This is a genomic window from Nostoc sp. (assembly GCF_036917155.1).
Classification (GTDB): Bacteria; Cyanobacteriota; Cyanobacteriia; order Cyanobacteriales; family Nostocaceae; genus Nostoc.
The window spans coordinates 1-57,671 of the sequence record NZ_JBALDZ010000029.1 but is presented as its reverse complement, the minus strand read 5'-3'; the positions used below and the strand labels follow the sequence as shown (position 1 = coordinate 57,671).

The following is a 57,671-nucleotide window of genomic DNA, read 5'->3' as shown; positions in this document are numbered from 1 at the left end:
TCACTATCATTGCAACTGAATGTCACAGCATTACCGACAGATGAATTTATTGTTTGGGCTAAAACTGGAGGAGCTTTTTGTATGAGTACTAAATCAGATGCTAATACTACAGACAAAGAGAAGCCTGCAAAAAACTTTTGTAATTTGCGAGAATAATTCATGGTATAAACCTGCCGAGAAAGTGAAACGAGAAACACCGTATCACTATAAACTCTAATTAGTATTTAGACAAGTAAAGTTATTTAAATTCCATTTTGCAGCGTTCTCAATGTTACAAAAAATAAGACTATACTACAAATCGTATAACTAATATACATGGGAATGCCTGATATTAGCTGTATATAATTGTTCCTTATCAAAGAGCCTCAGTGAATAAAATAAATTGTGATGGACTATGCTGTAACGTAGCCTATTGCAGCAGTCAAAAAATGTTTTTAATCAACGATGTCGCGTTTTTAATTTTCTAAATTCCTAGCGATTTACCAAGCCCCTTCGGGGCGGGAACAGGGAACTCTTAACAGGGAACAGAAAAAAAATTAGCCCCGAATACAGGGTTTAAAGCCCCTAAATTTATTTATGAAAAGAGATAAAAATATTTGAAACGAGATGGCGTCAGCCACGATGTTTCAATGTGTCCTTGTACAAATCCCCTGATTTTAATTATGGGGATTTCCCTGTTGCCTGTTGCCCGTTCCCTGTTCCCTTTTAATTAACTTTAGTGATAAATAGTTTTCGGTTGGCAGGGACTAATAATGATTCAATTAATTAATTGAAGAAGGCAGCTATGCTGAGGGCAGAGGGCAGAAGGTTCAATTTAGAAGGGGATTCAAACCCCTCCTAAATTGAGGCCACCAAATTGAAAATTTGGTGGGGGTCTTAAACCCTTGTTCCCTTCGGTCACGAGCAGAGGACACGAGTCAGAATTCCCTTCTGCCTTCTGCCTCCTGCCCCCTGCCTTTCCCGATAAAATTATTTTATATGGGTTATTAATTGTTTTCAAGTCATTAACTTTATTGAAGTTGCTATTACAATTATTTGTTGTAAATTTTACCGTTAGCGAAGCATATTATAGTTTTACGATAAAAACAAAGTATAGCTTTTGTGGGGTAAGATTATTGAGGTTTAAGAAGTAATCAATAGGAGAAAAAATGATATGATTGGAATTGCGATCGCAGGTACTGGCTTTGGTCAAAAAGTCCACATCCCCGGATTCCAAGCACATCCTCGCACTGAGGTAGTTGCTGTCTACCACCGAGATATCAATAAAGCCAAAGCCATAGCAGAATCCCATAATATCCCCCACGCTTACGACTCATTTACAGATATTGTGGCATTACCAGAAGTGCAAGCAATTAGCATCTCTACACCGCCATTCTTGCACTATGAAATGGCAAAAACTGTATTGCAAGCTGGAAAACATTTATTACTAGAAAAACCGACAACTTTAAATGCAGTTGAAGCGAAAGAACTTTATGAGTTAGCTAAAGCAAAAGGCGTCATTGCAACTGTAGACTTTGAATTTCGCTTTGTACCAGCATGGCAGTTATTTGCTGAATTATTGTCAGAAGACTATGTGGGTAAGTTACGCCTAATTAAAATTGATTGGTTAGGTTCTTCTCGTGCTGATACTTCACGTCCTTGGAATTGGTATTCTGACAAAGAAAAAGGAGGCGGTGCATTGGGATCTTTGGGTTCTCACGCCTTTGATTATATTCACTGGTTATTTGGGCCAGTTCGTAGATTAAATGCTCATTTGAGTACTGCGATTCCCATACGAGTTGACCCTGTTAGTGGGGAATCTAAGGCAGTGAATACAGATGACAACTGTATATTAACCCTGGAATTAGCTAATGGCACACCTTGCCAACTTTCTATCAGTGCAGTTGTTCATGCAGCAAGAACCCATTGGGTAGAAGTGTATGGCGATCGCGGTACATTAATTGTGGGCAGCGAAAATCAAAAAGATTATATACATGGTTTTCGTGTTTGGGGTTCCCAGCCAGGTAAACCTCTAACGGAAATAGAAATACCGAATCGGTTAATTTTCCCCAAAAATTATGCTGATGGGCGCATTTCGGCATTTATCCGCGTAGTAGACCAATGGGTACAAGGAATTGACCGCAATCAGGAAATTACACCATCCTTACGAGAAGGAATTTATTCTCAGTTGTTGATGGATTTATCCCATGAATCTCATACAAAAGCAAGTTGGGTCGATGTGCCCAGCTTGGAAGAATTTATCGAACAGAATTCAGTAGTCAGTAGTCAGTAGTCAGAATTCAGAATGAATTTTGACCGAAAAGGCGGATAGCGTAGCTAAGCCTTTGTCTTCTCCCTTAGCGTTAGCCTCTCCCAATGTGATTCGGGGAGACGCTAAGAGCGAACGAGCGTCGCGTCAAGATTGCTGACTCCTGAATTCAGAATAGCTGAATTCTTCTTCAATAGCAAGTATAGGACTCCTATTTGATTGTTGAAATACACGTAGGGTATGAAAGCAAAAAAATTGTGCATTAGACGTAGGTTGGGTGGAGCGGAGCGCAACCCAACATATATCAGGATGTTGGCTTTGGCAAAGCCTCCAACGCCACTTGCTACAACGCTCTTAACCCGCGCAACGCAGTGGCTCCCCAACCTACAATTTTTTTACAACATTTTAGCCTTGCCACACTACTACATATACTTATACTTAGATTTTTTCAGGAATCAAATAGGATTCCTATAGACAACAAATGAGCCTAATATAAAAATATCCCCGAATTCTTCAATAATTCGGGGATCTGAGCTTTGTACTTCATGCAAAAGAAAATTGCTGTATCACCTTAATCATTGCTATTTTTGAATTTACGTTGCAATTGTTTTAGCGATTGATAGATATCTGGCAGGCGAATATAAACAACAGATGCCTTGAGATATTTTTTGTGAGCAATGGCTGGAGTTCCAGAGACAATTTCTCCTGGTGCAACATCGTGTAGAATGCCAGTTTGAGCGGATGCGATCGCTCCATCACCCATTTTCGCTTGATTGGCAATTCCTACTTGCCCAGCTAAGATTACCCGATTTCCAAGTTTGACAGCACCAGCCATACCAGCCTGACCGGCGATCGCACAGCCAGAACCGATTTGGCAACCATGACCTATTTGGACTAAGTTATCAATTACTGTATTGCGACCAATCCGTGTTTCTCCGACGGCAGGGCGGTCAATGGCGGTATTGCAGCCAACTTCGACGCTATCTTCTAGGACTGTGTAGCCAGATTGTTGCATTTTGAACCAACCAGTCCGGGTAGGTACAAAACCAAAGCCTTCTGCACCGATGACAGCACCACTGTGAATGACGCAATCTGCACCGATGCGGGTGCGTTCGTGGATGGTACAGTTGGCGTGTAAGATGGTGCGATCGCCGATTTTGGCATCTGGATAAATCACCACATTAGGATGAATTATTGCACCATTACCAATTTCTACCCCTTGTTGAATCACAGCATGGGGGCCAATATAAACATCACTGCCAATTTTGGCGGTAGAGTGAATCACAGCGGTGGGATGAATTTCTGGGATGGGGCGATATGGTTGGTAAAAAAGAGCAATCGCTTTGGCAAATAACAGTCGCGGATCTGAGGTTGCTATCCAGACAATACCGCTCTCATTTGCAAGCACCTGCAATTTTTCATCCTGGGGCAAAATTAAAGCAGTAGCATTGGTTTTGCTGATAAAAGACCCAAATTTTGCCCCTTCTACGTAACTGATAGTACCGTTGGTAGCTTCATCAATGGCTGCTACCCCTATAATCTCTGGGTCACGGTCTGGGTCGTTAGTCAGGCTATGATGGGTAGCCGTGTCACCAAATTGGCGGAGGATTTCGCTGAACTTCATTGTTGGGTGTATTCAAAATTGATCTACGATAGCAAGATAATTCTCCCTCTTTATGCTGCAATACAATAATTTTGTAGACGGGTAGCAATCAGGCAATCAGACCCTTCCTAACCGAAAATCGGCGGGAATCCCATCCCAACAAGAGGGGTGTCCGGGATAGCCGCCCGCCGATTTAGTCATTAGCACCAATGACTAATAGACATCTCCGAAAATGAATGTAGAGACGTAGCAGTGCTACGTCTCTACAAGGATTCTGGATAACGCATATTTAATTTCTGGAGATGTCTAATGACTAATGACTCCAATCCTCCGGCTTGAAGCCGGGGGATGAGTTACTTCGCTTCAGGTTCATATACCTCACCGACATTCTTCTGTCGATGGCTCTCGTTGTAAAGATGAGCCTACTTTTTGGGAATCTTGTCTCAGTAGCGTCTTGAGGCGTTGATTATCTTCAGCGGCGATCGTTTCACCATAGTGATGAAGTTGAAAAAGCTGACAATAACGGTTTTGTTTGGCGCACATCAAGCAGCCATAGGCATGATTACCGTTAGTACCGCATAGCCGATGTCCCATCACCGGACCCAGAGAAGTATTTTGCTCACTAGCAACAGTGCTGAGAATTGAGCGCAGTTTTGACTCAAATTCCAATGACAAGTATTGCTTACGTCCTGGTTGTGTACGATCCCATTCTGGAACGATTAATTCCTGTTTTAACAGACTCGTTTCAATCTCTTCAGACATGACAAGCCCAGACAGAATAACGTGATGGGAAACATGGGGTAATAGTGTGCGTGCTAATTGCCACATTAAACTTTCATCAAACCACTCTTCAACCAGTGGACGCAGATACCAACAACATGGAATACCAAGATTTACTAAATCTTGCAACAACTGTACCCGACTCTGAATTGAGGCTTGCTCATAGCCTGGTTTCAAGGGTGGTAAACTAACAAAGACAGTAACCCGAAGTGAATGAGGCCGTTCTAAAGTTTTTTTGAGTCGCTCTAGAAAAGATTGACCAGGATGGACTTTGGTGGTGATGTAGACTATGTTGGCAGCTTTGCGGTCAATTAGTGCATCCAAAATTGATAGTACGCGTTCTCGATGGGCTGGAATAAAGGGATCAGAGTAGTCGCATAGTGAAATCGGAAAGCCCTTTTGTCCCTCCTGGGTAGCAAAAATGCAGTCTAGCAAAGAATCAAGCAGGTCAACTGGTGCTGAGACATCCTGAAAATTTTGTGGATAGTGATGCCAGTCACGGTCTTGATGACAGACACAATAGGCACATTCAATTGGACAACGATTCTGGGCATTTGGTAGAAATGGATTGAGACTAAAGTATTTTACGGCACGCTCCTCATCTGGAACACCAAGCACTGGAAAACCATGCAGCATATACTGGCTCCTCTGCAACGTAATTTCAGACGCCGTATTTTTATCAGTGTTCATATATTTTTTATGAAAAAACGAATACACCCTGAAAATTTTGACTTCTCTAGGGTGGCTGGTGTGAATGTAGAGTGGCAAGGTGGGAAATGCTAGAAGATTAGTACGAATTTTGATCAGTAAATATAGTTAAGTAGCGATCGCTTGTTCTTAAAGAACAGGTAAATAGTTGAGGTTAACACGGAGACGCTTTTGCTAGTAAGCTTTAAGAGTAGGGGTATACTACGATGCATTGGTGTCAACTTAACGTGAAACCGCTTGTCCGCCGGGAATTGAAATTCCCGTCTCATAGCTAAAGTCATCTGAAGATGACTAAATATAGCCAAAAATCTCCAGTCTACTTCAGTAGACTTAAGCTAAAAGCCAAAGAAATTTATTTCCGGGCGGGCATGGAAGCCAACAGATAATCTATTTCCAGCTTAAGTTGACACCTATGACTACGATGTATATACAAATGCTAAAATCTAACTTGATAAGTATTTTGTTGCTGTTTTCAACCCTTTCTCTGCTCTAATACAGTAATTTTGAATAGTAGCTTTATTTTTGCCACTTTGTACTAGCCAGATAATTAATAATTAAGATAGAGATTATTTATCTTCTAGAAAGTTCGAGTTTTGAAATGATTAATAATATCCAAGAATTAAAAGAGCGTTTCTTTACTAGTGGAATAGTAAAAAATGAGCAAGAGCTACAAGGATGTACTCCAGAGGAAATTGCATACATTGAGAGTAAATATGGGGTTTTGCCAAGAACTTACAGGGAAATACTAGGCTTACTTGGGCATAGCGCCGGAAAGCTTATTAGTAGATCAGAATTTGAGTTTTATTACGACCAACTTATTAAAATGAATGAGTGGCAGCAAAAGATTATCCTTGAGTCCATTGCTGAGGGAGAAGAATGTACACCTTTACCTGATAATGCTTTCTGTATCTGTGCTAGAAATGGAGATCCGTGGTTTATTATTGCCAATGGACAAGATGACTGTTCTGTTTATTTTCTACATGAAGATTGCATCACAATCAAAGAGTCCAGTAAATCTGTGATGGATTGGATAGAGGGATTTGTAGAAGATGCTGAATATTGGATAAGCAGAGGACTAAGATAAAATTTCCAAGTTGTCTTTTTGAGAATCAACTTTAACGATAACCATTATATAAGTCCGCTATATTAATTTTTATAAGTTCCTATTAAGGACTTTAGTCCTTATTTTCTAAGAACTAAAGTGCTGACTACTAACTATCTTAAACTGTCATAATCCCTGTGGAGTACTAGTACAGCACGGCGGAAGTCAACCACCCATCCTAAATCAATAAAACCCTTGCGGTATAGGAATTACGAATTAGTCGCCATTGCTATCCCTGCTAAATAACCGGTTGTCCAAGCACTTTGGAAGTTAAACCCACCAGTAACGCCATCAATATCTAAGATTTCTCCGGCAAAATAAAGACCAGGAACTAACCGACTTTCCATCGTCTTGAAGTTTACTTCTTTGAGGTTGACACCGCCACAGGTAACAAATTCTTCTTTGAAGGCTCCTTTGCCGTTGATTAAGTATTTTCCCTGAGTAAGTTCTTGCACTAGTTGATTTAAAGTTTTACTAGATATTTCTGCCCAACGGTCTTCTGTGGTAATACCTGCACGGGCAATGATATATTGCCAGAGACGATGCGGGAGATCAACGCCGCGATGCAATGCGATCGCTTTCTTTCCCCATTCATCCTTAACTGCTAAAACTTTTTCTCGCACTTGTTCTTGGTGCATAAGAGGCAGCCAATTGATCAATAATGTGGCTTGATAGCGGCTTTCGTGTAGAACTCTCGCACCCCAAGCCGAAAGCTTCAAAACAGCCGGGCCACTTAAACCCCAATGGGTAATTAGCAATGGCCCAGTTTGTTGTAATTGGGATTTTCCACCCGTAGATAAGCGCAACTGGGCAGGGTTAACGCTAACTCCAGCCAATTCCCGCAATTTTGGATCGACAATGTTGAAGGTAAATAATGAGGGTACTGGCGATTCAATTTGATGACCTAACTCTCGGACAATTTTATAACCTGCAAGGCTGCTACCAGTCGCTAAAAGTAGGCGATCGCATTTAATCGTTTCTCCCGACTTCAAAAGAATATCAAACCTCGCATCTGCTGAGGTTCGTTTCACTGAAGTTACATGCGTACCGATACGGAGTTTAACCCCAGATGTGGCCACCGCTTTAATTAGGCATTCCACAATGGTTTCTGAAGTATTGGTGACAGGAAACATCCGCCCATCAACTTCAGTTTTGAGATAGACTCCGTGAGTAGCAAACCAAGCTACTGTATCTTGAGGCCCAAACCGAGTCAAAGAACCCCGCAAAGCTTTTGCACCTCTGGGGTAATTTTGCACCAATTCCTCAGATTCAAAGCAAGCGTGAGTCACGTTGCAGCGTCCGCCGCCAGAAATTAGCACTTTCGCTAGGGGTTGGCGACTGGCTTCGAGTAATGTAACTTCGGCTTGAGGATTGGCTTTAGCACAAGCGATCGCGCCAAAAAATCCCGCTGCCCCACCCCCAATAACTACAATTTGTAAGGGTAACAATTTCAAAAATGTCTCTTTTACAGCACCTACTTTCTAGGCTAGCTGTTATTGGCATTGCTTCACTATTAAAAACGCCACCATGTCCTTTGGGCGTAACTGATAATCCCGATCGCGATCGCCCCTAGTAGCAGTAGCCAAATAATTCCACCTGGAATAAAAGTAAGAATACCAAATCCTCTCAGTACCCAGACAGCGACACTAATGCCGAGAAGGATACCAAAAATCTGAATTAATCTACGATTTAAAGAAGATTGACTCACCTAATTTTCCTCTCAATTCAACAGAACATTACACTTGATATTGACAATTAAGATATGAAGTTACGATGAAGTTGCAGTTTCATCAGAAATAACACGTAAAAATGGAGAGATGTATCCAAATTTTAGGGTAAGGTGCTTGATATTATGTCGTGTTTGTGCCATTCTAGCTGTTAATAACGCAGTTTTTCATCTACAAGTATTCTTCTGATAAATTTCACTTAAGTATCAATTGTGTTGATTGTGATAAGAAACACACTTTTTAGAGTAAAGTGACTGAAATAATTAGCAGAAAATCATCGTTTCCGGAAAAGATAAGCATTAGACTGGAACTAAATTTAATGGGTTGGATCTAAATCAAGTTTTATGGCTTGTAGTTTCAACTCAATTTAGGTGGATGAGTTGAGGAGTAACTTAAATCATTATGTCTGCGTCTTATATATCAGACTCAATTATTGCAGGTTCAGATATGGCTTGGAGTCAAGACAAGCAAAAGTTACTGGTACAGGGTGAAATTTTGGTAGAAACGCGATCGCACAAGTTGTGCGGTGGCTCAGTGACAGCGTGGATGTATGTGCCGATGGTGCGATCGCATGTTTGGCAGCAATTAACTGATTACCCCCGCTGGGTGCAATATTTCCCCGATATCACCAAGAGTGAGGTAGTACAAAAAGGTGAGGTCAAACGTCTGTATCAAGCAGCACAAAAAGCCTTCTTCTTTTTCACGGCTCAAGTGGAAATTTACCTCAACGTTGTAGAAGTACTGGGGCAGCAAATTCAGTTTCGTATGGTAAAAGGGACTTTTGAGGATTTTGACGCCAATTTAGAACTCAAAGATTGCGGTAACGGCACAATACTTGCTTATACTGTGCAAGCGACACCTCTGATTCCAATTCCATCTATTTTCATTCAACAAGCGATGAACTTAGAGTTGCCTGCAAATATGCGTAAAATGCGACAAGTTATGTGTAAGAATCAATAAAAAATTCCGGCGTTTCTAATTTGAATTATGAGTTTGGTGGTCTTCCCTGCGAGATGCTAGCCAAACAAGACGCTCGCGGACACACTTTAGTTACGCAATCAGTGGCGGGTCTGAATCCCCCACTGATAGCGCCGGCGGCAAGCGAGTCTTCTCCCTTGGCGTTAGCCTCTCCCAATGTGATTCGGGGAGACGCTAAGAGCGAACGAGCGTCTTCATTCTGACCGGAGGCGGAGCGTCTCCGGCTCCGCTCCTGAATTCTGACTTCTGAATTCTTCTTCAATTACTATTTAAATACGAATATCGATTTCATGAATCGATTCCTAATGGATTGAGGTAATCGTTGCGGATACTTAGAAAAATAGAAAATTCTTAATGGAATAAAAATCATGATTCGATTCAAACGGATCTCCCATTGCTCAATAAAGGAGAGTGTTTTTGCATAGTCCTTAAACAATTGTTGGATTCGCGTTTCATTTGTTCCATCTATAGAATCATCAAAAGTTTTCGTTCCTGGATAATATCTAAAATTTCCCCAAATTTCATTAAAATATTTGACATGAGCTACTTTAACTGCTTTCAGTAAGAAATCTATATCCATTACATAATGCTCTTCAACTTTGTAGACTCCAATTTTTTGATGTAATGATTTGTGGTAGAAGTAAGCCGATGGATTCACCGGAAAAGTAACATCAATCATGCCATCATCATTAATTTGCTTTTCCATCAATAAATCAACTGGTCGTAGTCGTTTAGGTTTATTAATCTGAATTAAGTTGTTTCGATGATCCCACATATTACAATTACTAACAATCAAGCTAGGTTCTGGTAGATTTGTAAATATTTCTGAAATGCGGCTAAGAACGTTTGGCTCATAGAAATCATCAACATTTAAAATGCCTATAATCGCTCCTTGCGCCATAGCAATTCCTTTATTCATCGCATCTGATTGTCCCTGGTCTTTTTCAGAAATCCAGCGAATGTGAGGATCTTGATTTGCGTAATATTTGATAATATCTATTGTTTTGTCAGTTGAGCCACCATCAATGATGATATGCTCAACTTCTGCAAAATTTTGGTTGATGATATTTTGAAGGCAAGATTCGATAAATTTCTCACCGTTATAAACTGGTGTAATTACACTAATCATTAGTTATCAATGGGGAGTGGGTACTAGGAATTGGTGACTGGGAAAGAGTTTTACCAATTCCTTTGATGAACATAATTTAGGATTCCCACTTTCACCCTCAGATAATTCAAAAACCCGATCTCTGTCAGAAAACGGGTTTTTGTGTGTGTTTATGAGGTGTAATTATCCAGTAAATACCTCAACTGGTAAACGGCTAAACGACAACCTTTCATTTTGCACATCTACAAAGATGGTGTTACCGTCGTTGAATTCGCCGCGCAAGATGGATTTAGCAATTTGCGTTTCTAACTCTCGCTGAATCGCCCGTTTCAATGGACGCGCCCCATATACGGGGTCATATCCTACTTCTGCTAAAAAGTCAAGTGCAGCATCCGAGAGTTTCAGGGATATTTTGCGATCGCCAAGTCTTTGGCGCAATCTTTCCACTTGCAGTAGCACAATTTGCCGCAATTCCTTCTTATCTAAACCGTGGAAGATGATGATTTCGTCAATCCGGTTCAGGAATTCTGGACGGAAGCTATTCCGCATGGCTTCCATGACTCGACGGCGCATTTCGTCGTAATGGTTGTTATCTCCGGCGACATCAAGAATGTACTGCGAACCAATGTTGCTGGTCATAATGATAATAGCGTTCTTGAAGTCCACCTTATGACCTTGAGCATCAGTGACGCGACCATCATCGAGAATTTGCAAGAAGATATTGAAGACATCCGGGTGTGCTTTCTCGATTTCGTCGAAGAGAATCACTGAGTAAGGACGGCGACGAATCGCTTCTGTAAGTTGTCCGCCTTCTTCGTAACCCACGTATCCTGGAGGCGCACCGATTAACCGAGAGACGGCGTGTTTCTCCATATACTCCGACATATCGATTCGCACCAGCGCATCTTCACTATCGAACATATACGCCGCCAGGGCTTTCGCCAATTCAGTTTTACCTACACCTGTAGGCCCAAGGAAAATAAAGCTAGCAATGGGACGATTCGGATCAGCCAATCCAGCCCGCGATCGCTGAATTGCATCCGCTACAGCTGTCACTGCTTCTTCTTGGCCAATTACCCGGTGGTGCAGTTCATCTTCTAAGTTCAGCAGTTTCTCTTTCTCCGATTCCACCAATTTGCTGATGGGAATCCCTGTCCATTTAGAAATAATTTCGGCAATATCTGCTTCTGTGACTTCTTCCCGTAATAGTGATTTACCACTTCTTTGAGTGCTTGCCAATTCAGCTTCTACTGCTTCCAATTGACGATGCAAACTGGTTAAATTGCCGTATTTCAACTCAGCAGCGCGGTTAAGGTCATAGTCGCGTTCTGCTTGCTGAATCTCTAAGTTAACCCGTTCAATCTCTTTTTTAACGGACTGAATTTTGTCAATAATATCTTTTTCAGACTGCCACTGAGTATTTAGTGTTCTTTGTTCTTCTTTGAGATCGGCAATTTCTTTTTCCAATCTTTCCAGACGTTCACGAGAAGCGGCATCACTTTCTTTTTGCAGCGATAGTTTCTCCATTTCCAATTGCAGAATCTTACGATCAATTTCGTCAAGTTCTTCTGGTTTGGAGGTAATCTCCATTTTCAGCCTAGCGGCGGCTTCATCTACCAAGTCAATGGCTTTATCAGGGAGGAAGCGATCGCTAATATATCGACTCGACAATACGGCGGCGGCAACTAAAGCACTGTCAGAAATCTTTACCCCGTGGTGGTTTTCATAACGTTCTCTCAACCCACGTAGAATCGAAATACTATCTTCTACACTGGGCTGATCGACAAAAACCTGTTGGAAGCGTCTTTCTAATGCCGCATCTTTTTCGATATGTTTGCGGTATTCATCAAGGGTTGTTGCCCCAATACAGCGCAATTCGCCCCGCGCCAACATTGGTTTTAACAAGTTACTAGCATCCATCGCGCCTTGGGTTGCACCAGCCCCAACAACGGTGTGAATTTCATCAATAAATAAAACAATCTTGCCAGCAGATTCAGTAACTTCTTTTAATACCGCTTTCAGACGTTCTTCAAATTCACCCCGGAATTTTGCCCCTGCAATCAAAGCACCCATATCTAAAGCAATTAACTTGCAGTCTTTGAGAGATTGAGGTACATCACCGGCGATAATCCGCTGTGCTAATCCTTCAGCGATCGCAGTTTTACCAACACCCGGTTCGCCAATTAGCACAGGATTATTCTTGGTGCGGCGAGAGAGAATTTGCACAGTCCGACGAATCTCATCATCCCGCCCAATCACTGGGTCAAGTTGACCTTTACGGGCGGCTTCTGTGAGGTCACGTCCGTATTTTTCCAGTGCTTCGTACTTGCCTTCTGGATTTTGGTCGGTCACTTTTTGGCTCCCCCGAATTTGTTTAATAATATTTTTTAGCTTGCCTTCGTCTAAACCGAATTCTTGGAATAAAGCTTTGCCAAAGCGGTCATCTTTAGCGTAAGCCAGCAATAAGTGTTCAATTGAAATATATTCATCTTGAAACTCTTTGCGATACCCATCGGCTCGATCTAGAAGTGTATCCAAGCTGCGCCCTAAGTATACTGAGGTACTATTACCTGATACTTTTGGCTGACGTTGGAAAAATTGCTCAGTGCGATCGCGCAGTTTTTGAAGATTAACACCCGCCTTGGTAAGAATTCCAGTTGCTAGACCATCTTGTTCTAGCAACGCTTTCATCAGGTGTTCGCTTTCAATTTGCTGTTGTTGATATTGTTTAACAATATCGGGGGTATGGGCGATTGCTTCCCAGGCTTTTTCTGTAAATTGGTTAGGATTAGTAGGTTGCATAGGCTTTTTCAGGAACGTAGAGGCGCAGTAGCTTGTCAGAGGCTACCACCAGAACACCAAGTCAAGAAAATTTCTGTTCTCACATAGATATTGTAAGAACAGGAGAGCGATCGCCTAGATCGGTGTTCACGTCTTGTAAAAGTGGTATTTTCCCCTAGTTCCCATTTCCCATTGGCAATACTCACAACGATAATTGGCTCGTTGTGCGATCGCAGCGTAATAGCGATTCACAAACTCTCTTGCTGGATCAATGTGGCTGTTCTGGCTGTTGCTGCTCTTAATTCTGCCTCAACCAAAGTATCCAGTTCTGCTTGTTGCTCTGGTGGCAATGCTTGCCCCTGATCTCGTGCCAACCACCTTAACAATTCAAAATTCAAGCAGAGTATATCAGATATGATATAAAATGGTATGGATAATGATGATAAACCTTTAGTCTGGCTATACGGCGAGGTTAAAACTCCACCTGTCAGGAAGCTCGTGTTGAGGTAGGTTTTCTCTTGAGGTGCTTGCAGCAAGGTGAGAACCTGGAATTGCCTCACTCACGACCAATGCCAAGTATTGGAGCGCATTGCCATGAGTTACGCATTCGAGATATGGACAAAAATTGGAGAATCATTTATCGAATTGATGACGATGCCATTTTGATTGTCGAGGTGTTCAATAAAACTACGCGAACAACACCTGAGCAAGTGATTGAAAATTGTAAAAAGCGATTGAGTAAGTACGATACAGATACACAGTATTAGTCATGGATCAACTTAAAAAGGAACATCTAGAAGCAAGAGGTTGGAAGGTTGGCACAGTTTCAGAATTTTTGGAACTAACGCCAGAAGAAAATGCTCTGGTTGGAATCAAACTAGCACTCAGCCGGAATTTAAAAGCACGACGACAAAAAGCAATGACACAAGTTGAATTAGCCGAGAGAATTCACTCAAGTCAACCGCGTGTTGCTAAGGCAGAGAATGGTGATGCTTCAGTTTCAATTGAACTGTTGATACGTGCGATGCTAGCAACAGGTGCAACCCTTCAAGAAATTGGCAAGGTTATTGCCGAAGCTGGCTGAATCTCAGCATAAATCTAAATGCGTACACTCACTCGTATTAAAGTTTTTCTACCTTGCTTCCACCATTCTCCTCCTGCCCCCACACAGAGTTAACATAATCCCAGGTCGCTTAGTGGATGCTGAAAATGATTGACCCCTACGACTTTGAAGATGATGACTTTGATTTTGAGGATGAAGATTTCTTGAAAATAAAACCCATCAGCCAAATGACTGAAGGGGAAAAGCTAGTGCGTTTTAAGCGGTTCTTCGATAGCAGCAGCCGTGCGATGTTGCAAGACTGTCTATTTCGCATCCTCAATTACGAAGATGGTACAGGCACATTAGAAATTCTTTGCCCTAATGAAGTCGTAAGGCAACGCCTTTCCAAGAAAAAGCGCAAAATTACCAACAACATCAACACCTGTTGGAGCCATATCAGATGGTTTTCGCTATGTGTCCAGCAAGATAATGAGTTGCATTGTCAGAAGTTTACACGTAATGGTGATTTGGTTTAGGGGACTGGGGGAGAGTAGGGGAGAAATAACTAATGGCTAATGGCTAATGGCTAATGGCTAATGGCTAATGGCTAATCCCGCATTTCTCACAACCAGTAGGGGCGGGTTAACAGATATGATCTATCATTCATGAATGTCTCGCTTAACCCGCCCCTACGACCTCTGCACTTCGGTTTGATAAATCTGGTGAGAAATCCAGGTAATGACTAATGACTAATGACTAAAAAACAAAAATTTCCTTACCTAGTTGGTTCTAAGTGGACGGCACAGCAAAAAGTTGATGGCTGGCGGCACTTCCAAGTTGTCAATCGTAAAAATCAGGCTAAGTGGGTTTACGCCGAAATGGTTGCTGCTTGCGATCAGAAAGTCCGTTTTTGGATAAATGCCAAATTATTACAAGATAACTCCCAATGGCAGCCTGGCTGGCAAACATTACAGGAAATCCACGGACTTGAAACTGAGGTGTCCTGATTTGCCTCGTGCTTCGTTCCCAGTCATAGACCTACCCTATATACACAAGTCCACCCTGAGCGAGTTTCCAGCCAAGAAAGATAGATTCAAATTGTCTTAAACCATGAACAAGAGTAGGCATTCCAGCTTCTCTCAGTGTCGTGCCAATTGATACAGCACCCGTTAACAATTCAAAATTCAAAATGACGCTCTCTACGAGACGCTAAAAGCGAACGAGGACTCGCTCTAAGCGTACTCCTACGGAGAAGCAAGCTACGCGTAGCGTGTCGCAGACAAGCCATGCCGTTCGCATTAGCGTCTCTGAAAGAGAAGGCTTTAGGCTGCGCTAACAAAATTAAAGACATTTCAGACGTTCGCGTAGCGTCTCGTAGAGAAGAGAAGTGCCAAGCGATAAGTTAAGAGCGTTGTGGCAACTGACGCTCCTCCGTCGCTCACGCTAGCGCTAACGGGGGATTTAAACCCCGACTGAAATGGGTGCTACATGTAGATTGCAGGTTCTTAAACCCTTTAATTTACGATAGAGCAAAGACCTGAACCATGAGGTATTTCCCTATTTATTGCTTCACAGTGGGGAAGATCCAACTTTGAATCATCGTGATTCTACCAAACCAAAATATGAGTATCAAGAAAGATCGCAAATTATTAACTTCAAAATTCTGATTTATTTCCCAATCATCAAGACAAATAACGGGTTCATTCGGATCTGCCAAATAAGCATAGCTTAACTGGATACTTGACAGCATAAACTATACCATTTCCGAAGCAACTGAAGTACACCCAAATCTTTTTTACCAAAGTTAGTAGCTTTGAAAACATACCTTAAAAGGTCAAGAACCTCTATATGCAAAGCTTAATTACTATTGACATAACGAATTTTACTTGAGCTTTTTATAAAAAACATCGTATCTTAACACTCAATACTTGACAGCATGAACTATACCATTTACGGAGCAACTGAAGTACGCCCAAATCTTTTTTACCAAAGTTAGTAGCTTTGAAAACATACCTTAAAAGGTCAAAAACCGCTATATTCAAAGCTTAATTACTATTGACACAACGGATTTTACTTTAGCTTCTTATAAAAAACATCATATCTTAACACTCAAAGAGCCTAAAGAAGAAGTAGATATAAATTTATCAAGATGATGATTGAAAGAACAAAAGTCAAATTTACGTAGGAATTATTGTAAATAAAATGACTCAACCTAATAATAAGACTACCCTTCTAGAGGAAACAGATTCAGGGACTCTCATAGCTCAGGCTGGCACCGCAGGAAACACATGGCAAGTATTGTCGTATCAAGCCCCAATCCTACCCATACATGCCGCCCTATTTCATACTGGTAAAATATTATTTTTCTGTGGCTCAGGTAACGATCCTAGTCATTTAAATACTCCATACAACAGTGTGTTATGGGATGTAAATGCGGGAACCTTTATCTATCAAGGGCCTCCATTGAATAGTAATAATCAACCTATTGACCTTTTTTGCGCCGGTCACTCCTTCACCCCCAATGGGATGTTAATGGTTGCGGGTGGAACTCTACAGTACGACCCATTCTATGGTTTACCCACTGCTTTGATGTTTGATCCCATTGCCGAAAAATGGATCAGCATGCCATCAATGAATAATGGCCGCTGGTATCCTACTCTGTTAACACTAGGCAGTGGTCGGATATTAGCCGTGTCTGGGCTTGGTATAGATGGCAATCTCAACCAACAACCAGAAATTTATTCTTCGACATTTGCAAATGGTTGGAACGCTTTTCCAAGAACTAGCGCCTTACCGCAATACGCACAGCTATTTCTACTAAGTAATGGGAACGTCTTTTATTCCGGTGCTCAAATGGGCGCCACTTCAGTGGCACCAAGGATATTAACCCTGCCAGGGACATTTACACAACCCATTACAGAACAAGTGGTGCCAGGGTTGCAATTCCCAGATTGTGGTAATCAAGCTACCAGTGTGCTTTTACCACCTGCACAAGACCAAGCAGTAATGATTATAGGTGGGGGTAATACTACTTCTAGTATTGAGGGTAATACTAGTCCGAATGCGGCAATAAACAGGGTGAATATTGCCTTACTAAATAGGCCTAACCCAACTTACTACGGATCAAGAAATCTACACTATGCTCGGATGCATCTCAGCGCAGTTTTATTACCCGATCGCACAGTGTTTGTTTGTAATGGTAGCCAAATGAATGAGAACACAACACAATCAATGCTGCCAGCAGAAATCTACAGTCCAGTCACAAATAGCTGGACTGTAGTAGCTAAACAAAATGTCCCCCGCGTATATCACTCGATAGCCTTGCTCCTACCAGATGGTAGGGTAGTCACAGCTGGGGGGAACCCTCAACGGACTGTCAATGAACTGCGATTAGAAATCTACAGTCCTGCCTATATGTCGCGGTCACGACCAATTATCCAGAGTGCTCCTCAAGCATTGAGCTACGGGCTGCAATTTACGATTCAGACACCCCAAGCTGCGAATATTCAATGGGTTAGCCTGATTAGACCAATGGCAACTACCCATTCCTGCGATACAGAACAAAGGTTAGTGGATGTACCCATTAATTTTAGGAATGCCACTTCTCTCAATGTCACACTAACAACCAATCGAAACATAGCACCACCAGGGTGGTACATGCTTTTTATTAGTGACAACAATGGCACACCATCAGTAGCAACCTGGACGCAACTATCTTAGCCTTACCTGTTTATATTCACACTGCTACCTAATAAAAGTCATTAATTTTAGGAAGGGAAATATGGGTTACAAGCTCTCACGTCGGCAATTTGGCCAGTTGGTACTTGCTGGAACTGTAGTATCTGGGTTTAGTTATCTAACTAACAAAGCCTTGGCGCAAACACCGAGTTTAAATATTGTCGGTATAGGTTCTACCCCTATCACCACTGATCCAACGGCTATTCCAGAGGTAAACACCACTGAATTATATAGCACTCACCAAAACAGTGTAACCACAGATATTAAGCCTGTAGGACTTGTTTTGCGATCCTTAATTACAGGAAAAGCTCAAGTAATTGCGGATAACAGTACGCCTTTATTAGAGCCTAATGAAATATTGAGTGGCTTTACTTCTTTAAGGGATGGCACACTTGTTGTAGCCATTACTCCTGTTACGACTAGTAGGAGAAAAGCGACACCTAATCGCCTGACATTTTTGGGTGCGTCTTCTGCAAAAACTTTGATAGTCTCAGGACTTAATGAGAATCAACAGCTTGGGAGCTTGCTAGGCACTAATGATGGGCGACTCATCGGTTTAGTAGGTAGCAAGAACGGTGTACCACCTATCACATTGGTAGATATTAACCTTAAAACAGGAGCGATAAGTCCTCTTAGTCAGATTACAATCCCGAAGGATAAGCGGGTTAGCAATCTAGCTGAGTGCCCAGATGGAAAATTCTATACGTCTTTACTTGGATTCCATGGTGAAACAAGTCTGGTGCAACTAGGCTCAAATCAAGAAAAGCCGATTGTACTGGCACAATTGAAAGTTGATGGTCAGGCATGGAATAATGGCTTACAAAACTTAGTTTGCTCTGGAACAGGGCAACTCCTCGCCTTTGGAGCTATGAGGTATCAGACACCTAATGCTGTGTATAGCATCGATAAAAAGAGTGGAAACATGACTCGGCTAGAAAACTTTGACGTTACTCAGATTGCACTTGTTCCTGGTTAAAAAGAATTGAGTCGATATTTAGCAAAAAAGTGCCAAGCCCTCAAAGCAATACGAGGGCTTTCTATTGACAAAAAGTGCGAAATATGAATTATTTAGGATTAAAATGACTGTAAATGAAAATCTAGTTTCCTAACAGTCAATCATTACTAAGATTGGCTTTCAGCTTTTATTCACATAACCCTGACTTGACTGGGGATGCTATCTCTATTGTGAAATCGAGACTACAGCTTCCGGTTGATAGCAGATGCCTGCTTGCTTAAAGCGATGTAAAACTTCACCCAAGCGATCGCAGTCGGCAATCAAACTGATCCTGACATAACCCTCACCTGCAACCCCAAAGGCATTACCTGGAGTCAAAACAACGCCTGTTTGTTGCAACACGTTCAGGGCAAAATCTGTGGAACCCACGCCAACGGGACATTTTACCCAAAGATACATTGTCGCCTTGGTTTTGGGGATATCCCAACCCAACTCCCCTAATCCGTGAATCAGGAAATCGCGGCGGGTGCGGTAGCGTTGTTGTACCTCGTGTAAATACACGTCTGGCAGTTGTAAAGCTGTTTCGGCTGCTGTTTGTAAGGCGGCAAAAATGCCGTAATCCAAGTTAGTTTTCAGTGTCCGCAAACCTTGAATGACATGGCGATTGCCCACCACAAACCCGACGCGCCAACCAGCCATATTGTAGGTTTTAGATAAGGTGTGAAATTCCACGCCAATATCTTTCGCACCAGGAATTTCTAACAAGCTGGTGGGTTGATAACCATCAAAAGCTAATTCGGCATAACACAAATCATGCACCAGCAAAATTTCGTATTTACGGGCAAAGGCGACGATTTCTTCAAAAAATTCGCGGGGTGCAGTGGCAGCAGTGGGATTGCTGGGATAGTTAAAATAGAGAATTTTAGCAAGTCTAGCAACCTCGTCAGGAATGGCAGCTAAATCTATTAACCAGTCATTCTCTGGTTTGAGAATCAAACTGTGGATTTTTCCGCCTGCGATCGCCGGTCCCCGGAAATGTGCAGGATAAGCGGGGGAAGGAACTAGAACTAAATCACCAGGGTTAACATAGGCGAGTGCTAAATGGGTTAATCCTTCTTTAGAACCCAGCAGTGGCAAAGCTTCGCTATCAGGATCGAGAACCACACCATAACGGCGATGATACCAGTTGGTGATGGCACGGCGGAAACTAGCTGTGCCCTCAAAAGGCGGATAACCATGATTAGCGGGATCTTTTAAGGCGGCGATCGCCGCTTCTACAACTGGTGCGGGAGTTGCACCATCGGGGTTTCCCATACCCAAATCAATTAAATCTAACCCTTGTTCCCGTGCTTTAGCTTTGAGTTCATCTAAACGGGCAAATACATAAGGTGGTAGTTTTTGTATGCGTTCTGCTGGGACAATCCAATTTAAACTCATTCTTCAACCTCGTCACTCATTCCCTTGGGCGAAACTCGATTTGTCGTATCTCTACTATCTATAGGTGCAGTGGTAGAAACCATTGCTGCCATCAGCTGTTCCAACGCGACTTTAAACGGTAGTCGATGGATGTCAGAATTAGGAATTAGTGCAATTTCGGCGGCTGTTTGCAACTCGCCTAATGTAATATTGCCCAATCCCAAATCACTTAATTTTTGGGGTAGTCCAATTTCTGTGTAGAACTTCAACAACTGTTGTCGTGCCGATGCTGCTAATTGATTGCCTTGTAGCATTTCTTCTAAACGCAGTTGCACCAAAATCCCAAAAGCAACCTTTTCGCCATGAATACTACCATGCCCTGAAATATGAGTTAAACCGTTATGCACGGCATGGGCGGCAACTGTGCGACACTGTGCCCCTCCAAGTCCCCCAACTACCCCAGCGAGTAACACAGTCGCGTCTACAACTTCTCGCCAAACTTCACTACCTGGTTCTTTTAAGGCGGCGGCTGACTTTTGCAAGAGGATATCTCGCAAAACTCGCGCTTGTTGCACTGCGGCAATAATTAAAGTGTCTTGCAAATGTCCACTGCTAACTGAGGCTTCATACCACTTAGCGATCGCATCACCAATTCCAGCTATTAAAGTATGTTGGGGTGCAGTTTTAATTAAGTCATAATCGAGAATCAGTAAATCGGGACAACGAGATAACCCGACATCGTAGAGAAACGCCCCATCTTCCGAATAAACATTCGATAAAGCACTCCAAGCTGCACAAGTAGCCCCGGAAGTCGGAATCGTCACCACTGGCAACTTTAACTGCTGCGCGACTAATTTCGCTGTATCTAAGGCTTTGCCGCCACCAACACCGATAATTACATCAGCTTTATGTTCTTTCGCCGTTTTCTGTAAAGATTTCAGACTAGCTTCGCAGCAATCTGCGCCATAAGAAGCTTGAACAGTATGTAATTGTTGCGCTTCTAAAACGGGTTGTAAATTTTCTTGACTGATAACGAGAGTAGACTTACCTACCACAATTAAAGGACGACTTCCCAAACAGGCAATCTCTGCTGCGGCTGCTTGCAACACCCCAGAACCACGGATTACTTTTGCTGGGGAAATTGTCAGCGTCAATAATGAACTAGAGGTTTGAATAGACAAAGAAGGTTGAGTAGAAATCTTATTGGACATATAATCTAGTTTGCCAAAACCTTGATATTTCTTAATCAAATAGACTGGTAATCAGGGATACTTGTTGCCAAGCTGGCTTTTGGATGGCTCCAACCTTACACTGACTCATCTAGATTTGAGCCAAGTAATGAAATAGACAAAGCCTATTGCCGACGACTGATTGAGTAGTTTGACAATGTTGCTTGAATCTATAAATGTCCATTAACCTGAAATTCCGAACTATCAAAGTTTTGAATAACCGTATAACTAATTAACATTACCATTGTCAGATTCTCAAGAAAAGCAATTGAGAATTGATAATGTGTAAGTGGTCATGCTATTTCATGCAATCCTGAGCTAAAGATACATAATTAGGGGTGTGCGACTATATGCCGCGACAACTGATTGATTTACCGCAAAGACTTGTGAAAATGGCAACAGTGGTAATTAGGACAACAACTAACAAATCACAACTGTCATTACCCATTACCTGCACGATGATTAACCTTTTGCCACAGTAGAACCACTAAAGTGTGAATATCTTAATCTAAAAATAACCATTAATGTATCAGTAAATACAAAATAAATTTTGTCATCCTGATAACAGGTAAATTATTTTTTCTATGGGCATTGGGCATTGGGCAAAACAGTTCCGAGTTCCGAGTGCTGAGTGGGGAATCTCACTTCTTTGTTCCGAGTTCCGAGTGGGGAATCTCACTTCTTTACTCAGCACTCAGCACTCAGCACTCCTGAAGGGCATTGGGCATTGGGCATTGGGCATTGGGAACAGACAAGGAAAAAACTTGTTCAATAATTCTCCCTCATCTCCCTCATCTCCCCCTGCCCCCTGCCCCTCTGCTTAAGAAGCGGTAGGTTTTGGTAATTGGGCGAAATTTTCTGTGTAAATTTTGACTGTTACTGGGGAATTTTGATGAGAAACAAGCGATCGCTTGACCTCTCCCAAATAAACTGGTACAGAAATCCCTTCTTCTGGGTGGATAATGGTACGGGCGCGAACTGTCAAATTTTCGTCTTCTCGTGTACCAGAACGACCATAAGAAAAGAGATTACTAGCTGCTTGATGTAAAGTTGCTTCTAATTCTGTGGGTGTAATTTGGGGTGAAGTGGCAATCACCGCTTTTGTTGACCCATTGTCATAAACTAGAGTGTAGCGTACTGACCCTGGAATCACAGTCCGACTCAAGGGCACTATTGAGAGTGCAAATAAACCACTAGTCAGCACCACCATAAAGCCAGTCGTACCCACCAGCCGAAAGCGAATGCCCCATTTGAGAACAAAAGCCAAAAATGTTAAGGCAGCAAATACTAGGGTAGCTATGCCCATCCATTGGGTGTATTGAAGAAAGTTAGCTGTTGTGAGCATAAGATTGGTTAGTGAGGTGTCTTTTCTGCGTTACCGACACACCCATTTTACCGAGAAATTGGGTTTAAAGCGCCGTCATAAAGGACGGCTTTCAATATATAGGACTTACGCACACTCTATGAATTCTCGGCGCTCTTGGCGTCTTCTCTACGAGACGCTGCGCGTTGGCGTCAGCCTCTCGAAGAGAAGGCGGTTCGATAAATTAGGCTTTTTGGCGATTTTTGCGTAAGTCCTATTATCTCCTCCCTTCAATATCATTAACACATCCCCGCAGGGCATCTTCTCCGGGATATTTGTTAATCCCCACAAGCAGTGCAAGTTTTCGTGGTGTACTTTTTGCGAGAACTCTGCCAAAGCGATCGGCTTGCGTAAGTCCTAGACTTAACCCTAACCCCGTAACAGTCGAACCAGTCATTTGCAAAAATTGACGGCGATTAAAAGTCATATTTATTACTTAATATGCCAGATATTTTTTCCAAATATGGCATTCTTATGTGTAAATAGCCACGTTAGATTTTAATTTTTTACTGAAAATTCCACAAAAACAATCCAAAAACTTGGACAATAATTTAATACACCAATTCCAACTTAATTGCTGAAAAATCAGACATACAAAAGGGCATCTACAAGAGATGCCCGTCATGCAGGAAAACCCTAAAGGGTTGTCCCTACACCTTCCCAACAATCAGCAACAGTGACTAATTAGGTATTAGTCACACTCACAGTCACAGACGTGAATATAGTAATCTTATTAACTAAAAACTCTAGATGTCCCCAGTGCATACACTGAAAAAACTAATAGCTAATTTTGATGAGATGCAAGTTTGTCTTTTTGGCTATAGCGATCTATTACTCCACAAATGGCAGCCAAAATTAACCATGAAAGCGCATTCAAACGAAAATCGAAGAGGGTGACATCTACTGTATTTAATAAAATCCACCCAACAAAGGCCAGAAGATAACTAAAAAATATCAATCTGTCGCCTGTATTTATATATTTTGACTTTTGCAGTAATTGGACACCTGTAATCAAAATCCAAGCTAGTAAGCCACAAAATAACAAAGCATTGAGAAAACCAGTTTCAGCAGATAACATCAAAAACAAGTTATGGGGATGACCCAAGGGAATCTGCATCTTTGCGTTGTAAAGTGTACTAAAACTGCGTAATCCCCAGCCAGTCAAAGGATGTTGTTGAGCTAAAGACCAAGCAAACTCCCACTGAGTTTTTCGCATTAAAGCGACTGGTCTATTTGGATACATATCGTCATTTAACCTGGCCCAAAAGAATGCAGGCACTACCCAGCGAAAAATGTGAGCGACTGGTGAAGGAGCAAAAGCTGCCAAAAGCACACTAGAAACGATCGCAGTAACGCCACCGACAAGAATGCGCCAACCTTGGTAGAGTGCATAAGCTAAACAGGCAAAAATAGCGATCGCCCACCCATTGCGTGAGTTGGTAAAAATCAAGGCAATGAAATCCACAATTACCGCTACAGTGAGAAAGAGAAAGGGGGCTGGGGATTGGGGATTGGGGACTGGGGGCTGGGGACTGGGGATTGGGGAAGGTGGGGCCCCCTCTGGGGATAAGGGGTAATGGGGATTGGGGACTGGGGACTGGGAAAGTAGAGGAAAAGTTGTTGTACTAAGTCTTTCTCCTTTGCCCCTCTGCTCCTTTGCCCCTCTACCTCTTATGCCCCATACCCATTGTTCAAGCCACAACCCTAGACCAAGGATGAAAACTATTGTTAGATAAGCTGCGAAGGTGTTAGCGTGCAGGAAAAATGAGGCGATACGACCTGGTGGGTTTCCTCCTGGTCTGACTGTCCAACTCAACACAACCCACAAAATCTCGAACTTAAAACTCCAGCCTAAAAATAACTGTCCCAAGCCGATAATTACTACTGGCATGGAACCGATTACCAAAGCCCAAGCCATTTGCCGCAATTGGGCAAATGTTTGAATTAGAGCGCTATGGGCAGCGAAAAGTAAAAAGAATGGTAAGAAATTAAATAACCCAAGGAAAGCTGCTGTCTTTTCTTGGGCAAAGCCAGCACTCACGATCAGCAACACACTCAAAAGGGCAAATCCCCAGTTGATGGGGCGGCGATTAATTTTGCGGGATTGTTTCAGCCAAGTGATTAATGAGACAAAACCTACAGTCACAGCCCCTACTAAAGGACTCAATGGGAAGATTAACAATGCCCATAGAGAGTAGTTCCAAGAAGATTGCCAACGAGATTTGAAATAGTCAAAAACCTTGTTCAAGCTGGCTCCCAACATTCCTCACGAGTGAGGCGAATTTGAGCCAAGGCAAAGATGGTAGGGATGATTCGACCATAGTTAGTAGCGATCGCTCTCCACCCTAAATCCGCAAAAAACCAAGTCCACATGATCGGCCCAATTACAGCAAACATCGTGCGGGCAGCCCCATAACGAGCTGCACTCACAGTCATACCCCGTTGTGCCATTTGCATTGCTACATAGCTTTGGAATTGCGTTGCAGCTGCTTCTGAGCCTGTAATTGCCGCTTGTTTGGCTACTTCATAAGTAGCAAAGTGGATGGCAAATTGACGGGCAATTTGCTTAAGTACAAGTGGCTGGAGAATAGCAGTAACTGCGATCGCACTACCGCCTTTGAAAAGCAACCCCAAGGGATCAGGCTGCAATAAAAGTGGTAGCGGCTCTTTTAGTTCTGATGTGATCAGGTGACGCTGCACCCGGAGAGTCAATTTCTGTTTTTCCTGTTCAGGTAATTTTTTCCACACCTGTCCTAGTAGATGTAAAAATACTTCTGCTTCTAAATCAATAGTTGCCAGCTGATTAGAATAGGGAATTTTTAGATACTTACATACTTGAACTAACGCTTGTCGGTAAGTTACCTGGCCTGTGCGTCCCCGTAATACCGTCACCCCATCTGCCGCCAAAAACCGGAAGCGACCCTCTAGTGAATCTAACCAAGCTTTGCGGTCTTGGCTTTGGACTTCAATGGGTTCGGGTGTGTGTACATAGTCTAGGGGATTGAACTTACGACTAAATAGAATTGCCGTTAAGTCTTGCAATTCTTCTTCGGTCGCTAACTCTAGCGCCGCCCTCATTTCATCCAATTTCCTATCCTCCCTTCCGTGCAGCTTTCTGTACCTTATTCTACTATTAGCTTTCAGCAGTCATTAGTAGTAATTTTGTCCTTTGATAATAACGAATAACTAATGACCAATAATTAATAACCAATGACTAGTGGTCTGTCCCATTAAATTTGAGGGTTAAGAGAACGAACCGCATTCGCGCAGCGTCTCCCCTTGGGAGAAGGACGCAAAGAGCGCAAAGGAAGAAGGAAAGAAGAGAAATTGAAATTTGATTCACCTATCATAATTAATGGGACAGACTACTAGGGACTATTGACTCATGACTGATATTGCAGTAATTAGTACCGGAATCGCCGGTTTAGTCTGCGCCCAGCAGTTAGTTTCAGGAAATTCTGTTTCCTAGTTACAAGCCCCATCACAACAGTGGGTGGGGCAGTTGACCCAAACGAGAACTTCTATACAGCACTTCCGGCAGCTATGAGGTACATCCTCATAGCTGAAAGCTATGATAGGAGAGGGGCAAGAGGAAAACTGTATTGCATAATAGCCGGAAGCGCTGTAACTCAGACGCTAAAGTATGTTATCGCTATCCTTGAGTTTATTTTCTGCACTCAGGAATTTTACCATCCAGATGGATTGGGTTTGATAACCTAACTGATTGTAAAGATTCAATGCGGGTTTGTTTGATTGAAACACTTGCAGTCCAATCTGGCGATCGCCTCTTTGAATAGCCCAATTTTCCACATATCGCATCAAGGCTGTACCAATACCCCGTCGCCGATGTTCTGGTACAACGTAGAGGATAAAGATGTGAGCATGACGGTTTCCATATACTTGATCTATGGCGTTTCCCACCCAGAGGCAGGCTATGGGGGGATGGAGGGCAGAGGGGCAGAGGGGCAGAGGGGCAGAGGAGAGAGATTCTTTATTGCTCCCTTGCTCCCCTGCTCCCCTGCTCCCCTGCTCCCCCTCCTCTTCTACCCACCACAAGGGCGTATCGCTAGAAAAGTATTGCTTAACTGTTTGCTCTAGGTGGGAAAAATCCTCATTGGGAAAGAGATCCTCGTAAGTTCGCTGCATGAATTTAAGCAGCAGCGATCGCTCCAAAGCGGAGCCACGGCGAATCATATATCCAGGTAGTAGTTGCTCAGACACTTAAATACGTTTATTGACTTAGCTGGCTAAGTTAGGTATTGCTGGTGGTAAATCAGTGGGAGTAGGTTGAGAAGTTACCTCTATCTTTTCAATTGGTGCGGGTGCTGCCATATCGGAGGGTAAAAAGATGCGGGCGCTGACTGCCACTAAGGCAAAGACAAATACTAATACTACAAGCAGTGGGGCGATGTATTGACGAAAAATAGCCATATTTTAATTGCAAAGGAAGCTACAAACTTTTATGAGAAGTTAGCTGAAGATTTGTGAAGTATTCTTGATTTATTTTAGCAATGTTATGGGAATGGGCATTGGGCATTGGTTATTCCCCTCATCTCCCTCATCTCCCCCACTCCCCCACTCCCCTGCTCCCCTACTCCCTCTGGCGATCGCGTTCTAAGTCGTCAAGCACTCTTTCGCAATACCAATTTTCCGGCATTCCAGGATAAGTTTCCTTTGCCTGTTCAATTAACCGTTCGGCAGCGGCAGCGTCACCAGATAATTTAGCGATTAGCCTGTTTTTGAGATAGCTATCAGATAAACCCTCCTCTACCTGGTTTGGTATGCCTTCATTTATAGTTGATGGCCGGGACTGCTCTCTTCGCAACTGCCAAAATAAAACGTAATAAAGTGTACCAAAAATTAAAATTAGGCTGAGTGTTCCGAAAAAAGTTAGGAGGTTAAATGCTAGATATCCTAGAACTAACTGCGAGAGAACATACCCAAGTAATAAACCAGTGAGTAAGAGAATAAATGTGCCGACAGCAATAACTACTTGATTCCCCATATATCCTCTTCTTCATTCTCTAATCCTGGTCTGGATAATACTACCACTGGCTTTGGATTCCAAGGGGCAAAGAATGGCAATAATAGTAATCCCGGCAAAGCAGCTATTGCTGTCAGTAGAAAGAATGTAGACCAACCAGTGGTTTGTGCCCATGTACCTGCTGGAGCCGTGAGAATATCTCTACTAAAAGCCTGCAAACTCGAAAGTAAGGCGTACTGTGTAGCGGAAAAGCTTTGGTTACAAAGACTCATCAAAAATGCTACAAAAGCAGCGGTTTCTAAACCGGCACAGAATTGTTCTATATTAACGGCAGCTAACATTAGATAGAAGTTTTTACCTACTACTGCTAACGCAAAGAAAGCCAAGTTGCCGACAGCCTGCATGATGGCGAATATCCAGAGCGCTCGATTAACACCAATTTTGGTCATAACTGCTCCTGCTGCCAAGGTGCCAATAATAGTGGCAAAAATTCCTAGCGCACCAGGAAATGCGATGTCGGTTTGAGTGAAATGTAAACCTTTATCTAACAAAAATGGGGTGGATACATTCTTGAGTAAAGAATCTCCCAACTTGTATATCACAATGAATACCAAAATTAAAAGTCCTTGTAACCATCCCTGACGCTGGAAAAATTCAATAAAGGGTAATTTGACGGCGGCGGATAAAGTCTGAGGCGGGCGATCGCGCAGGACTGGTTCTGGTGCAAAAATAGAACTTACCAAGCCTATGAGCATCAACAGCGACATCAATAAGTAAACGGCTTGCCAAGGCATCCTGTCTGCCAAAAATAGGGTTACATAACCAGTTACTAAAATGGCAACGCGATAACCCAATAAGTAAATAGACGCTCCAGCACCTCTTTCTTCTGCTTCCACGACATCAGTGCGGTAAGCATCAACTAAAATGTCTTGGCTGGCGCTAAAAAAGGCAACAGCCACAGCAGCAATTATTAAAGGTTGTAGCCCTTGGGATGGGTGTTGTAGAGCCATGACAGCTATACTTAACAGTAATGCTACTTGTGTAATTACCAGCCAACCTCGACGGCGCCCCAAAAAAGGCGGTACAAATCTATCTAGTAAAGGCGACCAGAGAAATTTTAAAGAATAGGGCAGCTTTACTAAACTAAAAGCGGCGATCGCTGCCAAGCTGATTCCTTCTTTGGTCAACCAGGCTTGTAGTGTCTGACTGGTTAAATACAAGGGCAACCCTGATGAGAAGCCAAGAAATAACAAAGCTCCCATCTTCGGGCTGCCAAAAATTCGTAGCAGCGATTTATTTACTTCCACAATCTTGAAGATTCCTTGTTATTTAATTGAATTGCAGTTATCTTGCCATAACTGCTGTCTAATTTCGTATAAGCACACAAACCTGCTAAGATTTTCTTTATTTTTCCTTAATTGAATAAATCTGATGCCCTCTGATTTCGACTCTGTGGGCAGCAAGGCATTTTTCCCAACCTTCACGAGTGCCGATGTCGCTTTTGTCTTTGAGCAACCCTAATTCCTGTTCTTGTTGGGTGAGTTTAGCAAATTCTTCGTAGCGTGGGTAGTTGCTAGTAACAAATGTTTCCTTACGGTGCAAAATCGGCGGATTTGCCCTACTTTCGTAGTCTCGGTGAGTTATGAAGAGGGTTTTTAAATCAATACCGATGCTGGCTTTTAACGCTGGGTGGGGATCAGTGTCGAATTCAGGGTAAGACAGATAGGATATTTGCGGCTTATCAGTGTGAAATTTGATTAATGTGGCTTCATCGACACGCCCAATGGTGCGGCTAGCACAACCTTCACAAATTCGTAGTATAGGGTCAAGTGGTGCTAATGCCGAAACATGGACGTAAAGGGCACCGCGCGTGTGTTTACCAATTTTGCTTTTTTCACAAGCAGTTTTAATCACCCCAGGTTTACCTAAACTGAAAAGCTTTTGGTCGGCTACTTGACAAGCTTCTTCATAGCTACTAAAAAAGGCTTTGATATCGTGACGCATTTCTGGCGCTAGCTTTTGCCATGCAGGGCGTCGATCGAAGTGAGTGAGGGCGAGATAAACTTGGATATCTAGAGAACGACGGTAAGCGATCGCATCCCATTCTTCCTCGTCAGTGGCTTGCAAAACTACACCAAAGGCGCGGCGAAAGTTACCAAATTCGCTCAGTAATTCCTGTTCATTTTCCAATTCGCCTTTGGCAGGTAGTCTACCGCGCTTGGTAAAAAAAGCCATTAATGGTTGCAGCTGTTCTTGATAGTCTTCAAACCGCTTGATGGGGATGCGGACTCGCGGTGTAGAAGTCGCAGAAAAGAAGCGGATAGCTTTGTAACTTTCTTTTTCCGCCTCATCTCGAAAAACAAAGTAAACGCCTAAAGCGATCGGTACTGCATCGACATTTAGGACTTCATCAATATAAGTTTTGAGTTCTTCTTGTTCGTAATATTTCTGAAAAGTATTGCGGCGCGTCACAATGCCATCATTGTAAGCAAGTTGGGTTTTGCTGGGAGCATTAATCAGGATTTGAGCCGCGACAATTAAAACTTTCCCGGTGAGTTCCCAAGCTTGGCGAAGGCTTTGACGGCGTTCCTCTGAGTCTTCAATAACGTTGAGGACATAACCCAAGTTGACCACATCGGCGGCGGTGCGTGGTATATCAGGATAGTAGTAAGGGTCCCACCCTGCGCTGGTGTAGCCTAAGTTGCCTACTCGCTGAACATCACCACCGTAGCCGCAACCGTAGTCAAAAAAAGTGGTGTCTGGATTGAGGATTGCCCATTCTATAGCCAATCGTACAGGGCGAGATATGTCAGTGCGAGCGATCGCAGCTCTATGACGCTCAATTTCTAGCGCTTCAGGCATAATAATTAGTTGTCAGTTAACAGTGAACAGTTAACAGTCAACTAATATCCTTTCAATTTTTAACCGCTAGTTCAATTAAATCTTCAATTTTCTTGATATTTGGATCGCCTGCTAGGTAGCCAATACCGCGATGCAAATGTAAGCAAAATTGGGTGGCGAGGGTTTCTTTGTCGGTGGGATAGCCGTCATTGTGACAGCGCTGCTTGAGGGCGAGGAGGAGAACATCGGACATTTCGCCGCCAAAGACGCGCCAAGTCATTTCGACATTGCTATCTTGGGGAATTGGGACGGGGGAGGGTGCGGTTGCTTCTGCGAGGGAACGGCAAAATGCCCAACGGCATAGGATATTCCATTGGTCAATTTTGGTACTGCGCTTAAGTTTGGTAAGTTGGTCTTTGGCTGTTTGGGAGAGTTTTATTCTTTCGATTGGGGATTCCATAACTAAAAGTGAAAGGTATTGAGTAAAAGGAATCTTATATATTATCCTTTCACATAATTAACAATACTTAATACAGAATATGCCAAGCTGGATGTTGTCTTTCAAGATTTGGCTGATTACGGAGACTATCAAGAACAACATAGCCATCCGTCGCTTGTCTGATGCAGTTCATTTGTTTCTCCTCCAAAAACGATGCTGGAGGATGGGCGGAAAGTACTTAGACTGATGTCAACATAATTCGTAATTGATAATGACGCTCGTTCCTCTCTACAAGACGCTGCGCGTAGCTTGCTTCCACGGAGTGGTACGCTACCGCAACGCTTACGTAATTCGTAGTTACAATCATTGTTGGCTCTGAACCCACCACTGTCTTGTTGACCACCAAATCAAAGATTTGGTGGGGGCTTATACCCTCTTTAATTACAAATTACGAATTACGAATTAGTAATTATTTGGTCACAATTGAGCGAAAATCAGTTAAGCAAGTTGAAAGAGGAATGTCATCAAGTCTCCTTTACCTAAGCTGATGCGATCGCCTGGTCGCAAGCGATGACGGTTGCCTGGTAAAAGTGGCAAATTATTAATATAAGTGCCATTAGAACTTCCCACATCCTCTACATAATGGGCATCTCCCTCGACGCGAATATCTGCATGAATCCGCGAGACAATTTCTGAATTGGTAAATCCTGAAACATCTATATCAGGGGGAATCCGGTCATTGGGTTTACCGATATGAATCACAGAGAGATTTTGCGGCAATTCAATTAAGCGATCGCTTTGAACGTGGATTAACCGCGCTGTAACCTGCTGCAATTGCGTTCTGGCAGCAGTTGCAGTGGTTGCTGGTGGTGGGGATACTTCGGCTTCAGAGGGTGGTTCTGGTTCCAAAGGTGGTGGAGTAGGAATACTTTGTACAGAAACTACAGGTTGAATTGCGATGGTTGGTGCTGCTTCTGGTGGGCTGCTTGGTATAACAGGTATCTGTGGTGCTGGTTCTGGGGGAACTGCTACCTCTGTTGGTGGTAAAGATGATTCGGGGGGACGCGAGTTAGTAGATTCGCTGATTCCCAAAGCATTTGGTTGTAAAAGTTCTAGCAGTGGATCGGGTGGTACTAACGGCGGTACTTCCACAGAAATATCTGGAGTGACTGTTGTAGCTACTGCGGGATGAACGTGTGGAACTCCTGCTGAGTGAAGGTTATAGCCACACTGACCGCAAAATGCAGCATCTGCCTGCACAGTTGCCCCACAACTGGGACAATTAGTAGTCGCGGGTAACGGTGTATAGCAAGCTTCACATTGGACAGCGCCATCAGGGTTGGGATGATTGCAATTAGGGCAGACGATCATCGATATTTAGCCTTTGTTCAAGATCATCATAAATATAGGTAGGACTGGCAAGCAGAGGGCGGCCCTAACTTTAGATTCTAGCAATTACTGCTAATGGAACAATGAATTGGACACTCTTACGCAGGGGGAAGGATGGGGGAGCAGGGAGCAGGGGAGGCAGGGGAGGCAGGGGGAGAAAAACTATTGATTATTGCCCAGTCCCCAATACCCAATACCCAATACCCAATTCCCCAATTATTGTTGGATTTCCAAACCTGCTGCTGCATCCAGCAGCCACCAAAGTTCTCCTTGGGGCCGAATTAAGCGGGATGGGTAAGTGAAATCATCGGACACAGGTGCAAAGACTTGCGCTAAAGCTGGTCGTTTATTAGCACCAGCAACCAGAAAAATTACGCTGCGAGCAGAGTTGATGAAGGGGTATGTGAAACTGATCCTAGGGTTTCCGTCTTTGTTACCCACAGTCACCAGGCGATCGCGTACTTTGAGAGCCTCTGTGTGGGGAAACAAAGATGCAGTATGTGCATCATCACCCATTCCTAGTAATACTACATCTAACGCGGGAAACTCGACCCCAGAAGAATTGAAAAATTCTTTGAGATGTTGTTCATACTTCGCAGCAGCTAGCTCTGGATTGGCTTCTAAAGTTGGTACGGGGTGAATGTTACCTGCTGGGATATCAACACGATCTAACCATGCACGACGCGTCATCAGTTCATTGCTATCGAGGTGATCTGGTGGTACGTAGCGCTCATCCCCCCAGAATATATGAATTTTATCCCAAGGTAGTTTTTGAGTAGCAATCGCTTCGTATAACGGTTTAGGTGTACTGCCGCCAGACAAGGCGATGGTAAACCGCCCACGCTGCTCAATGGCAGTTTCTAACTTAGACAGAATTAATTCTAGCGCTCGTGCAACCAGCGCCGGCTGATCCGGTAGAACTTCAACGGTTTTGTTCATGGCTTCATCATCATATTGCTGGCTTCCAGCAATACCATACCGAACTTATTACAATCCCCCTTTTTAACTTTTGAAATATTTAACATCATGGATTAAGTAGACTGGAAAAATGTAGACCCTCATTATCACCTTTAAGCGTAAGTTGTCAGTAGTGAGTCGCACTAACTACTGATCGCTGTCATGATTATTTTTATTTACATCCAGTTACTTGATACTTTGTTGATTAACACCACAAAGGATACATTTATTAATTCTTATTAAAAATTAATAAAACTAATTAATCACAAACAAACCTTCCCAGTCTGCGATCGCTTGACGTTGGGCAATTAACAATTCTTGAATTCCTTTTTGAGCCACATCTAGTAGTTGATCCAACTGAGTGCGGCTAAAGCTACCTTCTTCGGCTGTTCCTTGGACTTCAATGATTCCCAGATTTTGATTCATTACCACGTTAAAATCTACTGTTGCAGACACATCTTCTATGTAATCAAGATCCAAAAATGGCTCTCCCTCCAGTAATCCTACGGAAACTGCTGCAACCTGACCACATAAAGGCGATCGCTCCAACACACCCTCTTGCAACAATTTAGAAACCGCATGAGCCAACGCCACAAACGAGCCTGTAATAGCTGTTGTCCGAGTTCCAGCGTCTGCTTGCAACACATCAGCATCAACAGTCAGCGTGCGTTCTCCCAGTGCCTCAAAATCCACTGCTGCGCGTAAGCTACGTCCAATTAGACGTTGAATTTCTTGCGTCCGTCCAGATAATTTCAATAATTCCCTTTCTTGCCGTTTTTGAGTAGCAGATGGTAGCATTCGGTACTCAGCAGTTAACCAGCCTTTACCAGTTCCTTCAAGAAACTTTGGAACTCCCTTATTAACGCTAACAGTACAAAGTACCTGAGTATCACCGCATCTTGCCAGAACAGAACCGGGGGCAAAGCGGGTGAAATTGGGGTAAAAGCTGATCGGACGTAGTTCGTAGGGAAGACGGCCGTCAGGACGCTGCCAAGCCATTGGAGTTGCCTCAAGTTTTACAATACTGCCTTATAGATTACCTTAGTGTTATTGGGGATTGGGGATTGGGGATTGGGGATTGGGCATTGGGGATTGGGGATTGGGCATTGGGGATTGGGGATTGGGGATTGGGGATTGGGCATTGGGCATTGGGCATTGGCAAGAATTTTTCCTAACTCCTAACTCCTAACTCCTAACCCCTAACTCCTAACTCCTAACTCCTAACTCCTAACTCCTACCTCCTAACTCCTAACTCCTACCTCCTAACTCCTAACTCCTACCTCCTAACTCCTAACTCCTAACTCCTACCTCCTACCTCCTACCTCCTAACTCCTACCTCCTAACTCCTACCTCCTAACTCTCTCAGCACTCTCTAAGGAACTGAAAGCAGAGTCAAAATATTTTGCTGTACCATTTCTGGTGACTGGTCGCCGTTGATGGTCAATAAGCAGCGACGGCGGTCGTAGTATTCTAAAATGGGAATGGTGCGATCGTAGAATAATTCTACACGGCGCTGCACGATTTCTGGTTGGTCATCTGGTAGCGATCGCCCCAAGGATCGACTAACCATTACTGCTTCTGGAACTTGGAGATAAATTGCCCAATCTAGCTTTTGCCTTAAATCATCCAATAGAAAATCTAATTCTTCAGCTTGGAAGGCAGTACGGGGATAACCTTCTAACACCCAATCGCAGTTAATATCTGGTTGTCTGAGGCGTATTCTGATCAATTCAACGATCATTTCGTGGGGAACTAACTCACCTTTTTGCATGTATGGCTGTGCGTGATAGCCTAGTTCACTCAAGCTGGCGTAAACCGAAAGATAAGTCCGAGGATCGGCTTCCAACCATCGAAATCCCGGTAGGGGCTGATCGCCAGATATTGCTTCCCGTAAAATCTCACCTGTAGAAATCAGAGGAATATCAAAGTATCTGCAAAGCCTTTGTGCTTGAGTGCTTTTCCCCGATCCTGAACCTCCCAGAATCACCAATCTCACAACAATTTACTCCTCATCCTGTCAAATTCGCTACTTGCTAAGTCTGTTTTGCCCAAATAAGTGGCAAATCTAACATTTAGCGATTTTCAGACATTCTGCCCAGCTTTTTTTTAATAATTGGAACTGTAACTCTGACGAAAACTTAAATCAAAATAACTCTTGACTTCAACACAAACGTAGTGTTTGACTAAGAATGCAATTTGCCAAATCCACCACACCTGTAAAAAACAGATTGATTATACACGCAAATTGGCAAAAATTTCCGTCAGTAAATATTCTTGACCTATTGTATTTTTTAAAACTTAATCTTATGGTTGCCCAGTTAGAAACTCAAAGTATCAATTCAACCCTTACCCTACCATATCCAGTGGAAGGACTAGTACAAGTTTTCACTAGCTCCCATCGCATTTTTTTTACGAGCGTCATGGCTCAATCACTGAGAATAGCTGGACAAGGAACGGCAGTATTAATAGTCCAGTTCCTCAAAGGAGGTCTTCGCCAAGGACAGGAAAGACCCATACAACTAGGACAAAATTTAGATTGGATTCGCTGCGATTTGCCTCGTTGTATCGATACACCACATCTAGATGATACGGAAAACCAAGCTTTACAAAAGCTGTGGCAGTATACACAACAAGTAGTATGTGAGAGTAAGTATTCTCTCGTGGTGTTAGATGAGTTAAGTTTAGCGATTAACTTTGGTTTAATTCCTGAAACGGAAGTTTTAGCATTTCTGGCAAAACGCCCCCCCCACGTCGATATCATTCTTACAGGGCCAGAGATGCCCAAATCTCTCTTGGATGTAGCAGATCAAATTACAGAAATCCGCCGGAGTTATCGACCTTAAACAAAATACTCAATTCAGGATATCCTAGTAATTCTGTTTGAACTAGCTGTGAAGTTGTGATTAAAAACGATATCTGGATTACTGAAATGTCTCAACAGGGTCTAATTTCGCCCTTTGAGCCAAGTTTAATCCGAAAAGTGCAAAAAGATGAGTCTGTAGCGGTTCAACCTGTAATTAGCTACGGTTTATCTTCTTATGGCTACGATATACGCCTTTCTTCGGCTGAGTTCCGCATTTTCCGCCACATTCCCGGAACTGTAGTTGATCCCAAAAACTTTAATCCCCAGAATCTAGAGCCAACAGCACTGCACACAGATGCTAATGGTAGTTATTTTATTTTACCTGCCCATTCCTATGGTCTGGGGGTTGCTCTAGAAAAACTGGAGGTTCCTGAAAATATTACTGTAATTTGCATAGGTAAATCTACGTACGCAAGGTGTGGAATTATTGCAAATTTAACACCTGCTGAGGCTGCATGGCGGGGTCACTTAACTTTAGAGTTTTCTAATTCTTCTAGTGCTGACTGTCGCATTTACGCTAACGAAGGCGTGGTGCAGTTACTCTTTTTAGAAGGCGAACCCTGCGCTATTAGTTATGAAGCTCGTCAGGGAAAATATCAAGATCAGCTAGAAATCGTGACGTTGGCAAAGGTATAAATTGGGACTTTGGCGATGAAATTACAACAGTAACGTAGGTTCTTAAGCCTCGATCGCAGGGTTATAATCATCTGGATTATCAAAGCCTGCAATCCAGGCGGCTGCCTGATGACAACTTTGCGTATGAGGTGGAACGCGCAGGATATGAATATGTCCTGTAGAGGGACAAGTGACTTTCAAGACCATAAGCGGCTCGTCATCCTCAAAAGGAATGTAGACTAGTTGGCGTTCTCCACCAACGTCTCGGTCGCGATCGCGGATCAATCCTCCCACTTGCTGCAAAAATGTTTCGTATCCCAAACGTTCAATCAGTACGCGGCGCAACTCAACATTCTCTATATTAAGAATATCCTGCCCGGTGATTGACTGGGATTCAAAGGCAATCTTATCGTTTACCTGCACGCCTCGCCAGCGTAAGACAAAACCATGCCCCGCAGATAGACTGGTAATCCCACTTCCCGCCAACTCGATCCAATAAGTAACGTGGAGTCCTTTGGGAAGGGTAGTGAGGTTTACACAACCGCTGATATCAATACTTTCACAGGTTAGATTTTCAGGTAGATTGTAAAGATCCAACGCACCGCTTAAATCTAGATGACCCAAAACACGCATACCATCCCAGGCGCGATGCTCAAGGATGAGTTTTCGAGCAACTTCAGCCGATATAGGCTCGTGACTTTCCTTGGGGCGCTGCAAAACTTGTTTATTTGGCACACGTCCATTTGACATCATCTTGAGCATTAGTCCATCACCTCTACGTAAGTATCAGGGCGATATTCACGTTGTTTCCAGACGCGGTAAAGCCCTTGGGGCAATTCAATCGCCCGATGTTCTTCATGAACTAAAGTAGCACTCGGTTCTTTAACCTCAAGAAAAAGGTTACTACCATGCGCCCACAACTGAACAGCATTGGATTGCTGAATGCGATGGCTGTGTCCTGTGATTTCACCATGAGCGAGAGTAGCCCCTACGCGCTTTTGAGCAGCGGCAGGTAAGGTAACAATACGTTTGATCAGAACGTCGCCATGTCTGTAGAGAACACTACCTTGGTTAGCTTGGGAGTTATTGCTCTCGTTAAACATTTTTCCATGATAACAATACCTTTCTAATGATATTAGGACTAACCTTTCAAGGTGACTCGTAAAATCTCTTGTTTTTTAGCGCTCTCTGTGATTTTGCGGTTTAATCAGTGGAGGATTCAGACTCACTACTGATTCAAGACTACTTAGAGAACATTCGCCTTTGGGGCAAAACTTTTCGATTTACTGAAATTATGTAGAAATTGGAGTTCAGATGCAGTGAGATCGCGCCATTGACCCAATTGTAGGTCGTCTAATTTTAGGTGAGCTATGCTGACCCTGACCAGTCGCAAAGTCGGAAACCCTACAGCCGCAGTCATGCGCCGTACTTGACGGTTTTTTCCCTCTGTCAAAGTCATTTCCAGCCAAGCTGTCGGTACATTTTTGCGAAATCTAATCGGCGGTGTGCGTTCAGGTAACTGTGGTTCTTCTGATAAGAGCCTAACTTCTGCTGGTTGAGTGCGGTAATCTTGAATTTCCACACCTGTTTGCAACCTTTGGATAGCATAAGCATCTGGAATTCGCTCTACCTGTACCCAGTAAGTACGTTTATGACCAAAACGTGGATGGGCGAGGCGATGTTGCAATTGTCCATCATTCGTTAACAGTAACAATCCTTCACTATCCCAATCTAAACGTCCCACAGGATACACATCAGGCACATCAATATAATCTTTGAGGGTACTATGTGTGGGGGCGTCTTTTGTAAACTGGCTAAGAACGCTGTATGGTTTGTAAAAAATAATATATCGGTAATGGTTAGTCATTAGTCATTAGACATCTCCGAAAACGATGAAAGCCTCTATTTTACTAGCGTATAAGATATAAATACACTCATGAGAAATTAGCGAGATGTACGATAAAATCGGGCTTGGAGATGTTGATTGACTAAACCTTGTATGCTTCTTCAGTACTTGTTATGCCATTCTTAACAGTCTGTAAGAGAGAACAGGGAACAGGGAATAGGGAAGAGAGAACAGGGGAAAGCCTGCCTTATCCCAACGACAAATATTGACGCCCACCTACTTAGTAAGGAATACAAGTTTTAGGTTCAGACGGCAATTATTAGTCCACACAACCTGTTAACGAAGATACCGCACACTGCTTGCGATCGCTGCATATGAAGGAAATGGCAGACGAGAGCCATTCGCTAAAAATACCCAGAATTCCCTATCGAGAGGGTTTAAGAAGCGAAGAGATAATTCATTCACGGGTATTGAGATTAAATCCCTTTGATGAGTTCCCTGTGTGGATTTTGGGGCAGTATCTTGCCCAACGATTTAGGCATCTATTGATGCTGCAATTGTCTCCATCCGCTGAGAACTTTTCTGTAACATCGGGACAATTAAATTGGCAGGGACAGGACAACTGAAGTAGTAACCCTGACCTTCGTCACATCCCTGCATTTTCAAGTATTCAAGCTGTTCTTGGGTTTCCACACCTTCTGCTGTGATGTTCAATCGGAGGCTTTTTGCCAGGGCAATAATCGCATTAGTGACGGCAGCACTATCAGGATTGGACGTGACATCCTGCACAAATGACTGATCAATCTTCAGCATATTTACAGGAAAGCGCTTCAAGTAGTTGAGGGAGGAATAACCGGTGCCAAAGTCGTCTAGAGCCAACCATATACCCAGTTCTCGTAATTTTTTTAAGGTTTTAACCGATCGCTCAATGTCACCCATCAAAAAGCTTTCCGTTACTTCCAGTTCTAGATCAGATGCTTTAAGTCCTGTCTCCTCAAGAATTTGGCTGACTATTTCAACCAGATACGGTTGTTCAAACTGTCGAGCTGACAGATTCACAGATATCCGAATTGGGGTAAATCCAGCAAGCTGCCAAGCACGGTTTTGGGTGCAAGCAGTTCGCAAAACCCATTCACCAAGTTCGACGATGGCACCATTGGCTTCTGCAATGGGAATAAACTTTCCTGGAGAAATCATACCTAAAGTAGGATGCTGCCAGCGAATCAACGCTTCCATTGCTGTCATGTGTCCGCTATGTAAATCAATCAGAGGTTGATAATAAACGAGCATTTCGTTGCGGGTAAGCGCCCCATGTAATTCATTTTCTAAAGTTAGTCGCTCCTGCAACTGAGCATTGATTTCCGGCGAATAGAATTGATATTGGCTACGTCCTTGCTGCTTTGCTTGATACAGTGCTATGTCAGCCTGTTGCAAAAGTTGATCTACGCTATTACGATCATTTATGCCATTCATGGTGATGCCGATGCTGGCGGTGATATGAATCAAGTTACCCTCTAGAGAAAAAGGTTTACTGAGGGTACTTAACAATAGTTGAGACAGCTTAATTACACTTTCAAAAGAAACAATCTCTATACGAGCAATGGCAAACTCATCTCCACTCAAATGGGCAAGAACATCTGTTTGCCCTATGCAGTTTGATAATCTCTGAGCAACTGCTATTAATAACAAATTTGTTGTTTCATGCTCTAACCCATGACTAATATCAGTGAAATCATCAATACCCAGTAAAAAGACGGCTACAAGGCGCTGGTTGTTTTCAGATTGGGATAACATTTGATGGAGGCGATCGCGGAATAAATCACGATTGGGTAATCCAGTTAGATCGTCATAATTAGTGATGTAGTGAATTAACTCATCTAATTTGTGAAGAGTTTGTGAGGTATCCGCCATCAATGTACCCGCTTCATCAGCAAATTCTGTGGGCAATTCAGGTAAGGTTTTGGTGTTCAGATAATTTTGCAATGCAGCAGATGTCAAAATAACCGGTTTGAGGAGGTGGTGTAGCGCATAGAGGGTGGCAGCCGTACCTGCTAACGTAGCCAACAAAGCAATGCTCATAACTCGGATCGCCATCTCTAAAGAATAGGAATTTGAGATAACGAAACTCAAGAGTAAAGTCAAAAGTGGTACGTGAGTGCCCAAAAATGCCACCAACATGATTTTACCGGTGTAACTTTTTTTGAGCAATCCAAAACGAGCTAGGAATGAGTATAGGTAGAGCTTCTGATTTGGCTTCATAAATTCTGTCCGACAGTTGGTAAATTAGTTCCGAGCTATTCTGGCAAAAGGGTATTTTTGATTCACAGTTCAGTAGAATTAGCTTTCCTGGAACCCAACCCTGATAAGGTTATATATTATGCTTCCCAATATAGGTTTCTCTTGATATGTATAACGATAAAGTTTCTGTAAAACTTATTCCCGAACAATTTCACAATCAATACTTAAATTATGTTGATTTGTTATCAGTTTGTCTTCAGATGGTATAAGAGCAAAAAAGATATAGCGTTCTCAGTTGATTTGTGAAAAATAATTTTTTATAGTTAACCACAGAGACACAGAGAACGCAGGGAGAATAAAGATAGATTTTCACGAATGATTTAGGATTACTATCTGTTGTAAGGGCACAGCAATGCAGTGCCCTTATGCATGGTCTATTTACCTAAAAATTGCTGTAAAGATGCAACAGATTATTTTTGACTAGAGCCTGAAAAGAGCAAATTTGTAACTTCCTCTAACACCTTTAATGTTGTTAATGAACCTCTAATCAGCCGAGTAGCAGCAAGGGGTTGTCGAAGCATTGCCATTGCCAAAGGAAAAGGTTTTAGAGAGCCATCAGAGTTAATTGCTGATGTGAGATCGGGGATATTATGCTGACAATCGTCGCTGACTACTCGCAGTATTGCTACGGATACCCCAGCAGAATTGAAAAATTCTAGGGCGGTAAATCCTTCCATATCAACAACATCAACGGCCAAAGTCTCACCCAAACGGCGTTTTTCGGCAGCAGACCAAATAACGCGATCGCTTGTCAATGACTTGACTAAATTTAGTGGGGAGTGGGGAGTAGGGAGTGCTGAGTGTAATTGTGCTGTTAAAGTGCGATCGCATTCTTGCTGCTTTCCCTGATAAATACAATCTTGATACAGCACAATATCACCAACTGTATAGCGATCGCTCAAGCTGCCACATAGACCCATAATCAGCACTCTGGATTTTGGAGCTAGAAATTGTCCTTGTTGCAAATATTTGAGTAAAGGTTTCATGCCAACAGGTATGGCTACTACCGTTGGGATGGAGCCAGTAATGCTCCTTAATCCGCGACACACAGCTTTATATTCTGCTCCTTGAGGTACCAGAATTGTGTTGATGGGTAAAAAATTAGGCACTAGCACTCTCAACAAGTTTCCTTTTGCATTCAAGATTGGGTCATATCTGAGTGACAATAAGTAATGTTGTCGTTTAGGAGGCGTTGAAGCTCACTTTTAAGTCTATGGAATGCCCTACCGCAGACTATGGAATTTCTTACCTTGTACCCTAAAAATTTTATAGGCAACTTGAAATTTTAGCTAAATAATTGTGTTACCCACACGATAATTTTCCAAGATGGTAAAGCTTCATAACTCCAAATCCGCACGAGAAATCTTCAATATTTCCAAATTGGCGATTCAATTTTCGTGGCTGACGGTGAGTTTTTGGATTGCTGTAACGGTAGCTGGGGTTCTGGCTTTCAGTTCTCTCAAGTATGCCTTGTTTCCAGATATAACCTTTCCAGTGGTGGTTGTAAATGCTACCGCCCCCCTGACAACTGCCCTGGATACCGAGGCGAAGCTCACAAAACCCCTAGAAGAACGCCTCCGCTCCCTAGGAGGACTGGAGAATATCCGCTCATCCACCTATCCTAGTCAAACAGCCGTTGCCCTTTCTTTTGCCGTGGGAACGAATTTAGAAACATCGACTAAAAAGGTTGAAACTGCCCTCAAGCGGTTGACTTTGCCTCCAGGAGCAACTTCTAAAATTATTCCCCTGAATCTAAACGAATCAGCCGTCATTAGTTATGCGATAGAGAGTTCGACACGGAATCTCAAAGATTTGACGAAGTTAGGGCAAGATGAGATTGTCAGTGCAATCGCTAAACTACCAGGAGTTCTGAAAGTCTCACTACTAGGCGCTGCTACTGCAACTCCTGCTTTCAATCCAGCGAATCCGAGTGCAGCACCTCTACCCCAAGGTGGGGCGACATTAGTTAGGTTTAACGGTCAAGATGCACTGGCATTTCAGGTAATCAAACGCGGTAACGCTAACACTTTGGAAGTAGTGAGTCAGGTTGAGAAAGAAGTTCAAAGGCTACGCTCTACCCTTAAAGATGTCAAACTCACTTTAGCTGCCACCCAAGCAGAATACATCCGCCAAGCTACCCAGTCAACAATTGATGCTTTGCTAGAAGCAGTTTTGCTATCAATAGTGGTAATTTTTCCTTTTTTATGGAATTGGCGGGCAACTCTTATCTCTGCCTTGGCGATTCCTACATCCTTGTTGGCTACGTTTATCGTCATGGCGATTTTCGGCTTTAACCTGGAAACAATCACCCTGCTGGCTTTAGCTTTGGTGATTGGTAGTATTGTTGATGATGCGATCGTCGATGTAGAAAACATCATGCGACACGTTGAAGATGGTGAAACTCCTCGTCAAGCGGCGCTTTTAGCGACAAATGAGATTGGGTTGACAGTTACCGCCGCCACTTTGACAGCCGTCGCAGTTTTTCTGCCCATAGGTTTGATGGGTGGTGTCATCGGTCAATTCTTCAAGCCTTTCGGCATCACGGTTTCAGCGGCGATGCTTGCTTCTATGCTAGTTGCTCGGACTTTATCTCCAGTTCTAGCTATCTACTGGCTGAAACCTAAATCCTCACTCTCCCCGCATCGGGAAGGAAAAATCTGGTTAGCGTTTACCCAATTTTACAGAAACTTGCTAAGTTGGTCTTTAAATCACCGCAAGATAGTTATCGGGTTAGCTGTCCTCAGCTTCATCGCAGGTATAGTGCTGATTCCACTAATTCCCAAAGGCTTTATTCCCAAACTCGATCGCGGCGAATTTAATATTGCTTATACAGCCCCTTTGCCAAGTATCCCTGATTTGGCAAGTAAGGGATCAGGGGAAGCAGGGGGAGATAAGGGAGCAGGGGGAGAAAAATTAACTCCCTCATCCCCCTCATCCCCCTCATCCCAATCCCCAATCCCCAACCCTTTAAATGATTCTCTTGAGGTTGCAAAGAAACTAGAAGAGGTTGTGAGAAAATCACCGGCAGTTGAAACGGTATTTACTACTGTTGGTTCTCGTGAGGGTGAGCCGAATAAAGGGACACTATATGTAAAGTTAAAGGGCGATCGCAAAATCACCACTGGAGAACTACAAGACCAATTGCGCTCCTCCTTACCTGCTCTTTCTGGAGTAACTACTAGTGTTGAAGATATTCAATTTGTTGATTCCGGCGGTCAAAAGCCCCTGCAAATAGCATTACAAGGTGATAATCTCCAAGCTCTGAGCAAAGCAGTCAAAGCAATTAAAGAAAGGATTCAGAGGCTACCGGGATTCGCTGATGTCACAGTTACAGGTGAAACGAATCCACAGGGCACTGTTTCTCAGATCGAGCGTCTGAATAATCAGCGGGTAGCCTACATCAGTGCTAATTTGGGCAAGGATCTGTCTTTGGGTGATGCCACTGACAAAGTGGTAGCGGAAGCAAAGGCGGTGTTACCCTCTAATATTTCCTTAGATTTAGGGGGAGACTCTGCTAACCAAAATCAGGTTTTTAGCAGTTTCGGCACTACTCTGGCTCTATCTGCGCTATGCATTGTCATAGTACTAATTTTACTGTTTAAAAGCTGGGTAGACCCTCTAGTTATTGGTGTCTCTTTGCCTTTAGCACTAGTGGGGGCAATGTTAGCGCTACTGATTACCAAGAGCGACTTTGGCATGATCTCACTGATCGGTTTCGTCTTTTTATTGGGACTAGCAAATAAAAATGCCATTTTGCTTGTGGATTACATCAACCAGTTACGCAAAGCTGGCTTAGAGCGCACCGAGGCGATCCTCAAAACCGGACTAGTGCGTCTCAGACCAATTATGATGACCACTGCCTCTACAATTTTAGGGATGTTACCGATCGCTTTAGGTTTAGGTGCTGGTTCAGAATTGCGATCGCCTATGGCTGTAGCGATCGCAGGTGGACTAGTAACATCAACTATCCTCAGTTTGATTGTTGTGCCAGTAGTTTACACCATTTTGGATGATTGGTTTCCCCGATTTAAGCAGAGGGGGACAGCTTGAGCCAGGTTTTTGTCACGGGAGGTACGGGTTTTATTGGTGCCCATTTGGTACGGTTGTTGCTGCAACAAGGATATCCAGTTAAAGCGCTGGTACGCTCAAGCAGCAATTTGGAGAATCTACGCGGTTTGGATGTGGAAATTGTCAAAGGCGATTTAAACGATCCAAATCTTTGGCAACAGATGGCAGGTTGTCAATACCTATTTCATGTCGCAGCTCATTATTCCCTCTGGCAAACAGACCGAGAGTTACTCCACCATAACAATGTCTTGGGTACGCGCAATGTGTTAGCAGCAGCTCGCAAAGCGGAGATTGAGCGCACCGTCTACACCAGTTCAGTGGCGGCAATAGGGGTAGGCTCATCTGGTGAAGTTGTCGATGAAACACATCAGAGTCCCTTAGAAAAGTTGGTGGGTGACTACAAAAAGTCTAAGTTTTTGGCTGAACAAGAAGCCATCCAAGCTGTTGCTAGAGGTCAAGAAGTAGTTATTGTCAATCCCAGCAGCCCTATTGGTTCGTTAGATATCAAACCTACCCCCACAGGTGATATAATACTTCGGTTTTTACGACGGCAAATGCCTTTTTACTTGGATACTGGTCTAAATTTTATCGATGTGCGGGATGTGGCATGGGGGCATTTACTGGCCTTGCAGCGAGGTAAATCAGGCGATCGCTATATCTTAGGTAATCAGAACCTCAGTCTCAAGCAACTGCTCGAACAACTCGCCGAGATTACAGGACTAATAGCACCCCAAGGAACCGTACCCACCTGGTTGCCCCTGAGTGTTGCCTGGGTTGATGAAAAGATTCTCGCACCACTGGGAAAATCGCCCTCAGTGCCATTGGATGGTGTTCGGATGGCGAAACAACCTATGTATTACAATACTTCAAAGGCTGTACGAGAGTTGGGTCTACCTCAATCTTCGCTGAAAGTCGCACTCAAAGATGCTGTGGATTGGTTTGTTGCACAAGGTTACGTCAAATGAAAAATATAGCGATTCACGTGTGTATGCAATACGAAGAAGGCAGGCAGGGCGAAGGTCATTCGCAGCTATACAAACAAAGTCCGCCTCCGCGGACTAAGGGAAAATGAAGATTTGAAACCCACGGAGGTGGGTTTTGCCTGTGTAGACGTGGTTTCTAACCGCCCTTTTCACTGTGGTGTATTTATCTCTAAAAGAGGAGCGATCGCAACAATGGCAGTTAACATACAACAAGCTATGGATATTGGGAAGTATCTTGTTACGCAGCGTTTGAAAGGACGTAAACGCTTCCCCTTAGTATTGATGTTGGAACCTCTTTTTCGGTGTAATCTCGCTTGTACAGGTTGTGGTAAAATCCAACATCCAAAGGAAATTTTAAAGCAAAACCTCACCCCAGAACAATGTTTTACCGCTGTGGAAGAATGCGGCGCACCAGTTGTCTCAATTCCTGGGGGAGAACCTCTGCTACATCCCCAGATTGATGAGATTGTCCAAGGATTAATTGAGCGCAAGAAATATATTTACTTGTGTACCAATGGTTTGTTATTAGAAAAGAACTTAGATAAGTTTCAACCTTCCCCTTATCTGACTTTTAGCGTGCATTTAGATGGAATGCGGGAATTACACGATCAGTGTGTCGATCGCAAAGGTGTTTTTGATATTGCTGTCCAAGCCATTCGCGCCGCTAAAGCTAAAGGCTTTCGTGTCACCACTAACACCACGATCTTTGAAGGTACTGAGCCTAAAGATATGCAAGAGTTCTTCGACTTTCTGGAAACCCTAAATACTGACGGGATGATGATTTCTCCCGGCTACAGTTACGAGTGGGCACCAGATCAAGATCATTTTCTCCACCGCGAACAAACCCGCGCCCTCTTCCGGCAAATTCTGGCTCCATACAGAAGTGGTGAAAAAAACTGGAACTTCAATCACAATCCGTTGTTTCTAGATTTTCTTACTGGTGAGAAGGACTACGAATGCACCCCTTGGGGTAGCCCTAGTTATAGCGTTCTCGGTTGGCAAAAACCCTGCTATCTGCTGAACGAAGGTTATTACTCTACCTTCAAGGAATTACTAGCCCAAACTGACTGGAGTCAATACGGCCAGAAGAGTGGTAATCCAAAATGTGCCGATTGCATGGTTCACTGCGGCTACGAACCCACCGCCGCAATGGATGCAATGCAACCGCAAAATATGGCGCGTGCCCTTGGCAGTGTGTTTGGTAGAAACTAGTGGTCTATCGCATTAATTCTGATAGGTGAATCAAATTTCAATTTCTCTTCTTTCCTTCTTCCTTTGCGCTCTTTGCGTCCTTCTCCCAAGGGGAGACGCTGCGCGAATGCGGTTCGTTCTCTTATCCCTCAAATTTAATGGGATGAACCACTAGTGGTCTGTCCCAAAAGTTTTGAGAGGTTAGTGGTGTTCAGATCCCCGACTTCTTTAAGAAGTCGGGAATCTAGCAGCCCCTTAATGGAACAACATCCAGTGAGGATAAAAAGAGGATGCTTATTTAGAGATATTGCGATCGACTTCTGCAAAATTAATCAGGAAAAATACTCATGCCATTTGTATCGGTTCGTGATTTGCAAATGTATTATGAGATTCGTGGCACTGGTCAACGCCTACTCAGTATTAGTGGTACTGGAGGAGACTTGCGGCGATCGCCTACTATTTTTGACTCACCGTTAGCCCCACACTTTGAAATTTTAGCCTACGATCAGCGCGGTCTCGGTCAAACTTCAAAACCTGATATTGCCTACACCATAGCAGATTACGCCGCCGATGCAGACTCTTTGTTAAATGCAGTCGGGTGGGAGAGCGCTCATGTCATCGGAATTTCCTTCGGAGGTATGGTAGCCCAAGAGTTGGCACTGAGCTATCCGCACCGTGTTGAACGTCTGGTTTTAGCCTGTACTAGTAGTGGCGGTGCTGGTGGGTCATCATATCCACTACATGAACTTGTGAACCTCCCAATTGAGGAAGTGGCTCATCGGCAAATCACAATTGCTGATACCCGGTGGCAAGAGGAAGCTTGGCTTTCTAGCCGAACTGCACAATTTCAGGATTTAGTGAAGCTGACACTAGCAGCGGCTCAAGAGGGTGTAGACGAACCAAGTCGTGAAATTGGCCGTCGTCGCCAGCTTGAGGCTCGTGCTGCTCACGATACATATAATCGGCTTTCTCAACTGCATCTTCCTGTCTATATCTGCGGCGGTCATCACGATGGCATATCTCCTCCTGCCAATCTTGAGGTGATACACAAACAGATACCAGGTTCGTATTTAGAGTTCTTTAAAGGCGGTCATCGCTTTCTTTACCAAGACCCCCAAGCATTCAAGCGTGTTATCGCCTTTCTCCAAAATAAATTCGATTGACATCTACCCCAATACTGCTCGGATCAGCAGGGGAGGCTGGCGTTGCAGGGGAAGCAAAACTCAACGCCAGCCTCCATTTCTCCCCCTACTCCCCCTGCTTGCCTCAACCAAGAAATTCCAAAACCTACGCAGTATTGTACCCCATCCCTAAAGGGAGGGGATTCTAATCCGGCAACGGATTAGGAACCCGCCCAACGCGCTGGCTCACCATATCCCTCTCCTAAGAAACAAGTCAAATCCTCTTCCCTTCTGCCTTCTGCCTCCTGCCTCCTGCCTTGTTTCTTAGGAGAGGGATAAATGAACCGTATTAGACATCTGGTGAAAATGAATGTAGAGACGTAGCACTGCTACGTCTCTACAAGGATTCTGGGTAACGCATATTTAATTTCTGGAGATGTCTATTGCATCATAAGTCTTTTCAACCTATTTTTGGCTAATAGATTCTGGAGTAATTGCAGCATATTGTTCAGGTGTCAGCAAAGCTTCCTGAATGTTGACCTGTTTAGGAATCACACCATATTTATAAAAGTAATCTGCAACTCGCTGTTGTTCCTTAATTAACTCTGGGGAAATGGCTCTCAAGCCATAACTGCGGCGGCTAACTACCTTTTCCATAATGTCAGGAGGTAGTTTTTGGATTGGCCCAATGATTTTTGCTACTTCTTTGGGATTTGCCTCAGCCCAGCGCTGGAGTTTATCAATCTCCTCAATCACTATCCGCAGAATTCCCGGATTATCAACCGCAAACTGCCTTGCACCAATATAGTATGCACCAGGGGTATCAAGTCCTTCGGCAGTCTTAATTACTCGGATCTTATTTGATTTTTCAGCCAAAGCTAGATAAGGATCGCCCGCTACCCAAACCGGAATTTTCCCTTCTAAAAAAGCACTACTAGCTTCTACTGTAGGTATACTCAAGATTTTAATATCGCTGGGTTTTAAACCCGCATCTTCCAAAGCTCTAAAGACAAAATAGTGAGATGCAGAAGCTTTTTGAAAGACGATTTTTTGTCCTTTGAGATCCTTGACGCTCTTAATGGGAGAATTTGGTGGGACAGCAATCACACTTGATCTACCCGTGGTTGCAGTGCGTCGAGAACCAACCACATAAACGATTTGAGCGCCGGCCGCTTGAGCGAAAATAGGCGGAGTTTCTCCAACGGAACCTAAATCGATTTTGCCGACATTCATCGCTTCCATTAGTTGTGGCCCTTGGACAAATTGTGCCCACTCCACCTTTACCCCTAGAGGTTCTAGACGCTTTTCTAATACTTTTTGCGATCTGACCAAATCGCCTGCTGATTGATACCCCATACGGAGTACTTTCGCTTTAATTGCAGATGAATTGGAATTGGTATCAGATACATTTATCGCAGCAGATGGGGTTTGAGCTTTTTGCCCTTCAGTTGTGCAACTAACTAATGTTAATGAAGTTGCCAAGGTTAACAACCCAGGTGCTAAAAGCCGTGTGAAACGGCGAAATATTTTTGTATACTGAGGCTTCACTGTAGCGGTCATAGGTTTTGTGTCAAAAAAATTTTAGCTGGATCAGCATTCATCTCACACTCACTTTTAGGAGTGTGAGATGAATGCGAGTGAGGTGACGACTATCCCTTTTTGGATGTGTAAAGCACGGGAAAAAGGGATGTGGAGGAAACGAACAAATCTAAGTTAAAATTAATAAATAGGGGCGGTAGGGCATTCCGTCTCTTTAATAGAGCTACTCGCCTCCTAAGCAATAGCCGGATTGGGTGAGAAGCCTACGCTGCACTGCTTGCAGTCCGTGTAGGAGTATGTCACAGATATTATTTACCTCATTCAGTCCTGAGTGCCTTGGCAAAGAGAGTGCTGAGTAACAAGAAGATTACTCAGTAGTTCCGCACTATGGTAAAAGCCCCGCATATTGTGGGCGGTCTTTCAACTCAGCACTCATCACTCAGCACTCTTCATCTGGCTTTACTTGGAGTACCAGTAAAAGCGAAAAACTGCTGCTCTTTGGGTGCAGCCAAACTTTCACCCAAGTAACGATGAATACCTACTCCCATGTCTCCTGTTGCAGTGAGTTTGAAGTCCACTTCTTCAAATCCATATTCACGGAAAAATTTACGAACAGTTTCAGAGTGAGCAATACCCTGAGAGTGTCCACGAGTCCAAATTACAAAGGCACCTTTTTTGCTGAGAAAACTCAGGTTTGCCAGTAAGCGATTGAGTTCAGTTTCATCTGCGAGATTGCCGAATACACCACATACAATCACGATATCTGCTGGTACTGCTCCTACATAGTTTGAGGAAATGGTTGCATCACCATTGATAAACTCAATTTGTTTTGTCAAACCCAACGATTCTATTGTTTCTTGTCCACGTTCAACTAGTTGGGGATTTAGCTCTACAAGGCGCGCATGAACATCTTTTGCCCGTGGGTGATTTGATAACGTTCCTAGCAAATCTCGTCCATCGCCCGCGCAAACGCTAACTACACGGATTAACCCTGGTTGGGACAAATTCAAGCTATGGGAAATGTATTCCTGCACAATTTGCAGGCGTTGTTGCAATTTTGGTTCGTTCTTGTAGAGGTCGTGCCATTCAAACCAGTTTTTTACCATAACGAGGTGATTTTCGTTTCCATTAAATATGAGTTTGCAAAGTGACAAACACACTGGGCAATTTTAACTACGGTAAATATATCAATAAACCGTAGTTTATGGTTGAATGCAGACTATCATGGAAATTCATCCAAAATCAAGTCTTTTTTCTTTGGTATGTAAATCTTGCAATTTAACAATTCAGAGCTTCTTAGACAGCCTTGTATTCCAAATCTAGAAAAACTCACAGAAATACTGGGCTAGAACAGATGCGACTAATACACTACATACTTAAATACTGATCAGCCAAAATTTAAATTTGTATCGACAGAGACCCAACTACTACGTATTTCTAGCAGTTATATTATATTTATTAAAAGCCATTTAAGTAGTAAATCATACATAATTATAGGCGCGATACCTGCGGCGAGCTACGCCTACGCATTCTTTAAGGAATTTCTCAGAATAAATTTCTCTACGGTCTAACAGAGACAAAGATGTGAAGTTATGTAAATAAAATTCACAAACATAACAATAATTTGTAATAAATAATGATGCGGCAGCATTGTATAAAGAGAACTTGAGAGTAAAAAACAACATCTTAATCAGGTTTTCCAGTCCTTCATAGAAGTTTGAAGTTTTCTAACAAAAGTTTTAATCTGAAAGCCTGGAGATCGTAAACTTATTTCTTGGATGTCTGTTTTAACCCTTTCGTAACTCGTCAGGCAGTGCTGACATCAAAAATAAACTGAACCATTCAGTTTTGAGTCCAAATTATTCTTAACCAAGCAAATTAGGAGATTTAACGCAATGGTTTTAGATGCATTTGCAAAAGTAGTATCCCAGGCTGATACACGCGGCGAATATCTCTCCGATGCACAATTGGATGCTTTGAGCGAACTAGTCAAAGATGGTAACAAGCGTGCAGATGCGGTTAACCGTATTACCAGCAATGCGTCAGCTCTTGTTGCTGCTGCGGCTCGTGATTTGTGGGCAGAACAACCCCAATTGATCACTCCAGGTGGTAATGCTTACACCAGCCGTCGTGCAGCTGCTTGTATCAGAGACTTGGACATCATTCTCCGCTACATCACTTATGCGATCTTTGCTGGCGATTCTAGCGTGCTAGATGACCGTGCCCTCAACGGCTTACGGGAAACCTATTTGGCATTGGGAACTCCCGGAGCTTCAGTTGCAGTTGGTATTCAGAAGCTAAAACAAGCTTCTTTGGCCATTGTCAACGATACAAACAATATCACCAGAGGCGATTGCAGTGCTTTGGCATCTGAAATAGCTGGCTATTTTGATCGTGCTGCTGCTGCTGTAGCTTAAGCCAAGCATTGCTGATGTTGACTAAATAATTGTCCATAGGACAAAACAAAATTTCAACCATAACGTTTGTAAAAGGGAAATACCAAAATGACAAAAACACCTCTAACTGAAGCGATCGCATCGGCTGATTCTCAAGGCCGCTATCTCAGCAGCACCGAAATTCAAGTTGCTTTTGGTCGCTTCCGTCAAGCACCAGCTAGCTTACAAGCAGCAAAAGCTTTAAGCGCTAATGCTCAACGTTTGACCGAAGGTGCTGCTCAAGCAGTATATAACAAGTTCCCTTACACCACCCAACAACAAGGCCCTAACTTCGCGTCAGATACACGCGGTAAAGGCAAGTGTGTACGTGATGTCGGCTACTACTTGCGGATTATCACTTATGCTTTAGTTGTCGGTGGTACAGGCCCCTTGGACGATTTCTTGATTTCTGGCTTGGCTGAAATCAACCGGACTTTTGACCTGTCTCCTAGCTGGTACATTGAAGCTCTCAAGTACATCAAAGCTAACCACGGTCTAAGCGGCGATCCTGCTGTTGAAGCAAATTCCTACATCGACTATGTAATCAATACTCTAAGCTAAGAGTATTTCTTTAGCCCGGAGAGGAAATCAGCTCTTATGACAAGTAAGTTCTATGAGTTGTTTACCTCTCCGGGCAGTTTTTTAGGAAACGCTAGCTGAATACCCTGGAGAAAGAGGAACGTAGTTCTGTATTTTTTGCTTTAGAACAGGGATGAAAGCTGCCGATGTAGCACGGTACTTGCTACAACTTTTGGGAAAGTTCGCAACTCAGTGCCTCTTCTAAGCTACCGTCAATTGGCACAATATTTTTATCAGTACAAGATTTAAAAACCTACCCCTGAACTGGGGAAAGTATACGCCCGAAATAACGTAAGGAGATATCACTATGCCCTCGTGGCAAATGTGGTGAGGCAGTACAATCTTCTCTAGCGTAGCAGTAGCGAGTTTGTGTAACCCTGGAGGGAAGCAAGCTACTTGCAGCGTTTGGGAGTTTCTCAGATTAGAGAATGCTGAACCCATAAAGTGAGCCTGGGAACCTGTGGAAAGAGGATATTAAGGCAGCGATGCCTTAACGATCACCGTAACTAAAGGTACATTAAGAAGTAAAAAGTAAAAAGATAATTCCCATAAATAAATTTAGGGGCTTTAAACCATTTTTCTTTTTCTTTATGAGTGCCTTTTAACTTTTTACTTTTGCCCTGAACGGTTACGTGTCAATTTCAAAAGACTGTTAAAAGACTAGAAAAAATTTTTCTAAAAAGTTTTTAGTTTTGCAGTTAAAACTGAGGAGGTTTTAAAGATGGCAGCTTTGGGACAAGCAGCAAGATTAGGGATTGGAGCGTTTGAGAATTCGGCGCCAGTAGAACTACGTCCTGATAGAACAGAAGCGGATGTAGCAGTGGTTATCCGGGCGGCTTACCGTCAGGTTTTGGGTAATGCCTATCTACTTGAGGGAGAGCGTCTTGTCAGCGCAGAATCACTGTTGCAGCAAGGTGGAATCTCCGTTCGGGGATTTGTGCAAGCCATTGCTCAATCGGAACTATATCGGGATAAGTTTTTCCACTCCAATTCCCAAACTCGGTTTATCGAGTTGAATTATAAGCATTTATTGGGGCGTGCCCCAGAAGATGAGTCAGAGATTTCATACCATGTTGAGCTTTATAACTCACAAGGTTACGAAGCTGAGATTAATTCCTACATTGACTCATTAGAATATCAAGAGAGTTTTGGCGAAAATATTGTGCCCTACTATCGAGGCTTTAAGAGTCAAGTAGGACAGAAAAACGTTGGTTATAGCCGACTGTTCCAACTGTATCGCGGTTATGCCAATAGCGATCGCGCTCAAGGACAAAAACAAGGACGGCTAACCTGGGAAGTGGCGAAGAATCTAGCTTCACCTATTTACCCCGTTTCTGCTGGAGCCTTAACTGGTCTTTCTACAGGTGGTCGTGGCGAAACATACCGCATCAGAGTGCTACAATCAGCTTCCCCAAATTCAACTGTAGTCAGGCGTGGTACTGCGGAGTTGATCGTACCCTACGAGCAACTTTCTAGTAAATTGCAGCAGTTGAATCGCAAGGGCAGCCGAGTTCTTAGCATTACAGCCGTATAAATAGGGACTGGGGATTGGGGACTGGGGACTGGGGACTAGGAATTGGGACTAAGAGGATAAAGGGGATAACCAATACCTAATACCCAGTACCCAATCCCCGATCCCTAATCCCCAGTCCCCAATTATTAATTACAAAGGGAAAATTACCAATGGCTATTACAACAGCAGCTTCCCGTTTGGGAACAGAACCTTTTAGCGATCAGTCTCCTGTAGAATTGCGTCCAAATGCAACCAAAGAAGACATTGAGAGAGTAATTGCTGCCGTCTATCGTCAAGTTTTGGGCAACAACTACATCTTGACATCTGACCGCCTCACAAGTGCTGAATCTATCCTGCGCGATGGGAAAAATACAGTACAAGAGTTTGTGCGTCAACTAGCTAAATCAGAACTGTACAAATCGAAGTTTTTCTACGACAACTTCCAAACTCGCGTCATCGAACTCAACTACAAACATTTGTTGGGTCGTGCCCCTTATGATGAGTCTGATGTTGTCTATCACTTAGACTTGTACCAAAACAAGGGATATGAAGCCGACATTGATTCTTATATTGATTCACCAGAGTATCAATCTAGCTTTGGTGAAAATATAGTGCCTTACTATCGCGGCTTTAAAACCCAAACAGGACAGAAAACTGTCGGATTTAGCCGGATATTCCAACTTTATCGTGGTTATGCCAGTAGCGATACCTCCCAACTCAAAGGCAAATCTTCCCGCCTTGCTAGCGAACTAGGACGGAATAGTGCATCCATCGTTGTTCCTCCCTCTGGTGGTCCCTCCGGCTTTTCATACGTTGCTTCTGAAAAAGGCGTTACCCCCAACAGTACTTTTGGTGGTGCGGGAACTTTTGGTAAAGAAGGCAGACTTTATCGCATTGAAGTGGCAGGTGTTTTTGGCGCTGGGTATCCTAGCACCCGCCGTGTCAATCAAGCGGTGATTATACCTTATGAAGAACTATCTAGTTACTTCCAAAGAGTGGTAAAACAAGGTGGTAAAATAGCTAGTGTGAAACCACTTTAGTCTCATTAGTCAATAGTCATTAGTCATTAGTCATTATTAAAGACAAAAGACTAATGACAATAATGACAACTTAGAATTGGGAATTAATTTTATGGTTGGACAAATTAGTAGTAGAACGAGTAGTCGCTACTTTCGGTATGAAGTAGTGGGTCTGCGCCAAAGCGAAGAAACTGAAAAAACCAACTATCCCATTCGTTCTAGTGCCACTGTGTTTTTCACAGTACCAGAGAACCGGATGAATCGAGAAATGCAGCGAATTACTCGCTTGGGTGGCAAGATAGTCAGCATTCAGCCATTGAACGCTGAAGCTAAAACAGATAGCGAACAAAGCGATCCTCCTTCTTCATAATGAATTCTAGTCCGCAGAAATTTGAAGATTTATCATCGACAGGGAACTCTGGCGATGGTGAATCTTTAACAGTAGAGCAAGCGATCGCTAATCTAGAAAGTGCAGATTTAGGTCTGCGGTTTTATGCTGCCTGGTGGTTGGGTAGATTTCGGATATCTGAAACAGCTGCGGTTACAGGACTGATTAAAGCTTTAGAAGATGAAGCCGATCGGACACCAGAAGGCGGATATCCTCTACGACGGAACGCAGCCAGAGCCTTAGGGAAACTAGGCGATCGCCAGGCAGTCTCACCTTTAATTGCGTGTTTAGACTGCTCAGATTTTTATGTCCGGGAAGCGGCGGCACAATCCTTAGAAATGCTGGGCGATCCGGTTTGTGTTCCCGTCTTGATTAATTTATTACAAGTCGGTTTGCACGGTGAGCAACTGATATCAAAGCAGCCTGATTTATCTCAACCCTACGAGGCCATATTAGAAGCCTTGGGAACCTTGAGGGCAACTGAGTTCACCCCTTTGGTAAAACCATTTTTAGAGCATCCAATTGAATTGGTGCAATATGCTGCTGCACGAGCCATGTATCAATTAACCCAAGAGCCAGTTTATGGAGAACGGTTGGTACAAGCTTTAGGGGGAGAGAAATTACAATTGCGACGAGCAGTTTTAGCAGATTTGGGAGCGATTGGATATCTACCCGCAGCAGATGCGATCGCCGAGACTCTTGCCGAAAATAGCCTGAAGCTAATTTCTCTCAAAGGATTACTAGAACATCAAGTTAACCACACGGCAACAAGCACTTTGTCAGATGGTGCGATGAAAGTGATGAATTTGATGGACTCGCTGTTGTAGTTATAATTTTCAGGGAATTAGTTGTTATTAATACGTTTAAAAAAATATTTACCAGACATAAACCCCCAACCAAACTGCAAAATCAGGGTTAGGGGGTTTATGTGTAGTGTCAACTACGGAGAACTTAAGCTACAATTGGCTGATCCCTAATGACCCATGAAAAACTATTATGAATAACAGTGACCTGGCCCAAATATTGATCCGTGCTGTAGAAGAAGCAGACTCCTCAGATCGCTTATTAGACGCAGTTCAGGAGTTAGCGACAGCTGGTATAGAGGAATCTGTTCCCACTCTGATTGCCGCTTTGGGCTACAACAATCCAGGGGCGGCAGTGGCGGCGGTTGATGGGCTGATTGCGATCGGGGAAGCCGCAGTACCATCTCTATTGGAACTAATTGATGACTACAACTACAGTGCTAGAGCCTGGGCGATTCGTGCCTTAGCAGGAATTGGCGATGTTCGGGCACTGGATACTTTACTCGAGGCAGCAAAAACCGATTTTTCCTTAAGTGTGCGGCGGGCAGCTGCTAGGGGATTAGGCACTTTAAGCTGGCATCAACTACCGGCGGAGAAAGTGGAATCTGTTCAGACTCAGGTATTAGAGGCGCTATTACTAATTTCTCAAGATCCAGAGTGGGTAGTACGCTATGCAGCAGTGACCAGTTTAGAAACACTAGCCATTGCAATAGCAGCCACTTTACCCGATCAAGCGTCGCGAATTACAAATCAACTTCAGCAAATACTCGATAACGATACCGATTTGGGAGTTCGCACCCGCGTGAAGTTTGCACAGCAAAAAATTCAGCAGCAGCAACATCAAGAAGTGTTTGCACCGAAAATAAAGCTAGAAGATGCTGATGTCTCGGAAGTGCCTTATCGTGGTGGTGGCAGACGGTAAGAAGTAAAAAGCAGAGGAGCAGAGGAGCAGAGGAGCAGAGGAGCAGAGGAGCAGAGGAGCAGAGGAGCAGAGGAGCAGAGGAGCAGAGGAGCAGAGGAGC

General features: G+C 43.3%; 56 protein-coding genes (1 of these 56 running past the window's edge). 25 read left to right on the top strand and 31 right to left on the bottom strand.

Annotated features, from left to right (window positions below; genetic code table 11):
* On the bottom strand, positions 1-161 hold the beginning of the coding sequence (locus V7K67_RS04900) for a hypothetical protein (protein WP_334729433.1). It extends 592 nt beyond the left edge of the window; only the first 161 of its 753 coding nucleotides appear in the window; its start codon is at positions 159-161; its stop codon lies off the left edge, out of view.
* Positions 162-1,153: 992 nt separating this feature from the next.
* Here V7K67_RS04900 and V7K67_RS04895 point away from each other — a divergent pair.
* Positions 1,154-2,272 (top strand): Gfo/Idh/MocA family protein, encoded by a 1,119-nt coding sequence (locus V7K67_RS04895; RefSeq protein WP_335165448.1) that lies wholly within the window; start codon positions 1,154-1,156, stop codon positions 2,270-2,272.
* A gap of 547 nt (positions 2,273-2,819) precedes the next feature.
* Here V7K67_RS04895 and lpxD read toward each other — a convergent pair.
* Complete coding sequence (lpxD, locus tag V7K67_RS04890) at positions 2,820-3,872, bottom strand: UDP-3-O-(3-hydroxymyristoyl)glucosamine N-acyltransferase (RefSeq protein WP_335165446.1); 1,053 nt, start codon at positions 3,870-3,872, stop codon at positions 2,820-2,822.
* 357 nt (positions 3,873-4,229) lie between these two features.
* The gene (locus V7K67_RS04885) at positions 4,230-5,267 is read right to left on the bottom strand and encodes a hypothetical protein (protein WP_335165444.1); all 1,038 of its coding nucleotides are present in this window, start codon (positions 5,265-5,267) and stop codon (positions 4,230-4,232) included.
* Between the two features lie 670 nt (positions 5,268-5,937).
* On the opposite strand from V7K67_RS04885, the gene V7K67_RS04880 reads away from it, so the two are divergent.
* Entirely contained in the window at positions 5,938-6,423 is a 486-nt protein-coding gene (locus V7K67_RS04880; protein WP_334729437.1) for an SMI1/KNR4 family protein, read from the top strand.
* Between the two features lie 227 nt (positions 6,424-6,650).
* Here V7K67_RS04880 and V7K67_RS04875 read toward each other — a convergent pair whose 3' ends face one another.
* Both V7K67_RS04875 and V7K67_RS04870 read right to left on the bottom strand, forming a co-directional pair.
* Complete coding sequence (locus tag V7K67_RS04875) at positions 6,651-7,889, bottom strand: NAD(P)/FAD-dependent oxidoreductase (protein WP_334729492.1); 1,239 nt, start codon at positions 7,887-7,889, stop codon at positions 6,651-6,653.
* Positions 7,890-7,954: 65 nt separating this feature from the next.
* Complete coding sequence (locus V7K67_RS04870) at positions 7,955-8,149, bottom strand: hypothetical protein (RefSeq protein ID WP_179065434.1); 195 nt, start codon at positions 8,147-8,149, stop codon at positions 7,955-7,957.
* Positions 8,150-8,570: 421 nt separating this feature from the next.
* Between V7K67_RS04870 and V7K67_RS04865 the strand changes: the two genes are divergently transcribed.
* The gene (locus V7K67_RS04865; protein WP_335165442.1) at positions 8,571-9,128 is read left to right on the top strand and encodes an SRPBCC family protein; all 558 of its coding nucleotides are present in this window, start codon (positions 8,571-8,573) and stop codon (positions 9,126-9,128) included.
* A 20-nt stretch (positions 9,129-9,148) separates the two neighbouring features.
* Positions 9,149-9,349: a hypothetical protein gene (locus V7K67_RS04860; RefSeq protein WP_335165440.1), complete on the top strand. Its 201-nt coding sequence runs from the start codon at positions 9,149-9,151 to the stop codon at positions 9,347-9,349.
* A gap of 62 nt (positions 9,350-9,411) precedes the next feature.
* On the opposite strand, the gene V7K67_RS04855 is transcribed toward V7K67_RS04860, so the two are convergent.
* The 3 genes from V7K67_RS04855 to V7K67_RS04845 all read right to left on the bottom strand — a co-directional run bounded on the left by V7K67_RS04855 (position 9,412) and on the right by V7K67_RS04845 (position 13,595).
* Entirely contained in the window at positions 9,412-10,275 is an 864-nt protein-coding gene (locus tag V7K67_RS04855) for a glycosyltransferase family 2 protein (protein WP_335165438.1), read from the bottom strand.
* Positions 10,276-10,437: 162 nt separating this feature from the next.
* The gene (gene clpB / locus V7K67_RS04850) at positions 10,438-13,056 is read right to left on the bottom strand and encodes an ATP-dependent chaperone ClpB (RefSeq protein WP_334729440.1); all 2,619 of its coding nucleotides are present in this window, start codon (positions 13,054-13,056) and stop codon (positions 10,438-10,440) included.
* A 227-nt stretch (positions 13,057-13,283) separates the two neighbouring features.
* Positions 13,284-13,595: a hypothetical protein gene (locus V7K67_RS04845; RefSeq protein WP_334729441.1), complete on the bottom strand. Its 312-nt coding sequence runs from the start codon at positions 13,593-13,595 to the stop codon at positions 13,284-13,286.
* Between V7K67_RS04845 and V7K67_RS04840 the strand changes: the two genes are divergently transcribed.
* The 6 genes from V7K67_RS04840 (at position 13,587) to V7K67_RS04815 (ending at position 18,791) form a co-directional block, all read left to right on the top strand.
* Positions 13,587-13,802, top strand: coding sequence for a type II toxin-antitoxin system RelE/ParE family toxin (locus tag V7K67_RS04840; RefSeq protein ID WP_334729442.1), 216 nt, complete (start codon positions 13,587-13,589; stop codon positions 13,800-13,802). The two genes, V7K67_RS04845 and V7K67_RS04840, sit on opposite strands and share 9 nt — an antisense overlap.
* Before the next feature lie 2 nt (positions 13,803-13,804).
* Entirely contained in the window at positions 13,805-14,119 is a 315-nt protein-coding gene (locus V7K67_RS04835) for a helix-turn-helix domain-containing protein (protein WP_334710449.1), read from the top strand.
* A 125-nt stretch (positions 14,120-14,244) separates the two neighbouring features.
* Complete coding sequence (locus tag V7K67_RS04830; protein ID WP_334729443.1) at positions 14,245-14,613, top strand: hypothetical protein; 369 nt, start codon at positions 14,245-14,247, stop codon at positions 14,611-14,613.
* Between the two features lie 216 nt (positions 14,614-14,829).
* Positions 14,830-15,084: a TIGR02450 family Trp-rich protein gene (locus V7K67_RS04825; RefSeq protein ID WP_334729444.1), complete on the top strand. Its 255-nt coding sequence runs from the start codon at positions 14,830-14,832 to the stop codon at positions 15,082-15,084.
* 1,195 nt (positions 15,085-16,279) lie between these two features.
* On the top strand, positions 16,280-17,797 hold the full coding sequence (locus tag V7K67_RS04820) for a galactose oxidase-like domain-containing protein (RefSeq protein ID WP_335165434.1): 1,518 nt from the start codon (positions 16,280-16,282) through the stop codon (positions 17,795-17,797).
* Between the two features lie 61 nt (positions 17,798-17,858).
* Entirely contained in the window at positions 17,859-18,791 is a 933-nt protein-coding gene (locus V7K67_RS04815) for a hypothetical protein (protein ID WP_335165432.1), read from the top strand.
* A 204-nt stretch (positions 18,792-18,995) separates the two neighbouring features.
* Here V7K67_RS04815 and V7K67_RS04810 read toward each other — a convergent pair whose 3' ends face one another.
* A complete protein-coding gene (locus tag V7K67_RS04810; RefSeq protein ID WP_334729448.1) occupies positions 18,996-20,207 on the bottom strand; it encodes an aspartate aminotransferase in 1,212 nt (403 codons plus the stop codon).
* Entirely contained in the window at positions 20,204-21,397 is a 1,194-nt protein-coding gene (locus V7K67_RS04805; protein WP_334729449.1) for an iron-containing alcohol dehydrogenase family protein, read from the bottom strand. The genes V7K67_RS04810 and V7K67_RS04805 overlap by 4 nt, the downstream gene beginning before the upstream one ends.
* A 368-nt stretch (positions 21,398-21,765) precedes the next feature.
* Between V7K67_RS04805 and V7K67_RS04800 the strand changes: the two genes are divergently transcribed.
* Complete coding sequence (locus V7K67_RS04800) at positions 21,766-21,897, top strand: hypothetical protein (RefSeq protein WP_334729450.1); 132 nt, start codon at positions 21,766-21,768, stop codon at positions 21,895-21,897.
* A 338-nt stretch (positions 21,898-22,235) separates the two neighbouring features.
* Here V7K67_RS04800 and V7K67_RS04795 read toward each other — a convergent pair whose 3' ends face one another.
* From V7K67_RS04795 to rph, 13 genes are all read right to left on the bottom strand, one after another.
* A complete protein-coding gene (locus V7K67_RS04795) occupies positions 22,236-22,760 on the bottom strand; it encodes a Ycf51 family protein (protein WP_334729451.1) in 525 nt (174 codons plus the stop codon).
* Between the two features lie 235 nt (positions 22,761-22,995).
* Positions 22,996-23,205, bottom strand: a complete 210-nt coding sequence (locus V7K67_RS04790; RefSeq protein WP_335165428.1) for a twin-arginine translocation signal domain-containing protein — start codon at positions 23,203-23,205, stop codon at positions 22,996-22,998.
* Between the two features lie 357 nt (positions 23,206-23,562).
* The gene (locus tag V7K67_RS04785) at positions 23,563-25,041 is read right to left on the bottom strand and encodes an O-antigen ligase family protein (RefSeq protein ID WP_334729453.1); all 1,479 of its coding nucleotides are present in this window, start codon (positions 25,039-25,041) and stop codon (positions 23,563-23,565) included.
* The gene (locus V7K67_RS04780) at positions 25,023-25,865 is read right to left on the bottom strand and encodes a hypothetical protein (protein WP_334729454.1); all 843 of its coding nucleotides are present in this window, start codon (positions 25,863-25,865) and stop codon (positions 25,023-25,025) included. The genes V7K67_RS04785 and V7K67_RS04780 overlap by 19 nt, the downstream gene beginning before the upstream one ends.
* A gap of 549 nt (positions 25,866-26,414) precedes the next feature.
* Entirely contained in the window at positions 26,415-26,972 is a 558-nt protein-coding gene (locus V7K67_RS04775; protein WP_334729493.1) for a GNAT family N-acetyltransferase, read from the bottom strand.
* Positions 26,973-27,017: 45 nt separating this feature from the next.
* A complete protein-coding gene (locus V7K67_RS04770; protein WP_334729455.1) occupies positions 27,018-27,209 on the bottom strand; it encodes a hypothetical protein in 192 nt (63 codons plus the stop codon).
* Between the two features lie 160 nt (positions 27,210-27,369).
* Positions 27,370-27,783, bottom strand: coding sequence for an ABC transporter permease (locus V7K67_RS04765; protein WP_334706132.1), 414 nt, complete (start codon positions 27,781-27,783; stop codon positions 27,370-27,372).
* A complete protein-coding gene (locus V7K67_RS04760; RefSeq protein ID WP_334729456.1) occupies positions 27,768-29,069 on the bottom strand; it encodes an AmpG family muropeptide MFS transporter in 1,302 nt (433 codons plus the stop codon). Before V7K67_RS04760 ends, V7K67_RS04765 begins: the two co-directional genes overlap by 16 nt.
* A gap of 97 nt (positions 29,070-29,166) precedes the next feature.
* Entirely contained in the window at positions 29,167-30,624 is a 1,458-nt protein-coding gene (locus V7K67_RS04755) for a DNA phosphorothioation-associated putative methyltransferase (RefSeq protein WP_334729457.1), read from the bottom strand.
* Between the two features lie 52 nt (positions 30,625-30,676).
* Positions 30,677-31,063: a DNA sulfur modification protein DndE gene (gene dndE / locus V7K67_RS04750; RefSeq protein WP_334729458.1), complete on the bottom strand. Its 387-nt coding sequence runs from the start codon at positions 31,061-31,063 to the stop codon at positions 30,677-30,679.
* 477 nt (positions 31,064-31,540) lie between these two features.
* Entirely contained in the window at positions 31,541-32,413 is an 873-nt protein-coding gene (locus V7K67_RS04745; RefSeq protein WP_334729459.1) for an FHA domain-containing protein, read from the bottom strand.
* A 234-nt stretch (positions 32,414-32,647) separates the two neighbouring features.
* Positions 32,648-33,370 (bottom strand): 6-phosphogluconolactonase, encoded by a 723-nt coding sequence (gene pgl, locus V7K67_RS04740; protein WP_334729460.1) that lies wholly within the window; start codon positions 33,368-33,370, stop codon positions 32,648-32,650.
* Between the two features lie 273 nt (positions 33,371-33,643).
* Positions 33,644-34,387 (bottom strand): ribonuclease PH, encoded by a 744-nt coding sequence (gene rph, locus V7K67_RS04735; RefSeq protein WP_334729461.1) that lies wholly within the window; start codon positions 34,385-34,387, stop codon positions 33,644-33,646.
* Positions 34,388-34,445: 58 nt separating this feature from the next.
* Here rph and V7K67_RS04730 point away from each other — a divergent pair, with 58 nt between their 5' ends.
* Positions 34,446-34,577 (top strand): hypothetical protein, encoded by a 132-nt coding sequence (locus V7K67_RS04730; RefSeq protein ID WP_335165424.1) that lies wholly within the window; start codon positions 34,446-34,448, stop codon positions 34,575-34,577.
* Positions 34,578-34,760: 183 nt separating this feature from the next.
* On the opposite strand, the gene V7K67_RS04725 is transcribed toward V7K67_RS04730, so the two are convergent.
* A complete protein-coding gene (locus V7K67_RS04725; RefSeq protein WP_335165422.1) occupies positions 34,761-35,384 on the bottom strand; it encodes an adenylate kinase family protein in 624 nt (207 codons plus the stop codon).
* Between the two features lie 310 nt (positions 35,385-35,694).
* Between V7K67_RS04725 and V7K67_RS04720 the strand changes: the two genes are divergently transcribed.
* Together V7K67_RS04720 and dcd are read left to right on the top strand one after the other, a co-directional pair.
* Entirely contained in the window at positions 35,695-36,231 is a 537-nt protein-coding gene (locus V7K67_RS04720) for a P-loop NTPase family protein (protein ID WP_335165420.1), read from the top strand.
* Between the two features lie 86 nt (positions 36,232-36,317).
* The gene (gene dcd, locus V7K67_RS04715; protein ID WP_335165458.1) at positions 36,318-36,887 is read left to right on the top strand and encodes a dCTP deaminase; all 570 of its coding nucleotides are present in this window, start codon (positions 36,318-36,320) and stop codon (positions 36,885-36,887) included.
* Between the two features lie 42 nt (positions 36,888-36,929).
* Here dcd and V7K67_RS04710 read toward each other — a convergent pair whose 3' ends face one another.
* The 5 genes from V7K67_RS04710 to V7K67_RS04690 all read right to left on the bottom strand — a co-directional run bounded on the left by V7K67_RS04710 (position 36,930) and on the right by V7K67_RS04690 (position 42,119).
* Positions 36,930-37,628, bottom strand: coding sequence for a DUF6745 domain-containing protein (locus V7K67_RS04710; RefSeq protein WP_334729467.1), 699 nt, complete (start codon positions 37,626-37,628; stop codon positions 36,930-36,932).
* A complete protein-coding gene (locus V7K67_RS04705) occupies positions 37,628-37,969 on the bottom strand; it encodes a hypothetical protein (RefSeq protein ID WP_334729468.1) in 342 nt (113 codons plus the stop codon). Before V7K67_RS04705 ends, V7K67_RS04710 begins: the two co-directional genes overlap by 1 nt.
* Positions 37,970-38,112: 143 nt before the next feature.
* Positions 38,113-38,733 (bottom strand): rRNA large subunit pseudouridine synthase E, encoded by a 621-nt coding sequence (locus V7K67_RS04700; protein ID WP_334709101.1) that lies wholly within the window; start codon positions 38,731-38,733, stop codon positions 38,113-38,115.
* Positions 38,734-39,246: 513 nt separating this feature from the next.
* Complete coding sequence (locus V7K67_RS04695; protein ID WP_334729469.1) at positions 39,247-40,971, bottom strand: putative bifunctional diguanylate cyclase/phosphodiesterase; 1,725 nt, start codon at positions 40,969-40,971, stop codon at positions 39,247-39,249.
* 449 nt (positions 40,972-41,420) lie between these two features.
* Entirely contained in the window at positions 41,421-42,119 is a 699-nt protein-coding gene (locus V7K67_RS04690; protein WP_334729470.1) for a 5'-methylthioadenosine/S-adenosylhomocysteine nucleosidase family protein, read from the bottom strand.
* Between the two features lie 217 nt (positions 42,120-42,336).
* Here V7K67_RS04690 and V7K67_RS04685 point away from each other — a divergent pair, with 217 nt between their 5' ends.
* From V7K67_RS04685 to V7K67_RS04670, 4 genes are all read left to right on the top strand, one after another.
* The gene (locus V7K67_RS04685; protein WP_335165417.1) at positions 42,337-45,060 is read left to right on the top strand and encodes an efflux RND transporter permease subunit; all 2,724 of its coding nucleotides are present in this window, start codon (positions 42,337-42,339) and stop codon (positions 45,058-45,060) included.
* Positions 45,057-46,043 (top strand): hopanoid-associated sugar epimerase, encoded by a 987-nt coding sequence (hpnA, locus tag V7K67_RS04680; protein ID WP_335165415.1) that lies wholly within the window; start codon positions 45,057-45,059, stop codon positions 46,041-46,043. The genes V7K67_RS04685 and hpnA overlap by 4 nt, the downstream gene beginning before the upstream one ends.
* 210 nt (positions 46,044-46,253) lie before the next feature.
* Positions 46,254-47,273 carry an adenosyl-hopene transferase HpnH gene (hpnH, locus tag V7K67_RS04675; protein ID WP_335165456.1) on the top strand — a complete coding sequence of 340 codons (1,020 nt, stop codon included), beginning with the start codon at positions 46,254-46,256 and terminating at the stop codon, positions 47,271-47,273.
* 326 nt (positions 47,274-47,599) lie between these two features.
* Positions 47,600-48,415: an alpha/beta fold hydrolase gene (locus tag V7K67_RS04670; protein WP_335165413.1), complete on the top strand. Its 816-nt coding sequence runs from the start codon at positions 47,600-47,602 to the stop codon at positions 48,413-48,415.
* Positions 48,416-48,838: 423 nt separating this feature from the next.
* On the opposite strand, the gene V7K67_RS04665 is transcribed toward V7K67_RS04670, so the two are convergent.
* Both V7K67_RS04665 and V7K67_RS04660 read right to left on the bottom strand, forming a co-directional pair.
* A complete protein-coding gene (locus V7K67_RS04665; protein WP_335165411.1) occupies positions 48,839-49,933 on the bottom strand; it encodes an aliphatic sulfonate ABC transporter substrate-binding protein in 1,095 nt (364 codons plus the stop codon).
* A gap of 428 nt (positions 49,934-50,361) precedes the next feature.
* A complete protein-coding gene (locus tag V7K67_RS04660; protein ID WP_334710195.1) occupies positions 50,362-51,018 on the bottom strand; it encodes a class I SAM-dependent methyltransferase family protein in 657 nt (218 codons plus the stop codon).
* A 789-nt stretch (positions 51,019-51,807) separates the two neighbouring features.
* Between V7K67_RS04660 and V7K67_RS04655 the strand changes: the two genes are divergently transcribed.
* From V7K67_RS04655 to V7K67_RS04625, 7 genes are all read left to right on the top strand, one after another.
* Positions 51,808-52,329 carry a phycocyanin subunit beta gene (locus V7K67_RS04655; protein ID WP_179063954.1) on the top strand — a complete coding sequence of 174 codons (522 nt, stop codon included), beginning with the start codon at positions 51,808-51,810 and terminating at the stop codon, positions 52,327-52,329.
* An 87-nt stretch (positions 52,330-52,416) separates the two neighbouring features.
* The gene (gene cpcA, locus V7K67_RS04650; RefSeq protein WP_292785592.1) at positions 52,417-52,908 is read left to right on the top strand and encodes a phycocyanin subunit alpha; all 492 of its coding nucleotides are present in this window, start codon (positions 52,417-52,419) and stop codon (positions 52,906-52,908) included.
* Positions 52,909-53,647: 739 nt separating this feature from the next.
* A complete protein-coding gene (locus V7K67_RS04645) occupies positions 53,648-54,460 on the top strand; it encodes a phycobilisome linker polypeptide (RefSeq protein ID WP_334710196.1) in 813 nt (270 codons plus the stop codon).
* A 149-nt stretch (positions 54,461-54,609) separates the two neighbouring features.
* A complete protein-coding gene (locus V7K67_RS04640) occupies positions 54,610-55,479 on the top strand; it encodes a phycobilisome linker polypeptide (protein ID WP_334710197.1) in 870 nt (289 codons plus the stop codon).
* Between the two features lie 91 nt (positions 55,480-55,570).
* Complete coding sequence (locus V7K67_RS04635) at positions 55,571-55,828, top strand: phycobilisome linker polypeptide (protein ID WP_334710198.1); 258 nt, start codon at positions 55,571-55,573, stop codon at positions 55,826-55,828.
* Positions 55,828-56,673, top strand: a complete 846-nt coding sequence (locus V7K67_RS04630) for a HEAT repeat domain-containing protein (protein WP_334710199.1) — start codon at positions 55,828-55,830, stop codon at positions 56,671-56,673. The genes V7K67_RS04635 and V7K67_RS04630 overlap by 1 nt, the downstream gene beginning before the upstream one ends.
* A gap of 169 nt (positions 56,674-56,842) precedes the next feature.
* Positions 56,843-57,571 carry a HEAT repeat domain-containing protein gene (locus V7K67_RS04625; protein ID WP_335165408.1) on the top strand — a complete coding sequence of 243 codons (729 nt, stop codon included), beginning with the start codon at positions 56,843-56,845 and terminating at the stop codon, positions 57,569-57,571.
* Positions 57,572-57,671: the final 100 nt, after the last annotated feature.

Excerpts from the sequence above, each read along its gene's own strand:
- V7K67_RS04895 (WP_335165448.1), top strand. The coding sequence starts at position 1,154 with ATGATTGGAATTGCGATCGCAGGTACTGGCTTTGGTCAAAAAGTCCAC.
- lpxD (WP_335165446.1), bottom strand. The coding sequence starts at position 3,872 with ATGAAGTTCAGCGAAATCCTCCGCCAATTTGGTGACACGGCTACCCAT.
- V7K67_RS04885 (WP_335165444.1), bottom strand. The coding sequence starts at position 5,267 with ATGCTGCATGGTTTTCCAGTGCTTGGTGTTCCAGATGAGGAGCGTGCC.
- V7K67_RS04880 (WP_334729437.1), top strand. The coding sequence starts at position 5,938 with ATGATTAATAATATCCAAGAATTAAAAGAGCGTTTCTTTACTAGTGGA.
- V7K67_RS04865 (WP_335165442.1), top strand. The coding sequence starts at position 8,571 with ATGTCTGCGTCTTATATATCAGACTCAATTATTGCAGGTTCAGATATG.
- V7K67_RS04855 (WP_335165438.1), bottom strand. The coding sequence starts at position 10,275 with ATGATTAGTGTAATTACACCAGTTTATAACGGTGAGAAATTTATCGAA.
- clpB (WP_334729440.1), bottom strand. The coding sequence starts at position 13,056 with ATGCAACCTACTAATCCTAACCAATTTACAGAAAAAGCCTGGGAAGCA.
- V7K67_RS04835 (WP_334710449.1), top strand. The coding sequence starts at position 13,805 with ATGGATCAACTTAAAAAGGAACATCTAGAAGCAAGAGGTTGGAAGGTT.
- V7K67_RS04830 (WP_334729443.1), top strand. The coding sequence starts at position 14,245 with ATGATTGACCCCTACGACTTTGAAGATGATGACTTTGATTTTGAGGAT.
- V7K67_RS04825 (WP_334729444.1), top strand. The coding sequence starts at position 14,830 with ATGACTAAAAAACAAAAATTTCCTTACCTAGTTGGTTCTAAGTGGACG.
- V7K67_RS04820 (WP_335165434.1), top strand. The coding sequence starts at position 16,280 with ATGACTCAACCTAATAATAAGACTACCCTTCTAGAGGAAACAGATTCA.
- V7K67_RS04815 (WP_335165432.1), top strand. The coding sequence starts at position 17,859 with ATGGGTTACAAGCTCTCACGTCGGCAATTTGGCCAGTTGGTACTTGCT.
- V7K67_RS04810 (WP_334729448.1), bottom strand. The coding sequence starts at position 20,207 with ATGAGTTTAAATTGGATTGTCCCAGCAGAACGCATACAAAAACTACCA.
- V7K67_RS04805 (WP_334729449.1), bottom strand. The coding sequence starts at position 21,397 with ATGTCCAATAAGATTTCTACTCAACCTTCTTTGTCTATTCAAACCTCT.
- V7K67_RS04800 (WP_334729450.1), top strand. The coding sequence starts at position 21,766 with ATGCCGCGACAACTGATTGATTTACCGCAAAGACTTGTGAAAATGGCA.
- V7K67_RS04795 (WP_334729451.1), bottom strand. The coding sequence starts at position 22,760 with ATGCTCACAACAGCTAACTTTCTTCAATACACCCAATGGATGGGCATA.
- V7K67_RS04790 (WP_335165428.1), bottom strand. The coding sequence starts at position 23,205 with ATGACTTTTAATCGCCGTCAATTTTTGCAAATGACTGGTTCGACTGTT.
- V7K67_RS04785 (WP_334729453.1), bottom strand. The coding sequence starts at position 25,041 with ATGTTGGGAGCCAGCTTGAACAAGGTTTTTGACTATTTCAAATCTCGT.
- V7K67_RS04775 (WP_334729493.1), bottom strand. The coding sequence starts at position 26,972 with ATGATTCGCCGTGGCTCCGCTTTGGAGCGATCGCTGCTGCTTAAATTC.
- V7K67_RS04770 (WP_334729455.1), bottom strand. The coding sequence starts at position 27,209 with ATGGCTATTTTTCGTCAATACATCGCCCCACTGCTTGTAGTATTAGTA.
- V7K67_RS04765 (WP_334706132.1), bottom strand. The coding sequence starts at position 27,783 with ATGGGGAATCAAGTAGTTATTGCTGTCGGCACATTTATTCTCTTACTC.
- V7K67_RS04755 (WP_334729457.1), bottom strand. The coding sequence starts at position 30,624 with ATGCCTGAAGCGCTAGAAATTGAGCGTCATAGAGCTGCGATCGCTCGC.
- dndE (WP_334729458.1), bottom strand. The coding sequence starts at position 31,063 with ATGGAATCCCCAATCGAAAGAATAAAACTCTCCCAAACAGCCAAAGAC.
- V7K67_RS04745 (WP_334729459.1), bottom strand. The coding sequence starts at position 32,413 with ATGATCGTCTGCCCTAATTGCAATCATCCCAACCCTGATGGCGCTGTC.
- pgl (WP_334729460.1), bottom strand. The coding sequence starts at position 33,370 with ATGAACAAAACCGTTGAAGTTCTACCGGATCAGCCGGCGCTGGTTGCA.
- rph (WP_334729461.1), bottom strand. The coding sequence starts at position 34,387 with ATGGCTTGGCAGCGTCCTGACGGCCGTCTTCCCTACGAACTACGTCCG.
- V7K67_RS04720 (WP_335165420.1), top strand. The coding sequence starts at position 35,695 with ATGGTTGCCCAGTTAGAAACTCAAAGTATCAATTCAACCCTTACCCTA.
- dcd (WP_335165458.1), top strand. The coding sequence starts at position 36,318 with ATGTCTCAACAGGGTCTAATTTCGCCCTTTGAGCCAAGTTTAATCCGA.
- V7K67_RS04710 (WP_334729467.1), bottom strand. The coding sequence starts at position 37,628 with ATGCTCAAGATGATGTCAAATGGACGTGTGCCAAATAAACAAGTTTTG.
- V7K67_RS04705 (WP_334729468.1), bottom strand. The coding sequence starts at position 37,969 with ATGTTTAACGAGAGCAATAACTCCCAAGCTAACCAAGGTAGTGTTCTC.
- V7K67_RS04700 (WP_334709101.1), bottom strand. The coding sequence starts at position 38,733 with ATGACTAACCATTACCGATATATTATTTTTTACAAACCATACAGCGTT.
- V7K67_RS04695 (WP_334729469.1), bottom strand. The coding sequence starts at position 40,971 with ATGAAGCCAAATCAGAAGCTCTACCTATACTCATTCCTAGCTCGTTTT.
- V7K67_RS04685 (WP_335165417.1), top strand. The coding sequence starts at position 42,337 with ATGGTAAAGCTTCATAACTCCAAATCCGCACGAGAAATCTTCAATATT.
- hpnH (WP_335165456.1), top strand. The coding sequence starts at position 46,254 with ATGGCAGTTAACATACAACAAGCTATGGATATTGGGAAGTATCTTGTT.
- V7K67_RS04670 (WP_335165413.1), top strand. The coding sequence starts at position 47,600 with ATGCCATTTGTATCGGTTCGTGATTTGCAAATGTATTATGAGATTCGT.
- V7K67_RS04665 (WP_335165411.1), bottom strand. The coding sequence starts at position 49,933 with ATGACCGCTACAGTGAAGCCTCAGTATACAAAAATATTTCGCCGTTTC.
- V7K67_RS04660 (WP_334710195.1), bottom strand. The coding sequence starts at position 51,018 with ATGGTAAAAAACTGGTTTGAATGGCACGACCTCTACAAGAACGAACCA.
- V7K67_RS04655 (WP_179063954.1), top strand. The coding sequence starts at position 51,808 with ATGGTTTTAGATGCATTTGCAAAAGTAGTATCCCAGGCTGATACACGC.
- cpcA (WP_292785592.1), top strand. The coding sequence starts at position 52,417 with ATGACAAAAACACCTCTAACTGAAGCGATCGCATCGGCTGATTCTCAA.
- V7K67_RS04645 (WP_334710196.1), top strand. The coding sequence starts at position 53,648 with ATGGCAGCTTTGGGACAAGCAGCAAGATTAGGGATTGGAGCGTTTGAG.
- V7K67_RS04640 (WP_334710197.1), top strand. The coding sequence starts at position 54,610 with ATGGCTATTACAACAGCAGCTTCCCGTTTGGGAACAGAACCTTTTAGC.
- V7K67_RS04635 (WP_334710198.1), top strand. The coding sequence starts at position 55,571 with ATGGTTGGACAAATTAGTAGTAGAACGAGTAGTCGCTACTTTCGGTAT.
- V7K67_RS04630 (WP_334710199.1), top strand. The coding sequence starts at position 55,828 with ATGAATTCTAGTCCGCAGAAATTTGAAGATTTATCATCGACAGGGAAC.
- V7K67_RS04625 (WP_335165408.1), top strand. The coding sequence starts at position 56,843 with ATGAATAACAGTGACCTGGCCCAAATATTGATCCGTGCTGTAGAAGAA.